General features: G+C 71.4%; 53 protein-coding genes, 1 pseudogene and 2 riboswitches (2 of these 56 running past the window's edge). Of the genes and pseudogenes, 25 read left to right on the forward strand and 29 right to left on the reverse strand.

Annotated features, from left to right (window positions below; translation table 11 throughout):
* Both fdxA and AES38_RS10605 read right to left on the reverse strand, forming a co-directional pair.
* Positions 1 to 43, reverse strand: partial view of a ferredoxin gene (gene fdxA / locus AES38_RS10600; protein WP_043674720.1) — the start only. 278 nt of this gene lie to the left of the window's left edge; 43 of the gene's 321 nt are visible here — the first part of the coding sequence; its start codon is at positions 41 to 43; its stop codon lies beyond the left edge, outside the window.
* 40 nt (positions 44 to 83) lie between these two features.
* Complete coding sequence (locus AES38_RS10605) at positions 84 to 1442, reverse strand: PIG-L family deacetylase (protein ID WP_053774946.1); 1359 nt, start codon at positions 1440 to 1442, stop codon at positions 84 to 86.
* A 176-nt stretch (positions 1443 to 1618) separates the two neighbouring features.
* Between AES38_RS10605 and efeU the strand changes: the two genes are divergently transcribed.
* From efeU to efeB, 3 genes are all read left to right on the forward strand, one after another.
* Positions 1619 to 2506: an iron uptake transporter permease EfeU gene (gene efeU, locus AES38_RS10610; RefSeq protein WP_053774947.1), complete on the forward strand. Its 888-nt coding sequence runs from the start codon at positions 1619 to 1621 to the stop codon at positions 2504 to 2506.
* 72 nt (positions 2507 to 2578) lie between these two features.
* Positions 2579 to 3790, forward strand: a complete 1212-nt coding sequence (gene efeO, locus AES38_RS10615; protein ID WP_053774948.1) for an iron uptake system protein EfeO — start codon at positions 2579 to 2581, stop codon at positions 3788 to 3790.
* The gene (gene efeB / locus AES38_RS10620) at positions 3790 to 5133 is read left to right on the forward strand and encodes an iron uptake transporter deferrochelatase/peroxidase subunit (RefSeq protein ID WP_053774949.1); all 1344 of its coding nucleotides are present in this window, start codon (positions 3790 to 3792) and stop codon (positions 5131 to 5133) included. The genes efeO and efeB overlap by 1 nt, the downstream gene beginning before the upstream one ends.
* A 16-nt stretch (positions 5134 to 5149) precedes the next feature.
* Here efeB and AES38_RS10625 read toward each other — a convergent pair whose 3' ends face one another.
* The 4 genes from AES38_RS10625 to AES38_RS10640 all read right to left on the reverse strand — a co-directional run bounded on the left by AES38_RS10625 (position 5150) and on the right by AES38_RS10640 (position 11336).
* The gene (locus AES38_RS10625) at positions 5150 to 5662 is read right to left on the reverse strand and encodes a hypothetical protein (RefSeq protein ID WP_053774950.1); all 513 of its coding nucleotides are present in this window, start codon (positions 5660 to 5662) and stop codon (positions 5150 to 5152) included.
* A gap of 7 nt (positions 5663 to 5669) precedes the next feature.
* Positions 5670 to 7577 carry a translational GTPase TypA gene (gene typA / locus AES38_RS10630; protein WP_053774951.1) on the reverse strand — a complete coding sequence of 636 codons (1908 nt, stop codon included), beginning with the start codon at positions 7575 to 7577 and terminating at the stop codon, positions 5670 to 5672.
* 114 nt (positions 7578 to 7691) lie between these two features.
* Positions 7692 to 9545, reverse strand: a complete 1854-nt coding sequence (locus AES38_RS10635; protein WP_053774952.1) for an ABC transporter family substrate-binding protein — start codon at positions 9543 to 9545, stop codon at positions 7692 to 7694.
* 99 nt (positions 9546 to 9644) lie between these two features.
* On the reverse strand, positions 9645 to 11336 hold the full coding sequence (locus AES38_RS10640) for an ABC transporter ATP-binding protein (RefSeq protein ID WP_053774953.1): 1692 nt from the start codon (positions 11334 to 11336) through the stop codon (positions 9645 to 9647).
* 71 nt (positions 11337 to 11407) lie between these two features.
* On the opposite strand from AES38_RS10640, the gene AES38_RS10645 reads away from it, so the two are divergent.
* Entirely contained in the window at positions 11408 to 12013 is a 606-nt protein-coding gene (locus tag AES38_RS10645; RefSeq protein ID WP_053774954.1) for a PH domain-containing protein, read from the forward strand.
* Between the two features lie 53 nt (positions 12014 to 12066).
* On the opposite strand, the gene AES38_RS10650 is transcribed toward AES38_RS10645, so the two are convergent.
* The 3 genes from AES38_RS10650 to AES38_RS10660 form a co-directional block, all read right to left on the reverse strand.
* Positions 12067 to 13260, reverse strand: a complete 1194-nt coding sequence (locus AES38_RS10650) for an ABC transporter permease (RefSeq protein WP_053774955.1) — start codon at positions 13258 to 13260, stop codon at positions 12067 to 12069.
* Between the two features lie 3 nt (positions 13261 to 13263).
* Complete coding sequence (locus AES38_RS10655) at positions 13264 to 14790, reverse strand: ABC transporter permease (RefSeq protein WP_053774956.1); 1527 nt, start codon at positions 14788 to 14790, stop codon at positions 13264 to 13266.
* 178 nt (positions 14791 to 14968) lie between these two features.
* Positions 14969 to 16804: an ABC transporter family substrate-binding protein gene (locus tag AES38_RS10660; RefSeq protein WP_053774957.1), complete on the reverse strand. Its 1836-nt coding sequence runs from the start codon at positions 16802 to 16804 to the stop codon at positions 14969 to 14971.
* A gap of 325 nt (positions 16805 to 17129) precedes the next feature.
* Between AES38_RS10660 and AES38_RS10665 the strand changes: the two genes are divergently transcribed.
* The 3 genes from AES38_RS10665 (at position 17130) to AES38_RS10675 (ending at position 20043) form a co-directional block, all read left to right on the forward strand.
* Entirely contained in the window at positions 17130 to 17909 is a 780-nt protein-coding gene (locus AES38_RS10665) for a CPBP family intramembrane glutamic endopeptidase (protein ID WP_371259396.1), read from the forward strand.
* Between the two features lie 107 nt (positions 17910 to 18016).
* A complete protein-coding gene (locus AES38_RS10670; protein WP_053774959.1) occupies positions 18017 to 18424 on the forward strand; it encodes a DUF485 domain-containing protein in 408 nt (135 codons plus the stop codon).
* Positions 18425 to 18444: 20 nt separating this feature from the next.
* Positions 18445 to 20043: a monocarboxylic acid transporter gene (locus AES38_RS10675; RefSeq protein WP_053775774.1), complete on the forward strand. Its 1599-nt coding sequence runs from the start codon at positions 18445 to 18447 to the stop codon at positions 20041 to 20043.
* A 42-nt stretch (positions 20044 to 20085) separates the two neighbouring features.
* Here the strand turns inward: AES38_RS10675 and AES38_RS10680 are convergent, their stop codons facing one another.
* The 10 genes from AES38_RS10680 to AES38_RS10725 all read right to left on the reverse strand — a co-directional run bounded on the left by AES38_RS10680 (position 20086) and on the right by AES38_RS10725 (position 30694).
* A complete protein-coding gene (locus tag AES38_RS10680; RefSeq protein WP_053774960.1) occupies positions 20086 to 20958 on the reverse strand; it encodes a MurR/RpiR family transcriptional regulator in 873 nt (290 codons plus the stop codon).
* The gene (phnE, locus tag AES38_RS10685) at positions 20945 to 21751 is read right to left on the reverse strand and encodes a phosphonate ABC transporter, permease protein PhnE (RefSeq protein ID WP_053774961.1); all 807 of its coding nucleotides are present in this window, start codon (positions 21749 to 21751) and stop codon (positions 20945 to 20947) included. Before phnE (AES38_RS10685) ends, AES38_RS10680 begins: the two co-directional genes overlap by 14 nt.
* Positions 21748 to 22542, reverse strand: coding sequence for a phosphonate ABC transporter, permease protein PhnE (gene phnE, locus AES38_RS10690; protein ID WP_053774962.1), 795 nt, complete (start codon positions 22540 to 22542; stop codon positions 21748 to 21750). The genes phnE (AES38_RS10685) and phnE (AES38_RS10690) overlap by 4 nt, the downstream gene beginning before the upstream one ends.
* The gene (gene phnC, locus AES38_RS10695; protein WP_053774963.1) at positions 22539 to 23360 is read right to left on the reverse strand and encodes a phosphonate ABC transporter ATP-binding protein; all 822 of its coding nucleotides are present in this window, start codon (positions 23358 to 23360) and stop codon (positions 22539 to 22541) included. The genes phnE (AES38_RS10690) and phnC overlap by 4 nt, the downstream gene beginning before the upstream one ends.
* Positions 23361 to 23363: 3 nt before the next feature.
* A complete protein-coding gene (gene phnD, locus AES38_RS10700) occupies positions 23364 to 24341 on the reverse strand; it encodes a phosphate/phosphite/phosphonate ABC transporter substrate-binding protein (RefSeq protein ID WP_053774964.1) in 978 nt (325 codons plus the stop codon).
* Positions 24338 to 25093, reverse strand: coding sequence for an HAD family hydrolase (locus AES38_RS10705; protein WP_053774965.1), 756 nt, complete (start codon positions 25091 to 25093; stop codon positions 24338 to 24340). Before AES38_RS10705 ends, phnD begins: the two co-directional genes overlap by 4 nt.
* A gap of 229 nt (positions 25094 to 25322) precedes the next feature.
* A complete protein-coding gene (gcvP, locus tag AES38_RS10710; protein ID WP_053774966.1) occupies positions 25323 to 28298 on the reverse strand; it encodes an aminomethyl-transferring glycine dehydrogenase in 2976 nt (991 codons plus the stop codon).
* On the reverse strand, positions 28295 to 28666 hold the full coding sequence (gene gcvH, locus AES38_RS10715; protein ID WP_043674671.1) for a glycine cleavage system protein GcvH: 372 nt from the start codon (positions 28664 to 28666) through the stop codon (positions 28295 to 28297). Before gcvH ends, gcvP begins: the two co-directional genes overlap by 4 nt.
* Positions 28663 to 29868, reverse strand: a complete 1206-nt coding sequence (gene gcvT, locus AES38_RS10720) for a glycine cleavage system aminomethyltransferase GcvT (RefSeq protein ID WP_053774967.1) — start codon at positions 29866 to 29868, stop codon at positions 28663 to 28665. Before gcvT ends, gcvH begins: the two co-directional genes overlap by 4 nt.
* Positions 29869 to 29911: 43 nt before the next feature.
* A riboswitch (glycine riboswitch) is annotated at positions 29912 to 30005 on the reverse strand.
* A gap of 1 nt (position 30006) precedes the next feature.
* A riboswitch (glycine riboswitch) is annotated at positions 30007 to 30093 on the reverse strand.
* A 148-nt stretch (positions 30094 to 30241) separates the two neighbouring features.
* Complete coding sequence (locus AES38_RS10725) at positions 30242 to 30694, reverse strand: SseB family protein (RefSeq protein WP_053774968.1); 453 nt, start codon at positions 30692 to 30694, stop codon at positions 30242 to 30244.
* A gap of 115 nt (positions 30695 to 30809) precedes the next feature.
* On the opposite strand from AES38_RS10725, the gene AES38_RS10730 reads away from it, so the two are divergent.
* The gene (locus AES38_RS10730) at positions 30810 to 31172 is read left to right on the forward strand and encodes a BlaI/MecI/CopY family transcriptional regulator (protein ID WP_043674662.1); all 363 of its coding nucleotides are present in this window, start codon (positions 30810 to 30812) and stop codon (positions 31170 to 31172) included.
* Positions 31173 to 31200: 28 nt separating this feature from the next.
* Here the strand turns inward: AES38_RS10730 and AES38_RS10735 are convergent, their stop codons facing one another.
* On the reverse strand, positions 31201 to 31968 hold the full coding sequence (locus AES38_RS10735; RefSeq protein ID WP_053774969.1) for a copper resistance CopC family protein: 768 nt from the start codon (positions 31966 to 31968) through the stop codon (positions 31201 to 31203).
* Between the two features lie 134 nt (positions 31969 to 32102).
* Between AES38_RS10735 and AES38_RS10740 the strand changes: the two genes are divergently transcribed.
* Positions 32103 to 32498 (forward strand): ChaB family protein, encoded by a 396-nt coding sequence (locus AES38_RS10740; RefSeq protein ID WP_081001884.1) that lies wholly within the window; start codon positions 32103 to 32105, stop codon positions 32496 to 32498.
* Between the two features lie 10 nt (positions 32499 to 32508).
* Here the strand turns inward: AES38_RS10740 and AES38_RS10745 are convergent, their stop codons facing one another.
* The gene (locus tag AES38_RS10745) at positions 32509 to 33063 is read right to left on the reverse strand and encodes a GNAT family N-acetyltransferase (RefSeq protein ID WP_053774970.1); all 555 of its coding nucleotides are present in this window, start codon (positions 33061 to 33063) and stop codon (positions 32509 to 32511) included.
* Between the two features lie 48 nt (positions 33064 to 33111).
* On the opposite strand from AES38_RS10745, the gene AES38_RS10750 reads away from it, so the two are divergent.
* Positions 33112 to 34239, forward strand: a complete 1128-nt coding sequence (locus AES38_RS10750; RefSeq protein WP_053774971.1) for a zinc-ribbon domain-containing protein — start codon at positions 33112 to 33114, stop codon at positions 34237 to 34239.
* Between the two features lie 6 nt (positions 34240 to 34245).
* On the opposite strand, the gene AES38_RS10755 is transcribed toward AES38_RS10750, so the two are convergent.
* Both AES38_RS10755 and AES38_RS10760 read right to left on the reverse strand, forming a co-directional pair.
* The gene (locus AES38_RS10755) at positions 34246 to 34809 is read right to left on the reverse strand and encodes a GIY-YIG nuclease family protein (protein ID WP_053774972.1); all 564 of its coding nucleotides are present in this window, start codon (positions 34807 to 34809) and stop codon (positions 34246 to 34248) included.
* 58 nt (positions 34810 to 34867) lie between these two features.
* Entirely contained in the window at positions 34868 to 35272 is a 405-nt protein-coding gene (locus tag AES38_RS10760; protein ID WP_053774973.1) for a hypothetical protein, read from the reverse strand.
* 226 nt (positions 35273 to 35498) lie between these two features.
* Here AES38_RS10760 and AES38_RS10765 point away from each other — a divergent pair, with 226 nt between their 5' ends.
* The 8 genes from AES38_RS10765 (at position 35499) to AES38_RS15860 (ending at position 43682) form a co-directional block, all read left to right on the forward strand.
* Complete coding sequence (locus tag AES38_RS10765; RefSeq protein WP_053774974.1) at positions 35499 to 35921, forward strand: hypothetical protein; 423 nt, start codon at positions 35499 to 35501, stop codon at positions 35919 to 35921.
* A gap of 96 nt (positions 35922 to 36017) precedes the next feature.
* Entirely contained in the window at positions 36018 to 37484 is a 1467-nt protein-coding gene (locus AES38_RS10770; protein ID WP_053774975.1) for an APC family permease, read from the forward strand.
* A 2-nt stretch (positions 37485 to 37486) separates the two neighbouring features.
* Positions 37487 to 37939 (forward strand): universal stress protein, encoded by a 453-nt coding sequence (locus AES38_RS10775; protein ID WP_053774976.1) that lies wholly within the window; start codon positions 37487 to 37489, stop codon positions 37937 to 37939.
* Positions 37940 to 38183: 244 nt separating this feature from the next.
* Positions 38184 to 39602, forward strand: a complete 1419-nt coding sequence (locus AES38_RS10780; RefSeq protein ID WP_053774977.1) for an amino acid permease — start codon at positions 38184 to 38186, stop codon at positions 39600 to 39602.
* Positions 39603 to 39684: 82 nt separating this feature from the next.
* Entirely contained in the window at positions 39685 to 40377 is a 693-nt protein-coding gene (locus tag AES38_RS10785; protein WP_053774978.1) for a histidine phosphatase family protein, read from the forward strand.
* Positions 40378 to 40400: 23 nt separating this feature from the next.
* Complete coding sequence (locus AES38_RS10790; protein ID WP_053774979.1) at positions 40401 to 40958, forward strand: DUF3090 domain-containing protein; 558 nt, start codon at positions 40401 to 40403, stop codon at positions 40956 to 40958.
* Positions 40958 to 41725: an SCO1664 family protein gene (locus tag AES38_RS10795; protein WP_053774980.1), complete on the forward strand. Its 768-nt coding sequence runs from the start codon at positions 40958 to 40960 to the stop codon at positions 41723 to 41725. The genes AES38_RS10790 and AES38_RS10795 overlap by 1 nt, the downstream gene beginning before the upstream one ends.
* 469 nt (positions 41726 to 42194) lie before the next feature.
* Complete coding sequence (locus AES38_RS15860) at positions 42195 to 43682, forward strand: hypothetical protein (protein WP_157883527.1); 1488 nt, start codon at positions 42195 to 42197, stop codon at positions 43680 to 43682.
* A gap of 216 nt (positions 43683 to 43898) precedes the next feature.
* Here AES38_RS15860 and AES38_RS10800 read toward each other — a convergent pair.
* From AES38_RS10800 to ychF, 4 genes and pseudogenes are all read right to left on the reverse strand, one after another.
* Positions 43899 to 44126, reverse strand: a pseudogene (locus AES38_RS10800) (DUF933 domain-containing protein); the annotation flags it as partial.
* 70 nt (positions 44127 to 44196) lie between these two features.
* Complete coding sequence (locus AES38_RS10805) at positions 44197 to 45198, reverse strand: restriction endonuclease subunit S (protein WP_053774982.1); 1002 nt, start codon at positions 45196 to 45198, stop codon at positions 44197 to 44199.
* Positions 45195 to 47057 carry an HsdM family class I SAM-dependent methyltransferase gene (locus AES38_RS10810; RefSeq protein WP_053774983.1) on the reverse strand — a complete coding sequence of 621 codons (1863 nt, stop codon included), beginning with the start codon at positions 47055 to 47057 and terminating at the stop codon, positions 45195 to 45197. Before AES38_RS10810 ends, AES38_RS10805 begins: the two co-directional genes overlap by 4 nt.
* Before the next feature lie 50 nt (positions 47058 to 47107).
* On the reverse strand, positions 47108 to 48202 hold the full coding sequence (gene ychF / locus AES38_RS10815; protein ID WP_053774984.1) for a redox-regulated ATPase YchF: 1095 nt from the start codon (positions 48200 to 48202) through the stop codon (positions 47108 to 47110).
* 99 nt (positions 48203 to 48301) lie between these two features.
* On the opposite strand from ychF, the gene AES38_RS10820 reads away from it, so the two are divergent.
* From AES38_RS10820 to fbaA, 3 genes are all read left to right on the forward strand, one after another.
* Entirely contained in the window at positions 48302 to 48931 is a 630-nt protein-coding gene (locus AES38_RS10820) for a 3'-5' exonuclease (protein ID WP_053774985.1), read from the forward strand.
* An 88-nt stretch (positions 48932 to 49019) separates the two neighbouring features.
* Positions 49020 to 50399: a DNA recombination protein RmuC gene (locus AES38_RS10825; protein ID WP_053774986.1), complete on the forward strand. Its 1380-nt coding sequence runs from the start codon at positions 49020 to 49022 to the stop codon at positions 50397 to 50399.
* 108 nt (positions 50400 to 50507) lie between these two features.
* Positions 50508 to 51533 (forward strand): class II fructose-bisphosphate aldolase, encoded by a 1026-nt coding sequence (fbaA, locus tag AES38_RS10830; RefSeq protein ID WP_053774987.1) that lies wholly within the window; start codon positions 50508 to 50510, stop codon positions 51531 to 51533.
* A gap of 102 nt (positions 51534 to 51635) precedes the next feature.
* Here the strand turns inward: fbaA and AES38_RS10835 are convergent, their stop codons facing one another.
* The gene (locus AES38_RS10835) at positions 51636 to 52448 is read right to left on the reverse strand and encodes a DUF6264 family protein (RefSeq protein ID WP_053774988.1); all 813 of its coding nucleotides are present in this window, start codon (positions 52446 to 52448) and stop codon (positions 51636 to 51638) included.
* The gene (locus AES38_RS10840) at positions 52445 to 53479 is read right to left on the reverse strand and encodes a 4-hydroxy-3-methylbut-2-enyl diphosphate reductase (protein ID WP_043674752.1); all 1035 of its coding nucleotides are present in this window, start codon (positions 53477 to 53479) and stop codon (positions 52445 to 52447) included. Before AES38_RS10840 ends, AES38_RS10835 begins: the two co-directional genes overlap by 4 nt.
* Positions 53480 to 53583: 104 nt before the next feature.
* Here AES38_RS10840 and xseA point away from each other — a divergent pair, with 104 nt between their 5' ends.
* The 4 genes in view from xseA to AES38_RS10860 are tightly spaced (at most 10 nt apart) and all read left to right on the forward strand, a layout consistent with a single transcriptional unit that may run on beyond the window.
* On the forward strand, positions 53584 to 54900 hold the full coding sequence (xseA, locus tag AES38_RS10845; protein WP_053774989.1) for an exodeoxyribonuclease VII large subunit: 1317 nt from the start codon (positions 53584 to 53586) through the stop codon (positions 54898 to 54900).
* A gap of 10 nt (positions 54901 to 54910) precedes the next feature.
* Positions 54911 to 55156, forward strand: coding sequence for an exodeoxyribonuclease VII small subunit (locus AES38_RS10850; protein ID WP_053774990.1), 246 nt, complete (start codon positions 54911 to 54913; stop codon positions 55154 to 55156).
* Between the two features lie 2 nt (positions 55157 to 55158).
* Entirely contained in the window at positions 55159 to 55872 is a 714-nt protein-coding gene (locus AES38_RS10855; RefSeq protein WP_053774991.1) for a DUF4245 domain-containing protein, read from the forward strand.
* Positions 55869 to 56291, forward strand: the 5' portion of a protein-coding gene (locus AES38_RS10860; protein WP_053774992.1) for a carbonic anhydrase. It continues 255 nt past the right edge of the window; only the first 423 of its 678 coding nucleotides appear in the window; its start codon is at positions 55869 to 55871; its stop codon lies off the right edge, out of view. The genes AES38_RS10855 and AES38_RS10860 overlap by 4 nt, the downstream gene beginning before the upstream one ends.

Below are 56291 nucleotides of genomic sequence, written 5' to 3' on the forward strand. Positions count from 1 at the left end.
GGTCCTTCACGTCGACACAGGGCAGGGCGATGACGTAGGTCACTTCGGGCGGGTCCTTCCGGGAGCGGTGCGGCCCGACGAGTCTACGCGGCGCGGGACGGCGTCCCGGCCGCGGGCCGCTCGCCGGATGCCGCACCGGGGGCGGCGTCCGGGCCCGCTCCGGCGTCGGCGGGGCGCCGCGCGAACCGGGGCCAGACGACCACGGCGGCGACGAGGATCGCGGGCGCGATCGCCCACACCTGGCTCAGGCCGTCGTCCGGGAAGAGCACGGATCCGCTCGGGCCGCGCGTGCCGAGCACCGCCACCGCCGCGACGACCCCGAGGCCGAGGCACAGCGCGTGCAGCCGGTCGACGAGGAGCAGGCGGAACGCGACCAGGAGGCACGCGAGCGTGACGAGGGCGAGCGCGAGGCCGATCGGCAGCGCGATCGGGCCGACGGGGAGCGTCGCCCGGTGCGCGGCCGTGCCGACCGCGCCCACCAGGATCCCGAGCACGAGGGAGGCGAGCGCGGTGCCGACGCGCTGGGCGCCGCGCGGCGGCCGGGGTGCGTCGTCGTCGGGCGCGGCGCCCGCCGGCCGGTGCAGCCGGAACATCTCCACGGGCGAGATGGGCGCGCCGATGCCGTGCGACAGCGCGAACTGGTCGCCGTCGACCACGGTCTGCGTGCGGTGGGCGGCGATCGCGCGGATCTTGGCGTCGAGCACCTCGGACGCGTCCACGGTCAGGTCGACCTGGTCGTCCGGCAGCACGAGCGTGCCCGCCGGATCCGGGTCGGGGGCGGGGAACCGGCCGCGCGCGCGGACGAGCTCGTGCGCCTCGCGGGCCGACGACGCGGTCGTGGTGATGAGGTACGCGGGCACCCCCGCCTCCTCCGCCGCCCAGGTCGCGATGACGTGCGTGCGCACGTGGTCCGGGTGGCCGTACCCGCCGTGGTCGTCGTACGTGATGACGCTCGTGGCGTCGACGTCGGCGATGACGGCGAGCACGTCGCGCGCCTCGTCGGCCTCGTCGCCCGCGCACAGCGAGTCGGGATCCAGCGGGCGGAGGGCGACGGGGACGCCGTCGTCGCCCCACTCCATGCCGGAGTCGACGTAGCGGCGCGGCTCGAGGCCGCGCCAGCGCGCGTCGGGGTCACCGAGGAAGCGGTGGTCGGTGACGCCGAGGGCCGCCATGGCCTCGGCCAGCTCGGTCTCGCGGTGGTCGGCGAGCGCGCGGAGGTCGCCCTCGAGGTGCCGCATGTCCTCGGGGATCACGTCGCCGCGCTCCCCGCGCGTGCAGGTGAGGACGGTGACCGGGACGCCGTCCCGGACGAGGCGCGCGATGGTGCCGCCCGTGACGATGCTCTCGTCGTCGGGGTGCGCGTGCACGAGGAGCACGTGCTCGCGCTCGGGACGGCGGGTGCGGGCAGCCCGATCGGGGCGTCGGGACGTGCCGGGGATCATCCGGCGATCCTAGCCGCGGCCCGCGCGGCCGATGCTGGGCGCCCGTCGGGGGACGGCGACTGGACGCGTCCCGGCCCCCGCGCTACTGTGCACGAGGTAAGGCAAGCCTCACCTACATTTCCCCACCTCAGCAATAGGGCGCCCCCGCCGCGCCCGCCGCCCGGAGAGGCGCACCCGTGTTCGCGAACTACCTGATCGGCCTGCGCGAGGGCCTCGAGGCCGCGCTGGTCGTCACCATCCTCATCGCCTACGTCGTCAGGATCGGCCGCCGCGACGTGCTCGGCCGGCTCTGGCTCGGCGTCGGGCTCGCGGTCCTCCTCGCCCTGTCGGTCGGCGCGATCCTCACCTACGGCGCCTACGGCCTCACCTTCGAGGCGCAGGAGGCCATCGGCGGATCCCTCTCCATCGTCGCCACGGGCCTCGTCACCTGGATGGTGTTCTGGATGCTCCGCACCGCGAAGGACATGCGCTCCGAGCTGCAGGGCGCGGTCGACCGGGCCATCCAGGGCGCCGCGTGGGGCCTCGTCGCCGTCGCGTTCCTCGCGGTCGGCCGCGAGGGGATCGAGACGGCGCTGTTCCTCTGGTCGGCCGTGCAGGCCACGGGCGCCACGGCCCTCCCCCTCGTCGGCGCGGGCCTCGGCATCGTGACCGCCGTCGCGCTCGGCTGGCTCGTGTACCGCGGGGTGCTGCGCATCGACCTCGCGCGCTTCTTCACCTGGACGGGCGCGCTCCTCATCGTGGTCGCCGGCGGCGTGCTCGCGTACGGCGTGCACGACCTGCAGGAGGCGGGGATCCTGCCCGGCATCGGCGCGCTCGCGTTCGACGTCTCCGGGGCCGTGCCGCCCGGATCCTGGTACGGCACGCTCCTCAAGGGCACCGTCAACTTCTCCCCCGCCACCACCTGGCTCGAGGCGATCACGTGGGTGCTGTACGTCGTGTCGACGCTCGCGACCTACCTCGCGCTCGCGCGGCGCGGCCGGCGCGCGCGGCTCGCACCGTCCGCCGCGCCCGCGGATGCCGCTCCCCGCCTCGCCGACGCGCCGGCCGACGCCGCTGCGCGCTGACCGCCGCCCGCCCCTCCCGCTCCCCGCCCCGTCCACCGCCGGCACCGCCGGCCCGCTCCCCCACGAGGACCCATGAACCGCTCCGCCCTCCCCGCCGCCGCCCTGATCGCCGGCGCCGCCCTCGCCCTCTCGGGGTGCGTCGCGAACGCGCCCGCCGGATCCGCGGGCGACGACGGCGCCGCCGCGGCGTCGGGCGTCACGCAGCTCACCGTCGACAGCTCGGCCGACGCCTGCACCGTCTCCGCCGCGACGGCGCCGAGCGGCACCGTGTCGTTCCACGTCACGAACTCCACCGACCAGGTGACGGAGTTCTACCTGCTCGCCGACGACGGCCTCCGCATCGTCGGCGAGGTCGAGAACGTCAGCCCCGGCATCGAGCGCGACCTCGTGCTCACCGCGCAGCCCGGCAGCTACTACACCGTCTGCAAGCCCGGCATGGTGGGCGACGGCGTCGGCCGTGCGCCCTTCACCGTCACGGGCGACCAGGTCGCGCTCGCGGGCGACGCCGAGCAGCAGGGGGAGGACGCGGCCGCCGCCTACCTCGCCTACGTCAAGGACCAGGTCGGGCGGCTCCTCCCCGCCACGCAGGAGTTCGCCGACGCGTACCTCGCGGGCGACGACGACCGCGCGCGCTCCCTCTACCCCACGGCCCGCGCGTACTACGAGCGCGTCGAGCCCGTGGCCGAGTCGTTCGGCGACCTCGACCCGGAGATCGACTTCCGCGAGGCGGACGTCGAGCCCGGCACCGAGTGGACCGGCTGGCACCGCATCGAGAAGGACCTCTGGCAGCCCGCGCCCGACGCGAACGGCGGCGACGTCTACTCGCCCCTCGGCGCCGCGGATCGCGCGCACTTCGCCCAGGAGCTCACCGCCGACACGCAGCGCCTCTACGACGCCGTGCACGCGGATGACTTCTCCGTCGACATCTCCACGGTCTCCAACGGCGCCGTGGGCCTCATGGACGAGGTCGCGTCGGGCAAGATCACCGGCGAGGAGGAGATCTGGTCGCACACGGACCTCTGGGACTTCCAGGCGAACCTCGAGGGCGCGCGCGTCGCGTACGAGGGCGTCCGCGACATCGTCGCCCCGAAGGACCCGCAGCTCGTCGCCACGCTCGACGCGCGGTTCGCGTCCCTCGAGGAGGACCTCGCGGCGTACGGATCCCTCGAGGAGGGCTTCACCCCCTACGACCGGCTGACGAAGGAGCAGGTCAAGGGCCTCGCGGACGGCGTGAACGCGCTGGCCGAGCCGCTGTCGAAGCTCACCGGCACCCTCGTCGGCTGATGAGCGGGATCGAGAGCGCTCCGACCGCGGACGCCGCGGACGCCGTGACACCCGACGCCGACGCCACGGCGCCCCGCGGCGTCTCCCGCCGCGGGATCCTCGGCCTCCTCGGCGCGGGCGCGCTCGGCGGCGGCCTCGTGGGATCCGCCGCCGGCGTGATGGCCGACCGCGCCTTCGCGGGCGCGCGCCGGGCCGCGGGCGGATCCACGTACGCCTTCCACGGTCCGCACCAGGCGGGCATCACGACGCCCGCGCAGGACCGGCTGCACTTCGCCGCCTTCGACGTCGCCGACATCGACCGCGCGGGCCTCGTCTCGCTCCTGCGGGACTGGAGCGCGGCGGCGGCGCGCATGACGGCGGGCGGCCCCGCGGGCGCGCTCGGCGCGGTCGAGGGCGCGTACGACTCCCCGCCCGACGACACCGGCGAGGCGCTCGACCTCCCGCCCGCCGGCCTCACCATCACGTTCGGCCTCGGCCCGTCGCTGTTCACGACGGCCGAGGGCGTCGACCGCTTCGGCATCGCCGACCGCCGTCCGGCCGCGCTCGTCGACCTGCCGCGCTTCCCGGGCGACGCGCTCGTGCCCGAGGCCACGGGCGGCGACCTCTGCATCCAGGCGTGCAGCGACGACCCGCAGGTGGCCGTGCACGCGATCCGCAACCTCTCGCGCATCGCGTTCGGCCGCGCGTCCATCCGCTGGTCGCAGCTCGGCTTCGGCCGCACCTCGTCGACGAGCCGCGCGCAGGTCACGCCGCGGAACCTCTTCGGCTTCAAGGACGGAACCGCGAACGTGAAGTCCGAGGACACGCGCCAGGTCGAGGACCACGTCTGGGCGGACGCCGGGTCCTCGCCCGCGGAGGCCTGGATGCAGGGCGGCTCCTACCTCGTCGCCCGCCGCATCCGCATGACCATCGAGACGTGGGACCGCTCGTCGCTCCGCGAGCAGGAGCGCGTCGTCGGCCGCACGAAGGGCTCGGGCGCGCCCCTCAGCGGCGGCGAGGAGCACACCGCCCCGGACTTCGCCGCCACGGGCCGTGGCGGGGCCCCGCTCATCGACCGGGCGTCGCACGTGCGCCTCGCGCACCCGGACGCGAACGACGGGGCCGTGCTCCTGCGCCGCGGCTACAACTTCGTCGACGGCAACGACGAGCTGGGGCGGCTGAACGCGGGCCTGTTCTTCCTGGCGTTCCAGCGGGATCCGCGCACGCAGTTCATCCCCATCCAGCGGAGCCTCGCGCACGACGCCATGAACGAGTACCTGCGGCACGTGGGCAGCGGGATCTGGGCGGTCCCGCCGGGCGCGAGCCGCGACGGCTACGTGGGCGAGACGCTCCTCGGGCCGTGACCGGCCGCCGGGCGGATCAGGCCGCGGGCAGCACCACGTACGTGGCGACCGGCGACCCGAGGTCGGCCGACACCGTGACGATGACGCTGTACGCGTCCGTCGTGAAGCGGCCGTAGCCGCTCGTCGCGTCGCCCGCGACGTCGGAGTCCTCCGCGTAGCCCGCCGCATCGAGCTTGGCCCGCGCGTCGGCGAACCCGCCCTCGACGTCCGGCACCGCGACCTGCGCGACCCAGCCGGCGCCCTCGGTCGCGGCGCCCCCGCCGAGCAGCCGCCCCTCGGCGAAGGGCACGGCGTCGGACGGGAACGAGTCCGGCACGTGCCCGTCCGTGGAGACCTGCACCTTGCCCAGGGTGTCCCCCACCACGTCCTCGACGCTGTGGCGCACCTGCTTCGCGCCCTCCTGGGCCGCATCCCGGACGGCGTCGCCGACGGCGCTGCAGCCGCCCAGCACGAGGCCCGGGACGAGGACGAGCCCGGCCGCCAGCCCCCTCCTGCGGAGGGACCGTGCGGACGGGCTCGTCGTGGTCATGTTCGACCTAGGCGTTCTGCTTCTTCAGTCGCGACGTCTTGCGCTGTCGCGCGTTGGCGTCGAGCTCGACCTTGCGGATCCGCACGAACTCCGGCGTGACCTCCACGCACTCGTCCTCGCGGGCGAACTCGAGGCACTCCTCGAGCGTCAGGTTCCGCGAGGGCGTCATGCGCTCGAAGGAGTCGGAGGTGGACTGACGCATGTTGGTCAGCTGCTTCTCCTTGGTGATGTTGACGTCCATGTCGTCCGCGCGCGAGTTCTCGCCGACGACCATGCCCTCGTAGACCTCCTGGGTCGGCTCCACGAAGAACGACATGCGCTCCTGCAGGGCCACCATGGCGAACGGGGTGGCGACGCCCGCGCGGTCGGCGACGATCGAGCCGTTGACGCGGGTCGTGATCTCGCCCGCCCACTGCTCGTAGCCGTGCGACACGGCGTTGGCGATGCCCGCGCCGCGCGTGATCGTGAGGAACTCGGTGCGGAAGCCGATGAGGCCGCGCGACGGGACGACGAACTCCATGCGGACCCAGCCGGTGCCGTGGTTGCTCATGCCCTCCATGCGGCCCTTGCGGGCGGCGAGGAGCTGCGTGATCGCGCCGAGGTACTCCTCGGGCGAGTCGATGGTGAGGTGCTCGTAGGGCTCGTGCACCTTGCCGTCGACCTGCTTGACGACCACCTGCGGCTTGCCGACGGTGAGCTCGAAGCCCTCGCGACGCATCTGCTCGACGAGGATCGCCAGCGCGAGCTCGCCGCGGCCCTGGACCTCCCACGCGTCGGGCCGGCCGATGTCGACCAGCTTGATGGAGACGTTTCCGATGAGCTCGCGGTCGAGGCGGTCCTTGACCATGCGCGCGGTGAGCTTGTGGCCCTTGACCTTGCCGATGAGGGGGCTGGTGTTGGTGCCGATGGTCATCGAGATGGCCGGGTCGTCCACCGTGATGGTGGGCAGCGGGCGGACGTCCTCGGGGTCGGCGAGCGTCTCGCCGATGGTGATGTCCTCGATGCCGGCGACGGCGACGATGTCGCCGGGGCCCGCGGACTCGGTCGGGAAGCGGTCGAGCGCCTTCGTGATGAGGAGCTCGGTGATCTTCACGTTCTTGACGGTGCCGTCGTGCTTGACCCAGGCGACCTGCTGGCCCTTCTTGATCGTGCCGTTGAAGACGCGGAGGAGGGCGAGGCGGCCGAGGAAGGGCGACGCGTCGAGGTTGGTGACGTGCGCCTGGAGGGGGTGCTCGTCGTCGTAGGTGGGCGCGGGGACGTGGTCGAGGATCGCCTTGAAGAGGGGCTCGAGGTCCTCGTTGTCGGGCAGCTCGCCGTTCTCGGGCTTGTTGTCGCTCGCGGCGCCGTTGCGGCCGGACGCGTAGACGACGGGGACGTCGAGGATCGCGTCGAGGTCGAGGTCCGGGTGCTCGTCCGACATGTCGGACGCGAGGCCGAGGAGGAGGTCCTGGCTCTCGGCCACGACCTCGTCGATGCGCGCGTCGGGACGGTCGGTCTTGTTGACCAGGAGGATCACGGGCAGCTTCGCCTCGAGCGCCTTGCGGAGCACGAAGCGCGTCTGGGGCAGCGGGCCCTCGGACGCGTCCACCAGGAGCACGACGCCGTCGACCATGGAGAGGCCGCGCTCGACCTCGCCGCCGAAGTCCGCGTGGCCCGGGGTGTCGATCACGTTGATGACGATGGGCGAGCCGTCCGCGTGCTTCCCGTTGTAGAGCACCGCGGTGTTCTTCGCGAGGATCGTGATGCCCTTCTCGCGCTCGAGGTCGTTCGAGTCCATCATCCGGTCCTCGCCCTCGAAGTGGGCGTCGAACGAGTTCGTCTGCTTGAGCATGGCGTCGACGAGGGTGGTCTTGCCGTGGTCCACGTGGGCCACGATGGCCACATTGCGGAGGTCGTTGCGCGCGACTAGCGCCATAGTGCTGTCCTTCAGTGGAGAGGGTGCCGGCCTTGTCATCAAGGGAGGAGGGCGAAGAGCCGCCGTCTGCTATTCCCAGCGACCCATAGCCTACCGTGCCGACGCAACCCGGTCTCAGGGAGCGGCGGGAGCGAGCGTCCAGCGCCAGGCGTCGTCGAGGATGCCGGCCTGGTGGGGCGACACCTGGACGCCGCCGACCCTCCCCTGCATGGCCGCGACCGCGGGCCGCTGGTAGAGCGGGAGGCCGGCCCGGTCGCCGTACATGCGGCGGTCGAGGCGCAGCAGCAGCTCGCCGCGCGCGTCGTCGTCCTCGGTGCGGCTGAGCGACGCGAACAGCGACGCCACGTCGGGGTCGACCGTGGCGAGGCCGTCGCGCGCGTCGGCACGCTCCTCGTGCGCCCGGCGGATGCCGGCGACCGACGGGTAGGCGTCCTCGGTGTCGACGAGCGCGACGTCGTACGCGCCCGGCTGGTCGAGGACGCTCTCCCACTGCGGGGTCGAGCAGTCGGTCACGACGAAGCCGGCCCTCTGCGCGGAGTCGCGGATCGCCTCGAACGCGGCGACGCGGCGCGGGTCGGCGGGGTCGTAGAGCACGCACACCTCGGGTGCGGCCTGTCCGACGGAGGCGAGCAGCTGGCGCGCCTCGTCGAGGTCGACCTCGTCGAAGCGGCTGGATCCGTTGGCGCGCACCTGGTCGTCGTAGCCGTCGGCGCCGGGGGCGAGCACGAAGGAGTCGCGGGTCGTCGCGTCGGGATCCACGGGCGCGACGACCTCCCGGACGATCGCCTCCCGCGGGATGACGGAGAGGAACGCGGTGCGGACCGCGACGTCGGACATGGCCGCGTTCCGCGCCCCGAGCGTCTGGAGGTCGAGCCGCTCCCACGTCGGGGACGCGCCCGTGACGACCTTCGCGCCGTCGACCTCGGCCAGCGCGTCGACCACGTCCGCGTCGGCCTCGGGGGCGATCACGTCGACGTCCCCCGCCCGGAGCGCGGCGACCGCGGCGTCGGGATGCTCGATCGTGGACACGACGATGCGCTCGACCGAGGGCCGGTGCAGCCCGTTGTAGTACCGGTTGGCGCGCAGGGTGACGGAGGCGCCCGGGTCGATCGACTCGACGGCGTACGGTCCCGACCCGACCGCCCGGTCCGGGTGCGCGGCGATCTCGGCCACGCCGAAGCCGCGGTTCCACGCGTCGGAGATGGGTGACAGCAGCTCGGGCTCGCGGTCCTGGACCGCGTCGACGAGCGTCTGCTTCGCGCGGCCCGGGCTCGACATGTCGAGGGCGAGCTGCACCACGCTGTGCGCGGGGAGGCCGACCTCGAAGGCGAGCCGCCAGTCGGGCGTGTACTCGTCGAAGACCATGGTGATGGAGCGGCCGCCGTCGCCGATCTCGGGCGTGCGGGTCACGTGCGTGAGCACCTCGTCGGTCGCGGCGTCGAAGAAGACCGTCCCGCCGGGGAGGCCGCCCGTGTAGCCGCCCGTCGCCTCGTCCACGTAGCCGGACGCGTCGAAGCCCGGGGTGTCGAGCGCGCCGGACCCGGCGGCCCAGGCGAGCAGGAGGTCCGCGGCGTCGACGGGCTCGCCGTCGGACCAGCGCACGCCCTCCGCGACCGTGTACTGCACGGTGAGCGGGTCGCGGGAGACGACCTGCGCGGATCCGTACCCGGGATCGGTCGCGACGGACCCGTCGGCGGACACCTCCGAGAAGCGCGAGTTGGTGGCGTGCACGATCTCCCGGTTGCCGTCGGTGGAACCCGTGCGGGACGCCGCGTTGTAGGAGGTGAACGAGGTGGGCAGCGCCGCGCGGATCTCCGTGTCGGCGACCATGCCGGTGGTCGGCGAGCAGGCGGCGAGGCCCGCGACGAGGGCCAGCGCGACGGCGGCGGATGCGCCGCGGACGACCCGGCGGATCCCTCGCGGGCGCCGGGCTCGTGCGGCCTCGGGGCCTCGCGTGTCGCTGTCCATCGCCGTCGATCCTACGCGAGGGGCACGACGAGGCCCGCCGCCCGCGCGCCCCCGCGAGGGGGTGCGACGGACGGCGGGCCGGGTCGTGCGGGGTGCGGATCAGGCCGCGGGCGGCTGCTGGTCGCGCAGGGCCTCGCGGAGCTGGCGGCGCTCCTGCTGCTGGTCGGGGTCCGGCAGCGGCACCGCGGCGATGAGCTTCTGCGTGTACGGGTGCTGCGGGTTCCGGAGGATCGACTCGGTCGGCCCCTGCTCCACGATCTTCCCGTGGTTCATCACGACGATGCGGTCGGCGAGGAGGTCGACCACCGCGAGGTCGTGGCTCACGAACAGGCACGCGAACTGGAGCTCCTTCTGGATCTCCTGCAGCAGCTGGAGCACGCGGGCCTGCACCGACACGTCGAGCGCCGAGGTCGGCTCGTCGGCCACGAGCACCTTGGGCCGCAGCGCGAGCGCCCGGGCGATGCCCACGCGCTGGCGCTGACCGCCGGAGAGCTCGTTCGGGTAGCGGTTGCGGAAGCTGCGCGGCAGCTCCACCTGGTCGAGCAGCTCCTCGACCCGGTCGCTCTGCTGCTTCTTCGAGAACTGCCCCGAGAGCTCGAGCGGCTCGCCGATGCTCTGGCCGATGGGCCAGCGCGGGTTCAGCGAGGAGCCCGGGTCCTGGAACACGATGCCGATCTCGCGGCGCACGGCGCGCAGGTCCTTGGCGGAGATGCCGGTCATGCGGCGTCCGGCGACCGTGAGCTCGCCGCCCGCGACGGGGAGGAGGCCCACCGCGGCGCGCGCGATGGTGGTCTTGCCGGATCCCGACTCGCCCACGACGCCGACGACCTCGCCGGGGTGGATGTCGAACGAGGCGCCCGTGACCGCCCGGAACGCCGGCACGCGGCCGAGCTTCGGGTAGTCGATGTCCACCTCCTTGAGGGAGATGGCGGGCTCGGTGGTGCGCTCGGCGATCTCGACCTGCGAGGCCTCCCCCGTGCCGAGGTGCGGCACCGAGGCGAGCAGCTGCTTCGTGTACGGGTCCTTCGGCGACTGGAAGATCTCGCGCACCGAGCCGCGCTCGACGATGCGGCCGCTCTTCATCACGATGACGTTGGTCGCGAGGTCGGCCACCACGCCCATGTCGTGCGTGATGATGACGATCGCGCTGTTGAGGCGCTGGTGGAGCTTCCGCAGCAGGTCGAGGATCTCGGCCTGGATCGTCACGTCGAGCGCCGTGGTGGGCTCGTCGGCGATGAGCATGTCGGGGTCGCAGGAGAGCGACTGCGCGATCATCGCGCGCTGGCGCTGGCCGCCGGAGAGCTGGTGGGGGTAGGAGTCGAACGCCTTCTCGGGATCCGGCATCTCGACCAGCTTCAGCAGCTCGAGCGCGCGCACCTTGGCGACGGACGGGATGATCGACTGGTGGACCCGCAGGGCCTCCACGATCTGGAAGCCCACCGTGTAGACGGGGTTGAGCGCGGTCATCGGCTCCTGGAAGATCACGGCGATGTCGTTGCCGCGCGCCTTCCGGAGCGTGGCCTGGTCGGCGCCGACCATCTCGACGCCCTTGAGCTTCGCGCTCCCCCGGACCCGGCCGTTCTTCGGCAGGAGGCCGAGGAGCGACATGGAGCTGACGGACTTTCCGGAGCCGGACTCGCCGACGATCGCGAGCACCTCGCCCGGGTTGACCCGGTAGTCGATGTCGACGGCCGCGGGCATCCACTCGTCGCCGACCCAGAAGTCGACGCCGAGGCCGGAGACCTCGAGGATGGGGACGATCGGGTCCGCCCCGTTCGCGTGAGCGCTCATGCTGCGGCCTCCTGGCTGCTGGAAGTGGGGGTGTCGAGGGGCGCCCATGCGGGCCGTGGGACGATGTGGCCATGGACCAGCCCGTCGTCATCCGCCCGTCGTTCGGACGCCTGCTGACCGTGATCGTCTCGGCGATCGCGGTCCTGGTGCTCGTGAGCACCGTGGTCGGGGGTCGGGCCGACCTCCTGCCGACGGCCGCGTGGGGCCCGGTGATGCTGGCCTACGCGGCGTGGCTCGTCTTCTGGCACCCGCGGGTGCGCATCGCGACCGAGGGTGTGGAGATCCGCAACGTCCTCCGGACGCACGAGATCTCGTGGCCCGCGATCCGCGACGTCGACACCAAGTGGGCCCTGAACATCACGACCGCGCACGAGCGCGTCACGGCGTGGGCCGCTCCGGCGCCCGGTCGGCACTCGAACGCCTACATCACCACGAAGGAGGAGCGGAACCAGCCGTACCTCAGCGCCATGATGCAGGACGCGCGCCGCGGCGACCTGCCGCGCACCGACTCCGGCGACGCGGCCACGGTGATCCGCCTGCGCCTGGCCGCCCTCCGCGAGGCGGGCCACCTGGGCGGCCCGGTCGAGGAGGAGGGCCGGCGCGTCCGCACTCACTGGGCGGAGATCGCCGTGCTCGCGGTGCTCGTCGTCGCGACCGTGGTGAGCGGCCTGGTCTGAGAGCGGACCGGCGGCCGTGCCGCGGGTGAGCGGCCGGGCCGTCACGGCGACCGTCACCGGCCGTCCGCGCCGTCGGGTGCCCGGCCGTCGGCGGGGCCGTCGGCCTGGGCGCCCGGACGCGCGGATCCGACGGGCGGCGGGACGCGGACGCCCTCGGCGCCGGATCCGGTCGTCGGACCCGCGTCGCGGCGGTTGCGACCCGTGAGCATCGCGAACATCTGCTTGTAGGGGCCCTGTCCGCCCGGCATGCGCCGCTGGCGCGGGTCGAAGGCGTCGCGGAGGCCGTCGCCGATGAAGTTGATCGACAGCGCGATGATGATGATGAACAGGCCCGGGAACCAGAACAGCCACGGCCGGGTCGCGAAGGCGCCCTGGTACTCGTTGATGATCTGGCCCAGCGACACGTCGGGCTTCACGATGCCGAACCCGAGGAACGACAGGGCCGCCTCGAGCAGGATCGCCGCGCTCATGAGCAGCGTGGTCGACACGATGACCACGCCGATCGCGTTGGGCAGGATGTGCCGGAACACGATGCGGCTGTTCGACGCTCCCGCGACCCGGGCGGCGTCGACGAACTCGCGCTCGCGCAGGCTGAGGAACTCGCCGCGCACCAGGCGGGCGAGCGACGGCCAGCCGATCAGGCCGAGGACGATGCCGAGGACCACCGCGCCGAGCCCGCCGAAGGTGCGACCGAGGACGGCGGCGATGACGATGACGGGGATGACGATGATGAGGTCCGTGAAGCGCATGAGCAGGGAGTCGATGCGTCCGCGGAAGAAGCCCGAGACGGCGCCGACGACGATGCCGATGAACGCGGCGATGATGCCGTAGAGCACCATCACGACGATGGACTGCTGCGTGCCGCGCATGACGCGGGCGAAGATGTCGCGGCCGATCTCGTCCTGGCCGAAGGGGTGCTCGCCGAACTGGAAGGGCAGCACCCACGTCGGGTTGCCGCCGTTCACGATGGGCGACGCGTCCTCGTAGCCCCACAGCCACCAGCCGGGGATGCGGAGGCCGAAGAACTGGATGCCCACGGACGAGTACACGAGGATCGCCATCAGCAGGAGGATCACGAGCGCGGTCATCGCGCCCTTGTGGCGGAGGAACCGACGGCGGACGACGGTGCCCTGGCTGAGGCCCTCGACCTCGCGCTGCTCGATCGTGAGCTCGGAGTTCGCGCCGCCCTCGGGGAGGTTCGGGTCGTTGTGGGGGTCGTTGGGGTTCCCCATCAGTGCGTTGGACATGTGTCAGCTCACCCGGATTCGAGGATCGAGGACCGAGTACAGGATGTCGGCCAGCATGTTGAAGATGACGGTCAGGATGCTCGTGATCAGGATGAACCCCATCAGCGGATTGAGGTCGGTCTTGGTCAGGGCGTCCTGGAAGACGGAGCCCATGCCCTTCCAGGCGAAGATCGTCTCCGTGATCACGGCGCCGCCGATGAGGCCGCCCACGTCGAAGGCGATGACGGTGGCCACGGGGATCATGGCGTTGCGGAACGCGTGGCGCATGATCACGGTGCGCTCGGTGAGGCCCTTGGCCCGCGCGGTGCGCACGTAGTCCTGGTTCATCACCTCGAGCAGGCTCGCCCGCGAGTAGCGGGAGTAGCTCGCGACGGAGATGAGGAGGATCGCGATGGTCGGCAGCAGGAGGTGCGTGTAGCTGTCGAGCATGCCCTGCCAGATCGAGCCCTGGAGGCCCGGGGTGACGGCGCCGACGGTGGCGATGGGACGGCCGCGCGTGTTGGTCACGTAGTCGGGCCAGACCTGCATGACGCGGTCGACGATGATCAGCAGCGCGACGAGGCCGCCCGTGATGCCCGCGCCGCGGGCGACGATGGGCTTGTCGTTCTGGCCGACCACGTAGCCGACGACCACGCCGACCACGGCGAACGCGACGATGAGCACGATCGTGATCCACCAGGGCGCGGAGACCGTCAGCACGTACTGCAGCGGGTACCAGAGCGCGGCGCCGAGGACGGCCATCCCCAGCGCCGAGTAGAACGCACGGCGGTTGCGCAGCCCCGTCGACAGCGACGTGATGAGCACCGCGATGAGCGCGCCGAGCGCGCCGATGAGGAGGATGCCGAGACCGGGCCGCGAGAACCAGTCGGTCGCGAGCAGGTACACGAGCACCGCCGCGGTGATGACCGTCGCGGACCCGAACACGATGAGGCGCGGCTTCGGGTCGCCGCCGATGATGCTCATCCACACGAAGCCCGAGACGAGCGACAGGACGACGATGAGGACCGGCGGAATAGTCGGGTTCACGAGGAAGTCGTTGAAGCCGATGGCGACGTACTGCTTGAGCAGCACGGCGACGAAGAAGATCGGCAGGGAGAAGAAGAGGAACGACGCGAACGTGACCGTGTAGTCGTAGCCGCTGTACTGGCGGAGGGCGGTCGTCATGCCGATGGAGACGCCGATGAGCACGGCGATGATCGTCGCGATCGTCACGAGCTGGATGGTCTGGCCGGCGGCGTTGGCGATGAGGTCGTTGACCTCGCGGCCGTCGATGGCCTTGCCGAGGTCGATCTGGCCGATGAACACCTTGAACACTCCCCCGAGCCAGAGGAAGTAGCGCAGCGGGGACGGGACGTCGAGGTCGAGGAGGTCGGTCCGGGCGGCGATGAGGGCGTCGCGGTTGGGCGACGGGCTCTCGCGCAGGTCCCCGAGGGGATCACCCGAGTTGGCCGCCAGGTTGTAGATGATGAAGCTGGCGCCCAGGAGGACGAAGAACGACGCGACGAGGCGTCTCAAGACGAAGGTAAGCACAGGGCGACGACGTCCCTTTCTGTGATCGGCCAGGGCTCGTGACCCGACCCGACGAGAGCATACGCGGCCGGATCCGTGGATCACGAATCGGCAACGGACATGGAGAGGGTGCCGAGGCCAGGAGGCCTCGGCACCCTCGCACCCTCCCGTTCAGGGGACGGCGCTCACTGCTTCCGTGCTACTCGGCTGCGGCCTGCGCCGGGGCCCACTCCCAGTAGTTCCAGAAGTAGGTCGGCGACAGGAACGCCGGCTTGACGCCCGTGACCGTGTCGCTCCAGGCCGTGAGGCCCGGGAACTGGAAGATCGGGGTCGTCCAGCCCTGCTGCTGGATGAGGGTCTCGGCCTGGATGAGCAGATCGCGCTGCTTGTCCGTGTCGGTCTCCGTGTCCAGCTGCTTGAACAGCGAGTCGACCTCGGGGTCGGACCAGCCGTAGTAGTTGTTGATGCCGCCGGTCTGGTAGTTCGGGCCGGACTCGCCGACCGCGAGGCTCGTGGACTGCCATCCGAAGAGGGCGATGTCGTAGGAGTCGGTCTTGCTGGACAGGTCGGCACCCCACGTCGCGCTGTTCACGTCGATGAGGTTGAAGCCCGCCTGCTGGGCGGACTGGCGCATGAGCTCGAACTCCTGCTGGCGGCGCGTGTTGCCCTGCCCGTAGATGACGCGGGCGTCGATCGTGCCGGTGACGCCGGCCTTGGCGAGGTCCGCCTTGGCGCCCTCGATGTCGACCGTCTGCTGCGCGTAGCCGTTCTTCTCGACCGAGGCCTCGTAGTTCGGCGTCCCGGGAACGAAGACGTTCGAGTTGCGGAGCTCGGCGTCGGTCTGCAGCGGCTTGATCAGCTTGTCGAGGATCTCCTCGCGCGGCAGCGTCTTGAAGAACGCCTGGCGGACGAGCTTGGCCTTCTCGGCGTCGCCGCCGTACTTCGCGGGGTCGAACGGGCCGCCGTTGGTGACCTGGAGGTCGACGTGCTCGTACGTGCCCTCGGCCTGGCCCTTGTACTCGATGCCGCTGAGTCCCTGGACCTGCTGGAGGAGGTCGGCCGTGGGCTGGCCGGACGCGATCTGGACCTCGCCGTTGGAGAGGGCCTGGATCTGCGCCTGCGGGTCCGAGATGAAGCGGACCGTGATCTTCTCGTACTTCGGCTTCTTGTCGCCGGTGTACTCCTTGTTGGCCGTCAGGGTGATGTACTGGTCGGCCTTGAGGTCGGTGATCGTGTACGCGCCGTCGCCCAGGGTCTTCTGGGGCTCCGTCGGCATGTCCGAGAAGCGGTAGCCGTCGTTCCAGACCTTGGAGACCGGGGCGAGGACGCTGGCGTCCTTGTCCTGGATCGCCGTGATGAGCTTCTTCTTCGCGTCCTCGGGCGAGAGGTTCTCGTCGGGGAACGCGAGCTGCGTGGTGCCGTGGGCGGAGACGCCGACGCCGTTGCCGGTCGCGACCTCCCAGTCGACGTAGGGCTGGTCGTACGTGTAGGTGAGGCTGCGGCCGTCGTCGCCGATCTCGGGGGTCTTGGTGACCAGGCCGAGGCGGGTGTCCTTGACGGCGCCCGAGTTGAAGAAGACCTGGTCGTCCCCGGTGGAGACCGTGCCGTCCTCGTTCGTCGTGACGTCCTCGGTCGTGTTCACGTTCGTCGTGTTCGCGGCCCAGTTGAGGAGCATGTCCGCGGCGTCGACGGGGGTGCCGTCGCTCCACTTGACGCCCTCGTTGATCGTGAACTTCACCACGAGCGGGTCGTCGGAGACCTTCTCGTACGTGCCGAAGTCGGTGTCCTTCACCAGCGAGGGGCCGTCGTCGTAGTAGTTGAAGGCCCGGTTCGTCAGGTACACGATGTTCGTGTTGGCGGTGGCGTTGCCGGTCGCCGACAGGTTGTTGTACTCGAGGAACGGGTCGTTCCAGGCCACGGTGATCTCAGTGCCGGCGATGACCTCGGACTCCTGGGCGGGCGCAGAGCAGCCGCTGAGGACGAGGGCACCGGACACGATGACGGCACCAGCCGCTGCGAGGCGTCTGATTTTCAAGGTTCCTCCTGTGCATGGGAATGGCGCGGACCCACCGTGCGTGCGGTCGACCGCGCAGATAAGAATGACCCTAGGTACGGCTGGGAGTCTTTGCAAAAACTGGGCACAAACGTTACATACCGGTAACGCGGACGCGCGGATCCGCGCGTGGGGGTCGGGATCCGTGCGCCAGGACGGGCGGGATCGCGCGTTCCCGGCGCCCTCCACGACGGATCGCGTCGTCAGGAGCCTCACCGGCCACGTCCGGACGCCGGGCGGCTCGGCAGGACCGCGCGCCTAGGATCGGCCCGTGCCCGACGCTCCCGCCATCCACCACGTTCCCCGGATGCCGCTCCGGCGAGCCGTCCGGAGACGACTGCGGATCGAGATCGCGATCGTGCTCGGACTCTCCCTGGGCGCGAGCGCCGTGTACTCGGTGCTGCGCATCGTGGACCTCTCGACGCGGTCGGAGTCGCTCGGCTCGCAGAGCGCCACCATCAACCGGAGCCTGAACGACCGGCAGGTCTTCGACCTCCTGTACCAGCTGCTCGACGTCGCGACCGCGCTCGTGCCCGTCGCCCTCGTGCTCTTCCTGCTGTGGCAGCCGGGGCGGAGCGCCTTCCGCCGGATCGGGCTCGACCTCCGGCGCCCGGGACGGGACGTCGCCGCCGGCCTCGGGCTGGCCGCGCTGATCGGGGTGCCGGGCCTCTGCCTGTACCTCGCGGGCCGTGCCCTCGGGATCACGGTCGACGTGGTGCCCACCGCCCTCGACTCGTACTGGTGGACCGTGCCGGTGCTCGTGCTCGTCGCCCTCCGCGCAGCGCTGCAGGAGGAGGTGATCGTCGTCGGGTACCTGTTCACCCGGCTGCGCGAGCTGGGCTGGGGGCGCGGTCGACTCGGTGCCTGGACCGTGATCCTCGCGGCCGCGGTCCTGCGCGGGAGCTACCACCTGTACCAGGGCTACGGGCCCTTCCTCGGGAACGTCGCGATGGGGGTCGTGTTCGGCTGGTGCTACGTGCGGTACGGCCGCACGGCGCCGCTCGTGGTGGCCCACCTGATCCTCGACGTCGTCAGCTTCGTGGGCTACCCGGTCGCGCTCGCCCTGATGCCGGGGCTGTTCGGCTGACCGGCATCCGGGCAGGAGCGGGGGCGCGACCCTGGCGCATCCGGCGCACCTGTGCCTAACCTGGGAACGCCGCACGACGAGGTGCGGCCTCATCCCGAGGAGATCCCATGGGCGACGCCGCTCATCCGACCGGGGACCCCCGGCCGGCCGTCGACTACCTGGAGGTCGAGGACTCCGCCCGGTTCCGGGAGCTGAAGCGCGCGCACCGCGGCTTCGTCTTCCCGCTCGCCGTCGCGTTCCTCGTCTGGTACTTCGCGTTCGTGCTGCTGTCGGACTACGCGCACGAGTTCATGTCCACGCCCGTCATCGGGAACGTGAACCTCGGGATCCTGCTCGGGCTCGGGCAGTTCGTGACGACGTTCGCCATCACCACCTGGTACGTGAGCCGGGCGAACTCGCGCTTCGATCCGGTCGCCGCGGAGATCCGGGCCGACCTGGAGGAGCGGGAGCGGGTCGCGCTCGAGGGGCCGCGCGGATCCAACCCGCCCGGGCGCCGGAAGGGCGGCCGGCGGTGAGCGCCGCGACCGCCGCCGTGATGGCGACGACGCCGACGACCGACACGGGCGACCCCGTCCTCAACATCTCGATCTTCGGGGCGTTCGTGGTCATCACCCTCGTGATCGTGTTCCGCGCCAGCCGGAACAACTCGACGGCCGCGGACTACTACGCGGCCGGACGCTCCTTCACCGGGCCGCAGAACGGCACCGCCATCGCGGGCGACTACCTCTCGGCGGCGTCGTTCCTCGGCATCGTGGGCGCCATCGCCATCAACGGGTACGACGGGTTCCTCTACTCGATCGGCTTCCTCGTCGCGTGGCTCGTGGCCCTGCTGCTGGTGGCCGAGCTCATGCGCAACACGGGCAAGTTCACGATGGCCGACGTGCTGAGCTTCCGGCTGAGGCAGCGGCCGGTGCGGCTGGCAGCGGCGACCACGACGCTCGCGGTCTGCTTCTTCTACCTGCTCGCGCAGATGGCCGGCGCGGGCGGGCTCGTCTCGCTGCTGCTCGGGATCGACGACCGGCTCGGGCAGTCGCTCGTGATCGCCGTGGTCGGCGCGCTCATGATCGTCTACGTGCTCGTCGGCGGCATGAAGGGCACGACCTGGGTGCAGATCATCAAGGCGTGCCTGCTCATCGCCGGCGCCGCCGTGATGACCGTCTGGGTGCTCGCGATCCACGGGTTCGACGTCTCCGAGCTGCTGGGCGCGGCCGCGGCGGCATCCGACAAGCCCGTGCTCGAGCCGGGCAACCAGTACGGGGCCACGGGGATCACGAAGCTCGACTTCCTGTCGCTCGCGCTCGCGCTGGTGCTCGGCACGGCGGGCCTCCCCCACGTGCTCATGCGCTTCTACACGGTGCCGACCGCGAAGGAGGCCCGGCGCAGCGTCGTCTGGGCGATCTGGCTCATCGGCGTCTTCTACCTCTTCACCCTGGTGCTCGGGTACGGCGCGGGCGCGCTGCTCGGGAGCGAGCGGATCCTCGCGGCCCCCGGCGGCGTCAACTCGGCCGCTCCCCTGCTGGCGCTCGAGCTCGGCGGGCCGATCCTGCTCGGGATCATCGCGGCGGTCGCGTTCGCGACGATCCTGGCGGTGGTCGCCGGGCTCACCATCACGGCGGCGGCGTCCTTCGCGCACGACGTGTACGGCAGCGTCATCAAGAAGGGGCAGGTGTCGGCGAACGGCGAGGTGCGGGTCGCGCGGATCACGGTGGTCGTGATCGGGATCGTCTCGATCATCGCGGGCATCGGCGCGAACGGGCAGAACGTGGCGTTCCTCGTGGCGCTCGCGTTCGCGGTGGCCGCGAGCGCGAACCTGCCGACGATCCTGTACTCCCTCTACTGGCGGCGGTTCTCCACGCGCGGCGCGGTGCTCAGCATGTACGGCGGCCTCGGGACGGCGCTCGTGCTGATCGCGTTCTCGCCCGTGGTGTCGGGCGCGGAGACGTCGATGATCCCGGGGGCCGACTTCTCGTGGTTCCCGCTGAGCAACCCCGGCATCGTGTCGATCCCCGTCGGCTTCCTGCTGGGCTGGATCGGGACGGTCACGTCCACGCGCAGGGAGGACCCGCTGGTCGCGGCCGAGATGGACGTCAGGTCGCTCACCGGGCACGGCGCGGAGAAGGCGACCGAGCACTGATCCCCGCCCCGGGCGCCGCGGCGGCGGCGCCCGGGTGGGCGGTCAGTCGCTGAGGGCGTCGCTGAGGATCGCGAGGACGCCCGCGCGGGTGTCCGACGCCGTCGCGCCGAGGCGGTCGGCGACGATCTCGACGAGGGACTCCAGCACGATGACGTGCGGGATGCGCGAGGTGTGCTCGACCTCGTGGCGGAAGCCCGCCTTCGCCGGCGCCACGACGAGGGCGACGTCGGCGAGCGCCCCGATGGGCGAGGTCGCGAAGGAGGTGACCACGACGATCCCCGCGCCCGCCGACCGGGCGGAGCGCGCCGCCCGGAGGCTCAGCTCGTTGGCGCCGCTGCCGCTGATGACGAGCACCAGGTCGTCCGCGCCCAGGCGGCTGACGGCGATCTGCTGGCCGATGGGATCGGCCACGTGCTCCGCCGGCCGGCCGACGGCGGTGAGGCGCAGCGAGAGGTCGAGGGCGAGCGGCGACGACAGGCCGCTCGCGACGATCACGAGCCGGCGGGCGGCGACCACGCGCGCCACGACGGCCTCCACCTCCTCCTCCGAGAGCACGCTCGCGATCCGCGGGAGGGCGGCGGCGAGCGCGTCGAGGTCGGAGCGGATCCGGCCCAGGGCGCTCGGGCCGTGGCCGTCGTCCCCCGCGGCGCTCGACGCGCGGGCCGAGCTCCGCGCGAGCTCGCGGGTGAGGGCGACGCGCAGCTGCGGGTACCCGCGGTAGCCGAGGCTCTGGCAGGAGCGCACCACGGTGGACCGGGCGACGCCCGCGCGGTCGGCGAGCTCCTGGGCGGTGATCTCCACCACGCCCTCGGTGTCGTCGAGGATCAGCTCGACCACGCGGCGCTCGCTCGGCTGCAGGGCGTTGACCACGGTGGCGATGCGCGTGGTGGGCCCGACGTCGTCACTCCACTGCACGGACCCTCGCCCCCTCGGTGATCCGGCGGCGGATGGCTCCGGAGATCGCGTCGATCGACATGGTGACGGCGACCACCACGATGAGGAGCACGCCGACCGTGGGCCACTCCCGGTACTGAGTGTAGGAGGTGAGCATGTCGCCGATCCCGCCGACGCCGATGAGGCCGAGGACCGCCGAGGCGCGCACGTTGATCTCGAACCGGTACAGCCAGAAGGAGAGGAACTCGCCGCTCGCCTGCGGCCACACGCCCCAGCGGATGAGCGACCAGGCGCCGCCGCCGGCCGCGCGCACCGCCTCGAGCGGGCCGCGGTCCACGCCCTCGACGGACTCGTAGCCCCACTTGCCGAGCGTGCCGATGCTCGAGACGGCGAGGGCGAGCGCGCCGGTGAGCGGCGTGAGGCCGGTGACCGACAGGATCACGATCGCCGTGATGATCTCCGGCACCGCGCGGATGGCGGAGAACAGGATCCGCAGCGGCCAGCGCACCGCGGCCGGCGCGAACCCGCGGGCCGCGACGAACGCCAGCGGGACCGAGACGACGATGCCGAGGACGGTGCCGACCCAGGCCATGAGCACCGAGGTCCACGTCTGGGCCAGGGCCTCGGGCAGCTTCGACCAGTCGGGGCTCGAGAACATGAGCCACAGGTAGCGGACGACCTCCGCGGGGAGGTCGCCGAGGCGGTCCCAGGCGATGTCGGCCGACCAGCAGGCCACGACCACGACGGCGGTGACGCCCGCGACGGCGATCGCGCGACCGGGGCGGCGGGGGCGGACGGGCACGGCGAGGGTCATGCGATCCTCTTCCTGATCTCGTTCGAGACGAGGTCGATCACGATGACGATCACGAGGATCTCGAGCACGATCAGCGCGAGCTGGTCGTAGCGGTAGAAGGTGCGCACGGCGTCGATGAGGAGGCCGATGCCGCCGGCGCCCACGAGGCCGAGGACGGTGGACGCGCGGACGTTGAGCTCCAGCACGTAGAGCGCCTGGCCGACGAAGCCGGGGATCACGTCCGGGAGCGCGACGGCCCGGTCGACCTGCATGCGCGTGCCGCCCGCCGCGCGCCCGGCCTCCAGGGGCCCGGCGTCGTTCGACTCGATGGCCTCCGAGACGAGCTTCACGATGATCCCGACGTTGAAGAGGACGAGCGCGATGATGCCGGGCAGCGCGCCGACGCCCACCATCGCCACGAGCAGGGAGGCGTACAGGAGCTCGGGCACGGCGCGCACCACGTTGAGCGCCGCGCGGAGGATCCCCCGGCTCACGGGATGCGGGTTCGTCAGCCGGGCCGCCCAGAGGCTGAGCGGCAGCGCGATCGCCGAGCCCGCGACCGTGGCGATGACGGCCATGGCGAGCGTCTCGAGCATCGGCGCGACCGTGCGCGGGAAGAACGCCCAGTCGGGCTGGACCAGCCGCACCAGCTTGTCGGCGCCGTTGCGCCAGTTGCGCGCGATGGCGTCGAAGCCGAACGCGACGCCGAGCTGCGGGCTCAGCGCGACCGCCGTGATCGCGAGCACCACGGCGAGCGCGACCCACGGCTTCCAGCGTCCCGCCGGCCGCGGCGGCAGCTCCCGGACGCTCATCCGAGGGTGTCCTCGGACAGGATGGACCGGCCGTAGATCGCCTCGAAGACGTCGTCGCCCGCGGTCGCGGCGGGCCCGTCGTAGACGACCTCGCCGGCGCGGAGCCCGATCATGCGGTCGCCGTAGCCGCGCGCGAGGTCGAGCAGGTGCAGGTTCGTGAGCACGGTGATCCCGAGCTCGCGGTTGATGCGGCGGAGGTCGCCCATGACGCCGTGCGCGGTCGGCGGGTCGAGGCTCGCGACCGGCTCGTCGGCGAGGACGAGGCGGGGTCGCTGCGCCAGCGCCCGCGCGATCGCGACGCGCTGCTGTTGGCCGCCCGAGAGGGTGGACGCGCGGTCCCAGACCTTGGCGAGGATCCCGACGCTGTCGAGCGCCTGGAACGCGATCTCCCGGTCGGCCGCGGTGTGCAGCCCGAGGAAGGTCCGCCAGCCGGGCGTGTGCGCGAGCCGCCCCACGAGGACGTTGTCCAGCACGCTCGCGCGCTTCGCCAGGTTGAAGCCCTGGAAGATCATGCCGACGTCGCCGCGGAGGGCGCGCAGGCGCCGGCCCGCGAGGCCGTCGACGCGCGTGCCGCCGACCTCCACCTCGCCGGAGGAGACGGGGACGAGGCCGTTGATCGTGCGGATGAGGCTCGACTTGCCGGATCCGGACAGGCCGACGATGGAGACCATCTCGCCGCCGGCGATGTCGAGCGAGACGTCCTTGAGGGCGACGACGCCGTTGGGGTAGCGGACCGTGACGCCGGCCAGGCGCACGGCCCACGGCGCGGAGGCCGGCGCGAGCGCGGCGGCCTCCGCGAGGGGGCGGGTGGCGGGCACGCGCTACCGCAGACCGAGCGACTCGGCGGCGCGGGCGACGACGTCGAGCGACGACGGGTCCGCGGGCGCGAGCTTCGTGATCGAGTAGACGGCCGTGAGGGCGGCGGATCCCTCGGGCGTGGCGGAGTAGTCGGCGAGCGCCGTGGTGATCTTCGCGCGCAGCTCGGGCGAGAGCGAGCCGGAGACCGCGACGCCGTCGTTGGGGATCTCGTCCGTCATCGCGAAGACGACGACCTTCTGCCCCACGTCGGGCTTGTCCTTCTTCACGATGGTGCGGGCGTCCCAGAAGCTGAAGCCGACCTCGGCGTCGCCGTTGTAGACCGCGAGCACCGAGGCGTCGTTGGCCGTGACGGGGATCCGCTGGATGTCGGAGTCGATGTCGAGCCCGGCGTCCTTGAGCGCGAGCATCGGGTAGATGTAGCCGGCGGGCGAGCCCGGGCCGAGGACCGCGACCTTCGCGCCCTTCGCCTTGGTGATGGAGTCCAGGCCCTGGGGGCCCGTGAGCGCGTCGGCGCCGTTGCAGAACAGCATGCCGTCGCGCTCGACGGGGGTGTCGTCGCAGTACTTGTCGGGGTCGTTCGTCATGAACTGCGCGGGGTACGTGATGTTCCCGTTGCGCTCGGTCTGCAGCACGACGTCGGCGCCGTACATGTCGCTCGCCTGCCAGAGCTGGAGGGAGGGCAGGAAGCCGATCTGCGCCTGGTCGGCGCCCATCGCCTCCACCGCGGCCTGGTAGTCCTTCGCCACCACCCCGGTGACCGGGATGCCGAGGGCCTTCGTGAGCATGTCGGTGAGCGGCGCGGCGGTCTCGACCAGGCCGTCCTGGTCCTGCGACGGCACGAGTGCGAGCCTGAGGGAGGCGGGATCCGCGGACGCGGCGGGCGTGCCGGACGCGTCCGACCCCGATCCGGCGGAGCAGCCGGTGAGCGCGAGGGCGGTGACGGCCCCGAGGACGAGGAGCGGGAGGGCGGGCTTCTTCATGCGTGCATCTGCTTTCCGTGGGGAGCTGCGGTGGGAGCGGAGGGAGGAGAGGAGGGGTCGGTGGCGGCGCCGGCGAGCCAGGCGTCGATGTCGTCGTAGAGGTCGGCGACGGAGGGGGCGCGGAAGGTGGGCCGGGCGTCGTCCGCGGCGCCGGGGCCGACGAGCGCGGTGCTGAAGCCGAGGGCGTGCGCGGGCTCGAGGTCGTTGACCCAGAGGTCGCCGACGCTGAGGAGCCGGGCGGCCGCGGGGCCGGCGCCGGGGCCGGGGTCGACGCGGTCGAGGACCGCGGGCATCCCGGCCGGCTTGCCCGCGCCCGTGACGACCTCGTCGAACGCGCCGTCGAGGCCGAGCGCGGCGAGCGCCTCCGGGATCCGGACGTCGGGCGAGTTGGTGACGAGGACCCGGCGGACCCGCCCGGGGAGGCCCTGGAGGAACGCGGCGAGCCCGGCGGGCGCGAGCACGGGCGCGTGCGGGCCGCCGAGCTCGGCGCGGCTGGCGAGGAAGGCGGCGGACAGGAGCCGCGCGGGCACGCCGTGGTCGGCGGCGAGGCCCTGCACGAGCGCGTAGCCGTCGACCGCCCCGGACGCGCGGCCCACCTGCGGGAGGCCTGCGGCGAGGGCGGACGCGAACCGGATGCGCGCCTCGCCCGCCAGGGTCTCGGAGACGTGGTGGGCGTAGCGGAGCACCGGGCCGTCGCCGAGGGAGACGGTGCCGTCGAAGTCGAACACGATGGTCCGGCCGGGGGTGCTCACTCGGGAAGCTCGTCTCCGCGCCCGGTTCGGGGGATCCGCGTCGGGATCCTGTGGACGCAGCGTCCACCATAGGCAGCGCGCATCGACGCTATGACCGCGGACGGGTGAACGTCACGTGAACGCGGCCGGTGGCGGGATCCGGGCCTGCCGGACGCGCCGAGGGCGGCGGGACCGGTGGGTCCCGCCGCCCTCGGCGGTGGTGCGGTGCGGCGCCCGGCAGCGCCGCCGATCAGGCGAAGGCCTCCGGCGGCGGGCAGGCGCAGAACAGGTTGCGGTCGCCGTACGCCTGGTCGATGCGGCGCACCGGCGGCCAGTACTTGTCCCGCACCAGTGTCGACACCGGGTACACGGCGCGCTCGCGCGTGTACGCGTGCGTCCACTCCCCCGCGATGACGGACTCGGCGGTGTGCGGCGCGTTCCGCAGCGGGTTGTCGTCGGCCGGCCACTCGCCCGCGGCGACCGAGTCGGCCTCCTGCTTGATCCCGATCATCGCCGCGATGAAGCGCTCGACCTCGGCGAGGTCCTCGCTCTCCGTCGGCTCGACCATGAGCGTGCCCGGGACCGGGAAGCTCATCGTGGGCGCGTGGAACCCGTAGTCGACGAGGCGCTTGGCCACGTCGTCCACCGTCACGCCGGTCGCGGCCGTGAGCGGACGCAGGTCGAGGATGCACTCGTGCGCGACGAGGCCGTCCTCCCCCGCGTAGAGCACGGGGTAGTGGTCGCGGAGGCGCGCGGCGATGTAGTTCGCCGACAGCACCGCGGCGCCCGTGGCCTGCTTCAGGCCCTCGGCGCCCATCATGCGGACGTAGGCCCAGCTGATGGGGAGGATGCTCGGGGATCCGTAGGGCGCGGCCGACACCGGGGCGCCGCCGTGCTCGATCGTGGACACCTCGCCGCCCTGCACGAGCGCGTGGACGTTGCGCTGCGCCTGCGGGTGGCCGGGCAGGAAGGGCGCGAGGTGCGCCTTCGCCGCGACCGGGCCGACGCCGGGTCCGCCGCCGCCGTGCGGGATGCAGAACGTCTTGTGCAGGTTCAGGTGCGAGACGTCTCCGCCGAAGTCGCCGAAGCGGGCGAAGCCGAGCAGCGCGTTGAGGTTCGCGCCGTCGACGTAGACCTGGCCCCCGGCCTCGTGCACGGCCGCGCAGATCGCGCCGACCTCGTGCTCGTAGACGCCGTGGGTGGAGGGGTAGGTGATCATCAGCCCGGCGAGCTCGTCGCGGTGCGTCGCGATCTTCGCGCGCAGGTCGTCGAGGTCGACGTTGCCGAGCTCGTCGCACGCGACGACCACGACGCGCATGCCGGCGAGCACGGCGCTGGCCGCGTTCGTGCCGTGCGCGCTCTGCGGGATGAGGCACACGGTGCGCTGGGTGTCGCCGTTCGCGAGGTGGTAGCCGCGGATCGCGAGGAGGCCCGCGAGCTCGCCCTGGCTGCCCGCGTTCGGCTGGAGGCTCACGGTGTCGTAGCCCGTGACGTCGGCGAGCCAGGTCTCCAGCTGGAGGACCAGCTCGAGGTAGCCCGCGACGTCGTCGGCGGGCGCGAAGGGGTGGATGGCCTGGAACTCGGGCCAGGTCACCGCCTCCATCTCGGTGGCCGCGTTGAGCTTCATGGTGCAGGAGCCGAGCGGGATCATGCCGCGGTCGAGCGCGTAGTCCTTGTCGGAGAGGCGCTTGAGGTAGCGCATCATGCCGGTCTCGGAGCGGTGCGTGGAGAACACGGCGTGCGTGAGGTACTCGCTCGTGCGGATCGAGCCGGACGGGATCGACGAGAGGTCGCCTGCCGCGCCCTCGTCCTCCGCGAGCTCGGCGCCGAACGCGCGCGCGACGGCGGCGAGGTCCTCGGGGCGGGTGGCCTCGTCGACGCTGAAGCCGAGGGTGTCGGCGTCCACGCGGAGCAGGTTGACCCCGCCCGCCGCGGCAGCCGCGAGGATCTCGTCGGCGCGGCCCGGCACGGAGACGCGCACGGTGTCGAAGTACGCGGCGTGGATCGGCTCGGCGCCGACGGTCGCCAGCGAGCGGACGAGGCGGCGGGCACCCCGGTTCGCCTGGCGCGCGATCACGCGGAGGCCCTTCGGCCCGTGGTAGACCGCGTACATCGAGGCCATCACGGCGAGGAGCACCTGCGCCGTGCAGATGTTGCTCGTGGCCTTCTCGCGGCGGATGTGCTGCTCGCGCGTCTGCAGCGACAGGCGGTAGGCGGGGTGGCCGGCCGCGTCCTGGCTGACGCCGACGAGGCGGCCGGGCATCTGGCGCTCGAGCCCGGCGCGCACGGCGAGGTAGCCCGCGTGCGGACCGCCGAAGCCCATGGGCACGCCGAAGCGCTGCGAGGTGCCGACCGCGATGTCCGCGCCCAGCTCGCCGGGCGACGTGATGACCGTGAGGGCGAGCAGGTCGGCCGCGACGACCGCGAGGCCGCCCGCCTCGTGCACGCGGGCGATGACGCCGCTCGGGTCCCACACGCGGCCGGATGCGCCGGGGTACTGGATGAAGGCGCCGAACGCGTCGGGCAGCTCGGCCGGATCCACCGTGGCGAGGTCGTGCGCGACCAGCTCGATGCCGAGCGCGGCGGCGCGGCTGTCGAGGAGCGCGCGCGTCTGCGGCAGGGCGTCGGCGTCGATGAGGAAGACGGGCGTCTTGGCCTTGGAGGCGCGGCGCGCGAGCAGCATGCCCTCGACGACGGCCGTGGCCTCGTCGAGCATGGACGCGTTCGCGGTCGCGAGCCCTGCGAGCTCCGCGACCATCGTCTGGAAGTTGATGAGCGCCTCGAGGCGGCCCTGCGAGATCTCGGGCTGGTACGGCGTGTAGGCGGTGTACCAGCTCGGGTTCTCGAGCACGTTGCGGGTGATGACCGCGGGCGTGATCGTGTCGTGGTAGCCGAGGCCGATCATCGAGGTGCGCACGCGGTTGCGGCCCGCGATGCGGCGGAGCTCGGCGAGGGCGTCGCGCTCGGTGGCCGCCTCGGGCAGCACGGAGTCGCCCGCGGTGCGGAAGCGGTCGACCTGGATCGACTCGGGCACGGCCTTCGCGAGGAGGGACGGGATCGAGTCGTGGCCGAGGACGCCGAGCATGGTGGCGCGGGCCTCGGAGTCGATGCCGATGTGGCGGGCGCCGAACGCGCCGGGCGCGAACGCGGAGGACTCCTCCGCGATGTCGGGCGCGGCGGCGGGGGCCGGGGTGGCCGGGCGCGTGCCGGCGTCGACGGCGGTCACTCGCCCACCAGCGCGACGTACTCGTCGTGGCTGAGGAGCGCGGGGAGCGCCTCGAAGCGCACCTTCACGAGCCAGCCGGATCCGAACGGGTCGCTGTTCACGAGGTCGGGCGACGCGACGACCTCCTCGTTGACCTCGGTGACCGTGCCGTCGATGGGCGCGAAGAGCTCGCCGACGGACTTGGTCGACTCGATCTCGCCGACGACCTCGCCGCCCGAGAGCTCGTCGCCCACGGCGGGCAGCTCGACGAAGACGACGTCGCCGAGCTTGTCGGCGGCGTAGGCCGTGATGCCGACGGTCGCGACGTCGCCGTCGACCTGCACCCACTCGTGCTCGGCGGTGTACTGGAGGCTGGTCTGGTCGGTCATCGGATGGCCTTTCGCGAGTAGAAGGGGAGGGTCACGACGGTCGCGGGCACGCGCGTGCCGCGGACGTCGACGGCGAGGCGCGTGCCGGGGGCGGCGAGCGCGGGATCCACGTACGCCATGGCGACGGGGTGGCCGAGTGTGGGCGACAGGGCCCCGCTCGTGACGATGCCGACGGGCGCGACGGCGCCCTCGGTCGCCTCCATCACGGCCTCGAGGGCGGCGGCGGGGTCGCCCGCGGACTGCTCCTCGTAGACGGCGTAGTCGGCGCGGGGCGCGCGGCGGCCCTCGGTGACGAGGCCGACGAGCACGCGGGCGACGGGATCCGGCCCCTTCTCGACGGCCGCGCGACCGCGGAAGTCGCCCTCCTCGGCGAGCGCGACGACCTTGCCGAGGCCGGCCTGCACGGGCAGCGTGTGGAGGCCGAGCTCGTGGCCGTAGAGCGGCATGCCCGCCTCGAGGCGGAGCGTGTCGCGACTGGCGAGGCCCGCGGGCACGAGGCCGAGCGGGGTGCCGGCGGCGACGAGCGCCTCCCACAGCGCGAGCGCGCGGTCGGCGGCGATGTAGAGCTCGTAGCCGTCCTCGCCCGTGTACCCGGTGCGGGCGATCAGCAGCTCGGCGCCGTCGAAGGTCGCCGCGGTCGCCCGGTAGTAGCGGAGGTCGGCGAGGGGCGCCGCGGGCGCGAGGCCGGCGGTGGCCTCGAGGACCGCGCGGGAGACGGGGCCCTGCACGGCGATGAGGGAGACCTCGTCGCTCGCGTCGCGCACCGCGAGGTCGGCGACGCCCGCGGCCTCGGCCGTGAGCACCTCGACGACGGGGTGCCGGTTGCCCGCGTTCGCGACCACGAGGAAGGCCTCGGGGCCCGTGCGGTAGACGATGAGGTCGTCGACGATGCCGCCCGAGACGTCCAGCAGGAGCGTGTACTTCGCCTGGCCCTCCACGAGCGCGGAGAGGCGGCCGGCGAGCGTGGCGTCGAGGAACGCGGCGGCACCGGATCCGGTGACCTCGATCTCCGCCATGTGCGAGATGTCGAAGATGCCCGCGGCCTCGCGCACGGCGCGGTGCTCGGCGAGGTCGCTCGTGTAGCGGACGGGCATGAGCCAGCCGGCGAAGTCGGTGAAGGAGGCCCCGGCCGCCTCGTGCACGGCGTGCAGCGGGGAGCGGCGGGGCGGCGCCTGGGCGGCGTCGGCGGGTGCGTCGGGCATGGAGTCCTCCGGTCGTGGCCGGCGCGGACGCCGGATGCGGGACTCCCCCTCTGTCATGGGCCTGAGAGCTTCGCGCCGTCCGGGGACGGTGCTTTCACCGTGGGCGAGCCGCGCGAGGCGGCTGCTTTTCAGAGTGGCCAGTGCATCGCGGTACGTGGACCTGAGAGATTGGCGGGGAGGCTTGCTCCTTCGGTGCTCCCGGAGGAGCTCTCCCGCGATGCGTGCGCGGCCGTGCTACGTGGATCAGCATATCGAGCGGCACGTTTCGGGCGCATGACGATCCGGGATCGGGCGGACGCACGATCCGGCGGGACGCGACGACGCCGCCGCATCCTCCTCGGATGCGACGGCGTCGGGTGGTCGGTGCGTCGGGTCAGACGGCGTCGGGCGACGGCGCGGCCGGCGCCTGCGGGGCGTCGCCGTCCTGGTCGATGACGCGGCGCACGTCGTCGGCGAGCTGCGCGACGCCCTCGGGCATCATCTCGAAGCCGTCCGTGGTGCCGACGTTGATGACGAGGCCGGTGCCCTCGGGGATGGCCTGCACGAGCTCGGCGGCGGGGATCGTGGCGACGTGGTCGGCGACGCTCGTCACCTTCTCGTCGATGCGATCCTCGTGCGTGAACGCGGCCAGCATGGGCACGCCCTCGCGGTCGAAGAGGACCGGCTGGAGCTGGTCGGTCTCGGGGGTCAGGGGCGTGGCGGTCGGCACGACGACCACGGTGTTGATGAACTCGGTGAGGACGGCGGTCATGTCGGACTCGCCGGCCTGGCCGCGCGCGATGGCCTGCTCGAGGGGGGTGGGCTCTCGGTCCTGTGAATCGGTCATGCACCCCATCGTGCCCGATCCGACGGGACGGCGCCTGACCGCGGCGGCCGGCCGGGGCCCGGGCGGCGGTAGGATCGTCCTCTCATTCCCACCGCCCGACCCGAGGGGAGCCGCCGTGCCGATCGGACGCCAGCGACCCCGCGGCGAGCTCGAGGCCGCCATCATGGACGTCCTCTGGGACGCCGACGAGCCCGTGACGGGCAAGGACGTCGTCGCCCGCATCCCGGATCCGCGGCCCGCGCTCACGACCGTGCTCACGGTGCTCGACCGGCTCGGCCAGAAGGGCCTCGTGGTGCGCTCCGACGAGGCGCGCGCGCTCACGTTCGCGCCCGCGCGCTCCCGCACCGACCACGCCGCCTCGCTCATGTCGGGCGCGCTCGCGGCCACGAAGGACCGCGAGGCCGCGCTGCTGCGCTTCGCCGGCACGCTCGACGGGGACGACCTCACGGCCCTCCGCCGCGCGCTCGGTGACGGCTGACGCGAGGCCGCCCGGGCGCCGGTCCGACCTAGCGCGGGTCGTCGGCCCCGTCGGTCGGCCCGCCGACGCTGCGGCCGTCCTCGCCGGGGAACCGGCGCGACGATCGGCGCACGACGCCGAGCACCACGACGACGGCCGCCGCGAGGATCGCGAAGCCGATGAGCACGAACACCCACACGGGAGTCGTCTCGGCCGCGTCGGCCAGCGGGACGGACTCGCCGGACTGCGCGTCCGCGGTCGGCGCAGGCGCCGCGGACTCGGCGCCCTGCGTGGTCATGGTGCCCTCCGGCTCGGGCGTCGCGGTGGGCGCGCTGCCCGCCCAGGCGTCGCCGCAGGCCGGGGCCTCGAGGATCGCGGGCGTGCCGACCGTGTCGCCCGCGGGCGCGTAGGTGAAGGAGTAGGTGCCGTCGATGGGGTGGCTGTCGCTCGAGACCGCGCGCCAGGTGACCTGGTAGGTGCCCGCGGTGCCGAGCGCGACGCGGCTCGTGGCGGTGGATCCGTCGACCGTGACGCAGCCGTCCTGGTGGAAGGAGCCGTCGGTGGAGTTGACCACCTGGATCGCGAAGCCGGAGGCCTGGTCGTCGAGCGCGAGGAGGTCCTCGCTGAAGTCGAGCGCGACCGTGCCGGGCTCGGCCGTGACGGTGGCGTCGGCCGCGGGGGTGGATCCCACGAGCCGGTCGTGCGCGGACGCCGGACCCGCCGGGATGAGCGCGCCCCCGACCGCGAGCGCGGCGGCGCCCGCGGCGAGCGCGGCGCGACGGAGGGCGGACGGGGTGCGGGGGTGGTGCGAGGCCATGGGTCCATCATCCCCCGCGCGGATGGGGCGGGCGATGGCGGACGGCGGCGCGCCCGCCGTGTCCACGAGACCGCGGCGGAGGGGCAGGGTGGAGGGAGGGCGGACAGCGCCCGCACCGAGCACGAGGAGGATCCGTGGCCCCCGAGGACGACATGCCGAGCACCATCCGCCGCTCCCCCGAGCACGCGCAGGCCACCTGGTCGGCCGCGCACGCCGCGGCCGAGGAGCAGTACGGATCCGGCGAGCGCGCCGAGCGCACCGCCTACGCCGCGCTCAAGCACGGCTTCGAGAAGGTCGGCGACCACTGGGAGCCGAAGGACGAGAAGGGACCGTCCGACGCGGGCGCCGAGGAGCGCGGAGCGGGCACGGCCGGCGGCGTGGACGCGAACGCCTCGAAGGCGCACCTCATGGAGGTCGCGCGGCGCCTCGACGTGCGCGGTCGCAGCCGCATGACGAAGGACGAGCTGGTCGAGGGGATCCGGAAGGCGAACGACCGGGAGACCCGGAGGGCCCGCGAGCGCGAGGACTGAGCCCCGCGCGCTAGGGCAGGTCGACCCGGAAGAGCGCGCACTCCTCGTCGTAGTAGGCGCGGGTCCGGCCGAGCGGGCGCATGCCGATCCTCCGGCACACCGCCTGCGACGGCGCGTTCGCCGGGTCCGTCACCGCGAGCACGCGGCGCAGCCCGCCCTCTGCCGCGTGCGCGAGCACCCGCGTGGCGGCCTCGGTCGCGACACCGCGGCCCCACGCGTCGGGGTGCAGGTGCCAGGCGATCTCCGTCTCGCCCTCCTCCGGCGCGTCGCGCGGGGCGGGGTCGTCGGCGGACAGGGGCGCGGCCGACGCGGGCAGGTCCTTCAGGAGGAGCGTGCCGAGGAGCGCGCCGCCGTCGCGGTCCTCGATCGCCCAGATCCCGCGCACCGGGTGGTCGAGGGCGGCGTAGCGGGCGGCACGGGAGGCGGCGTGCGCGGGGTCCGTCTGCACCTCCCCCGAGCCGATCCAGCGCATCACCTCGGGCCGGGAGTGCAGGTCGAGCAGGAAGGGCGCGTCGGCGCCCGTGAAGCGGCGGAGCAGGAGGCGGTCGGTCGCGAGGTCGGGCATCGCCCCAGGCTAGGCGCCGACGTCGGTGGTCGCCCCTAGCGTGACGGCATGCCCGAGCCGGTCGATGCGTGGTGGGCGCGACGCCGCTGGTCGCGCGGCCTCGACGTGCCGTACCCGAAGGGCACCTACCGGGAGGCGTGGGCGTCGTTCCCCGTGCTCATCCGGCAGTACCACCCCGAGCTCAACCGCGGCATCACGCTCACGCAGGTGCCGCCCGCGGCCGACGTCCTCCTCACCTGGCAGTGCGACGTCGGGCACGTCTTCGTCGCCACGCCCGAGGAGCAGCGGCGCCGGCCGGGCCGCGAGCGCCGCCGCTCGTCGTGGTGCCCGGACTGCGCGGAGGCCGCATCCCCGCGCACGCCGGTGCTGCCGATGGCGGAGCAGGTGCGCTGGCCGGGGGTGTCGCCGCTCGTGGCGGGGCCGGTGGCGGGCGGATCCGCGTCCGATCCGGCGGGCGCATCGCCGTCCTCGGCCGCTGCGTCCCCACGTCCGCGGCGGGGCGCACGCGACGGCCGGCCCGCGGTGGGCGGCCCGGCGCGCGATCGGCGCGGCAAGGACGGCACCCCGAGCACGGGCGGCCAGAGCACGGGCGGCCAGAGCACGGGCACCGCGGGCACGGGCCCGGCGGAGCGCCGCGGATCCCCCGCCTCGGCCACGACGCCCGCCCGCGCCCGCCGCTCCCCCGCCGTCTGCGCGAAGACGCCCGACCTCCCCGTCGGCGAGCCGTTCGTCAGCGCGTGCGCGCCGCCGCCCGCGTCCGCCGTCGAGGAGCGCCTGCGCCAGGACCTCGCCGCGCGCCTCGAGCACACGCCCGGCCTCACCGCGGTCCGCCTCGCCCGCCCGTTCTTCGAGCACCTCGAGGCGTGGCCCGACATCCTCCTGCCCGAGCTGCGCGTCGCCATCGAGTACGACTCCACGGGCCGCCACGGCCTCGAGCACGTCGGCCGCCGCGAGGAGGCCGACCGGCGCAAGGACCGCGCGCTGCGGTCCGCCGGCTGGGAGGTGATCCGCATCCGCACGGGCAAGCTGCCGCCCCTCGGGCCCTACGACCTGTGCGTCGCGGGCCTCACCCGCGGAACGGTCGACCAGCTCCTCGACCGGCTGCGCGAGATCCGCGGCCCGTTCATCGTGGACGCCTACCTGCGCGAGGCGCCGCCCGCGTCCGCCGCGGGATGACGCCCGTCAGCTGACCCGCAGCGCCAGCGCCTCGCTGCGCCAGCGCGCGAGCAGCTCCCACGGATCCGGCTGCCCCGCCGCGAGGGCGGCCACGTGCGCGCGCAGCTCGGCGTCGAGGGCGAACCACTCGGTGCGGTCGTACCGCTGCCGCGCGAACCGCGCATGCCGCGCCCGCTCCACCGCCCGGCCGCCGCGCTCGAACGCGAGCAGCTCGTCGTGCCGGAGCGTGCCGAGGCGCTGGCGGGGGTTCGCGCTGGTGCCGATCTTCATCCGGTCGCCGAAGCGGATGTAGTAGACGACGTCGACCCGCGGCGGCGCGAGCTCCCCGTCCGGGTGATCCCCGTGGCGCCACTCGCACACCGCGCAGAGCCAGCCGGACGGGTAGCGCACGCCGAGGCGGGATCCGCAGGCCGGGCACGGCGACGGCAGCACGTCCTCCACGCCGTGCGCCCGCTCCGCCCACGCGGCCGCGGCCACGAGGTGCGCCGCGCACAGCGGCACGGGGGCGCCGCGCTCGACGCGAGCCGCGCAGCCCTCGGCGCGGCAGGGGGCGGATCCGGTCGGGGTCATGCTCCGACGCTAGGCGCGGGGGCCGACACCGGCCGGGCGGGCTGGGCGGATCGCCCGGTCAGCGCCCCGCCCGCACCACCACGGGCGCCTGGTCCTCCAGCCCGCGGCGGAGCTCCACCGACGTCCACGGCACGGGCGCATCGGCGAAGATCGGCTCGAGGACCTCCCACATGATCCGGCGGTCCGGCCCCACGAAGTACACGTCGTAGGAGCCGTCGCCGAACTCGTTGCCGTCGATCCAGCCGGCCTCCAGCAGCTGCAGCGCGTCGTCGCCGGCCGTCTCGGTCGCGGCGAGGGACTCGAACGCCTCGTACGCGGATCCGGACGCGCCCGCCTCGAAGCGGAGCACGACCCAGTCGTCGGGATCGTCCTCGCGCGTCCACGGGCGCGCGACCGCGACGATGGCGAGGGTCAGCCCGGTGATGATCCCGCTGAGGAGGAGCGCCCGGATGCGGGGCGTCATGCCCGCGTCCGTCCGGCGTCGGCTGCTGCTGCTGCGCTCATGCGACCTCCTCGTCCGGCGTCGGCCGCGGGGCGATCGACACACCCCGTCCAGCATGGCAGGGAACGCGCCGACACGGCGGTCGTCCCGCTGCCATGGACGGGGAACGATCCTGCTCGGTAGCGTCCCCCGTACGAAGCAGGCGACCCGCCCGGGTCTCTCCCCACCGCTCCGTCTGAGGAGCACCGTGGACGATCGCAGCACGCACCAGGACATGATCACCGCGTTGACGGCGGTGTCCGACCGGATGGACGCCGCGACGGTGGACGCCTGGGACGGCCTGACCGGGCTCCAGCTGCAGCTGCTGCGCGTCGTCGCGACGGACATGCGCGTCGACCGCCAGTCGCTCGCCGGCTGGGCACGGACCTCCCGCGCCGCCCTCGTGCCGAGCCTCGGCGGTCTGCTGCAGCGCGGGATCCTCGCGGAGGAGGCCGACCATGACGGCCCGTACCTGGTCGTCGCGCCCGCCGGCCGGCAGCTGCTGAGGGCGGGGCTCCGGGCGCGCACCCAGTGGATGCGGACGGCCGCCGCGAGCGCACGGCCAGCGGTCACCGACGCCGAGCTGCGCGGCGCGATCGAGGTGCTGCGGCGCATCGCCGACGACGACTGATCCGCGGATCCGGCGCCCGCCCGCCCCCGCCGGGCCGCCCCGCCGGAGCGCACCCCCGCCCTTCATCCCCCCGCGCGCCGCCCGTAGGGTGGGGAGATGGCGAACCCCATCGAGGCCGAGGCACCCCCGCGATCCGAGCTGAAGCGCTCCATCACGGTCAAGCAGCTGTACTTCTACGTGGTCGGCGACGTCCTCGGGTCCGGCATCTACGTGCTGGTGGGCCTCGTCGCCGCGGCCGTGGGCGGGGCGTTCTGGATGGCGTTCCTCGTCGGCGTCTCCATCGCGACCATCACCGGCCTCGCCTACGCGGAGCTCGTGACGAAGTACCCGCAGGCGGCCGGCGCCTCGCTCTACGTCAACAAGGCGTTCCGGAGCCCGGTGCTCACGTTCTTCATCACCATCTGCATGCTGAGCGCCAACATGGCCGCGGTCGGATCCCTCGCCGCCGGCTTCGTGCGCTACCTCAGCGACCTCATCGGGCTCCCCGAGTCGGCGATCTGGGCGACCACCGGCATCGCGGTCGCGTTCGTGGCCGTCATCACGCTCATCAACCTCATCGGCATCAGCGAGTCGGTGATCGCGAACGTGGTCATGACGTTCGTCGAGATCAGCGGCCTGATCATCGTCGTCGCCATCGGCGTGATCGCGCTCGTCGAGGGCGTCGGCGACCCGTCCGTGCTGCTCCAGTTCCAGGTCGAGGGCGGCCCCGGATCCGCGGTGCTCGCCGTGCTCGCCGGCGTCTCGCTCGCGTTCTTCGCCATGACCGGGTTCGAGAACGCGGCCAACGTGGCCGAGGAGACCGTCGACCCGTCGCGCGCGTTCCCCCGCGCGCTCATCGGCGGCATGATGACCGCCGGCATCGTCTACGTGCTCGTCTCCATGGCCGCGGCCCTCGCCGTGCCCATCGGCGACCTGGCGGGCAACACGCTCCTCGAGGTGATCCGGGCCGACCTCTTCTTCATCCCCGCCGCGGTCATGCTCGTCGTCTTCGCCGTGATCGCGATGGTCGCCATCAGCAACACCGCGCTCGTGACCGTGGTGGCCCAGTCGCGGATCCTCTTCGGCATGGCCCGCGAGAACGTCGTGCCCGCGGTCTTCGCCAAGGTGCACCCCGCGCGCCGCAGCCCCTACGTGGCGCTGATCTTCGGCGGCGCCGTGGTGGCCGCGCTCCTCATCATCGGCGCGGCGATCCGCTCCAGCCAGGCGGGGATCCCCGAGGCCGACCGGCTCGACATCGTCGACCGCCTCGCCACCATCACCGTGGTCTTCCTCCTCTTCATCTACGCGCTCGTGATCGTCGCCTGCCTGAAGCTCCGCGGCCACGACGAGACGGCGGACACCTACCGCGCGAACACGCCGCTCCTGATCGTCGGGATCATCGGCAACGTCGCCGTGCTGATCTACACGCTCGTCGACGACCCGGACGCGCTCTGGTGGGTCGGCGGGCTGCTCGCGCTGGGGCTCGTGCTCTACCTCGCGCAGCGGACGTTCGGTGCGAAGAAGCCGGATCTCGCGGACGCCGCCGGAGTCGCCGCGTCAGGTCCCACGGACAGGGAGGTCTGACCATGCACGTGATCGTCGCCACCGACGGATCCCGGGCGTCGCTCGAGGGAGCCCGCCAGTTCCAGCTCATCGCCGACAGCCGCGAGATCCGCGACGTCACCGTGCTCGCGGTCGTCAGCCCCTACGCCGCCGCGCCCTTCGCGAACGAGCTCGGCCCGCAGCATCCGCACGCGCAGACGGAGCTGAGCTACCGCAAGGACGCGGCGGTCGCGGTCGACGTGGTCGCGGCCGTGTTCGACGGCTGGGGCCCGAGGATCCACCGCGACGTCCGCAGCGGCTCCCCCGCGACCGAGATCGTCCGCGCCGCGGAGGACCTCCACGCCGACCTGATCGCCATGGCCGCCGGCAGCCGCGGCCTCACCACGACGATCCTGCTGGGCAGCACGGCCAGCCGCGTGCAGCACTCGGCGCCGTGCCCGGTGCTGATCTGCCGGCCGGTGCGGGGGCGGGCGTAGCGGCCTAGGCGGGCGGCGCGAGCGCTGCCGGTCAGTCGATCGCCTCGAACACGATCGTCGCCTGGATGCGGTCGCCGCCACCGACGCCCGTGCTCCGCCCCCCCCCCGGATGTAAAGCCCATGTGAACACTTCGCGGGCGGATCCGTCCCCTGCGTATCGTGCTCAGGACCTCCCGGCCCGACCCGCCGTGGCGCGACCGGGAGGATCCCCCACCCGCGAACGCCGACCCGCCCGGAGGCTTCCATGGCATCCGCACCGCAGCTGCACAAGGGACTGACGCAGCGACAGCTCAGCATGATCGCGATCGGCGGGGTGATCGGCGCGGGCCTCTTCGTCGGCTCCGGCGTCGTGATCAACGGCGCCGGCCCCGGCGCGTTCCTCACCTACGCGATCTCCGGCGTCCTCATCATCCTGGTCATGCGGATGCTCGGCGAGATGGCGACCGCGAACCCCAGCACCGGCTCGTTCGCCGACTACGCCCGGCACGCCCTCGGCGGCTGGGCCGGCTTCTCGATGGGCTGGCTCTACTGGTACTTCTGGGTCATCGTCGTCGGGTTCGAGGCGGTCGCCGGCGCGAAGGCGCTCACCTACTGGTTCGACGCCCCGCTCTGGCTGCTCTCCCTCGGCCTCATGGCGCTCATGACCGCCACCAACCTCGTCTCCGTCGGCGCCTTCGGGGCGTTCGAGTACTGGTTCGCGGGGATCAAGGTGGCCGCCATCATCCTGTTCCTCGGCCTCGGCGGGCTCTACGTGCTGGGCATCTGGCCGGGCCGCACGATGGACTTCTCGAACCTCACGGCGCACGGCGGCTTCTTCCCGAACGGCGTCGGCGCCATCTTCTCCTCGGTCGTCGTCGTGATCTTCTCGATGGTCGGCGCGGAGATCGCGACGATCGCCGCGGCCGAGTCGAAGGACCCAGCCACCGCCATCCGCAAGTCCACCAACTCGGTGATCCTCCGCATCTCCCTGTTCTTCGTCGGCTCCCTGTTCCTGCTCGCCGTGATCCTCCCCTGGGATTCCACGGAGCTCGGCGCCTCGCCGTTCGTGAGCGCATTCGACCGCATGGGCATCCCGTTCGCGGGCGACGTGATGAACGCGGTCGTCCTCACGGCGGTGCTCTCGTGCCTCAACTCGGGCCTCTACACGGCGTCGCGCATGCTCTTCGTCCTCGCCGGTCGCCGCGAGGCGCCCGTGCGGCTGGTGCAGGTGACGTCCCGGGGCGTGCCGCGCGCCGCGATCCTCCTGTCGTCGGTGGTCGGCTTCCTCTGCGTGATCGCCGCGGCCGTCTCCCCCGACACCGTCTTCCTGTTCCTGCTCAACTCCTCGGGCGCGATCATCCTGATCGTCTACCTGCTCATCGCGATCTCGCAGATCGTCCTGCGTCGCCGCAACGGATCCTCGGGGCTCGTCGTGCGGATGTGGCTGTTCCCGGGCCTCTCGATCCTCACGGTCGCCGGCATCGTCGCCGTGCTCGTGCAGATGGCGCTGGATCCGGAGATCCGCCCGCAGCTCGTGCTGAGCTTCGGCGCGTGGGCGGTGGTGCTGGTGCTGTACGTCGTGACGCGGGCACGCGGCGGGTCGGTGGATTCGGCGGCGGCGGACGACGAGGCGGAGGTCGCGGTCCCGGCGGGCGCGTCCGCCCGTCCGGAGGACCGCGTCTGAGCGACGGTCTCCCGCTGCCCGACCGGCCGTCGGCGCGGGCCCGTCCCGGGGAGCGCGCCAGCCGCCCGCATAGGCTGGCCGCATGGCGACAGTGATCCTCGTGCGGCACGGACGCACCACAGCGAACGCGACCGGGATCCTGGCGGGGCGCACCCCCGGCGTCGACCTCGACGACACCGGACGCGACCAGGCCGACCGCGCTGGCGACCGGCTCGCCGCGGTGCCGCTGGCGGCCGTCGTCTCCAGCCCGCTCCAGCGCTGCTGGGAGACCGCGCAGCGGATCCTCGAGCGGCAGCACGCCAAGCCCGCCCAGCCCGTCGACCCCGACCTCACCGAGTGCGACTACGGCGACTGGCAGGGCCGCCCCCTCAGCGAGCTCGCCACCGAGGACCTCTGGAAGACCGTGCAGGCGCACCCGTCGGCGGTCGTGTTCCCCGGCGGGGAGTCCATGGCCGGCATGCAGGCGCGCGCGGTCGCGGCGATCCGCCGACACGACGCCGCCATCGAGGCCGAGCACGGCCCAGGCGCGGTGTGGGTCGCCGTGAGCCACGGCGACGTCATCAAGTCGATCCTCGCCGACGCCTACGGCATGCACCTCGACCTCTTCCAGCGCATCGACGTGGGCCCCGCGTCCCTCTCGATCGTCCGCTACGGCGCGGGCCGCCCCACCGTGCACGCGACCAACACCGACGCGGGCGACCTCTCGTGGCTGGCGACGAGCGTCGCGGCGGGCGATGCGCCGGTCGGCGGCGGCGCCGGGCACAGCACGTCGTGATCCCCCGCGCATAGAGTGGACGCATGCCCACACGAGCCCTCGAATTCGACTGGCCCGACCGGGCCGTGGTCGGCACCATCGGCCTCCCGGGCGCGCGCACGTTCTACTTCCAGGTGCGGTCCGGATCGCAGCTGGTGACGATCGCCCTGGAGAAGCAGCAGTCCTCGCTGCTCGCCGAGAAGATTGACGAGATCCTCGACCAGCTCGTCACCGTCGAGGGCAACCCCTTCAGCGTCCCCACCAACACTCCCCCGGAGCTCGTCGACAACGACCCGCTCGAGGACGTCGACGAGCGCTGGCGCACCGGCGCGATGGGCCTCGGTTGGGATCCGTCGATGGCGCAGGTCGTCATCGAGGCCTACCCCCTCGCCGAGGACGACGAGAGCGACGACTTCGACCTCCCCGGCGCCGACGACGACGCGGACGACACCGAGATGCTCGTGGTGCGGATGCCCGTCGGCGCGGCCCGTGCGTTCGCGAAGCGCATCCATGAGGTCGTGGGCGCCGGCCGCCCCATCTGCGCGCTGTGCGGTTACCCCATCGACCCCGACGGGCACGTCCACACCTTCCCCGACGAATGATGTCGGAGACGGACCCGCTGGACGGCGAGCTGATCGTCACCGGCCGCATCCGCACCGCGTCGAACGCGACGTTCCTCGGGACGATCGGCGACGTGGCCGTGGTCTACAAGCCGATCCGTGGCGAGAACCCGCTGTGGGACTTCCCCGACGCGGTGCTCGCGCATCGCGAGGTCGCCGCGTACCTGGTCTCCGAGGCGCTCGGCTGGGGCATCGTCCCGCGCACGTGGCTCCGCGACGGCCCCGCGGGCGAGGGCATGGTGCAGCTCTGGCAGGAGGAGGATCCGGACCAGGACGCCGTCGACCTGATCCCCGCGGCCGAGATCCCGGAGACCGGGTACAAGACGGTCCTCGGCGGCGAGGACGAGGACGGCAACACGGTCGCCCTCATCCACGAGGACACCCCGGCGCTGCGCCGCATGGCCGTCTTCGATGTGATCGTCAACAACGCCGACCGCAAGGGCTTCCACGTGCTCGCCATGCCCGACGGCCACCGCTTCGGCGTCGACCACGGCCTCACCTTCCACGAGGACCACAAGCTGCGCACGGTGCTGTGGGGGTGGGTCGCGGATGCGCTGACCGCCGAAGAGCTCGAGGGCGTGGATCGGGTGCTCGCGGGGCTCGATGGAAAGCTGGGGCGGGAGTTAGCGGGGCTGCTGACGGCGGGGGAAGTCGACGCGCTACGCGCTCGGTGCGCTCGCCTGCGCTCGGAGTCGCGATTCCCGGCGCCCGCCGGTCAGTCGTCGGCGGTCCCCTGGCCGCTGTTCTAGCCGACCAGGGACATCACGCCGCGCCGACCGGCGACGCGTCCCACGGTCAGTTGTTGAACCGGAACTCAACAACAACAGGATCCCACACGACGGACTCGATGCTCTCGATGGGTGCCTTGCCCTTCGAGTGCTCCTCGGCAAGGCTGGCGGTCCAGACCAGAATCGCCTTTGACGCCGCTGACTAACTCGAATACGTCCGACCGCGGCCACGACGAGGCGGGCTGTATGTGAATGAGTAGAACAAAGCGACGAGCGCGTAGTTGATAGGCAAGTCAATCGTCGCGGCCAACTCGCAAAGTTTGGCCGTCGACCGACGTAACAAATCAACTCAGCTCGAAATCTGACATACAAGCACTGCCTTTCATATGAACCGTAGCCAAGGCGTCGGATTACCAGGGCACTTAGCACCATTACTGTTCAGCATCGGCACGCCTATGCAGCCGACTCCTGTCAAGAGTATCATAAATAGATGATCGCAACTCCGAGACAACGCGTGCTTACATCTATTCCCTATTCTAGATATAAGAGTGCGGTTCGCAAGTTTGATAGAACGTCAATACTCGAGCTGTGCGCGCAAAAGTCGGCGGAACTGGACTCTAACGGCGACCCCGCATCCGCAAGCTGGCCATTCACCGCATGGGCTCTCCTCGACATCGCAAGAGTGGCCGTCGTGTTTGGAAAGCCAGCTGGGCCTGCTGCAACTATGGACGACATTGCCCGCCTCTGCGAGTTGCATTTCGTGATCGAGGACCCTAGCACTTGCGGGGATAGCGCCGGAGCGACCGGCGCACTTCTCCGGTTAATGGCAGAACAGTTTTCCTGGCAGACTGACGTTCTCTCATCGTTCGCGCGCACACTACTGCTATTCTCCCCCGACGCCCCATGGCCAGATGGAAAACCCGCTCGAGTCATGACCGAGTCTTGGTTTGAGAAATGCTTCGGCGTGGACCTAGAGACTTACGCAGCGGCCGTATTTATAGCGTACGCAGCGGCCTCGGCGAATGAGGGCCGGATCGATCTCGGGTGGGTAGGCCGTGCGCCAATTAAGGACATTTTCTCTGACTTTCCGGTAGACGCGCTTACCTCGACAATCAGAAATCACTTATTTAGCGATACTGCTTCTGTTAAGCAAGAAAACAGAGAAGCCGAAAGTCGCGCGGGTGCCTCCATGCTTAAATATGCGTTTAACCCATTGATCAATAGGCCCTTTATTTCGAACGGACCATCACACGCCCTGACGCCAAGCCCAAGAGCTGTCGTTAACAAGGTGTCCCCTAACGCTATTTTTTACACCGCCATGAAAGCACTTGGTGATGACTTTGCAGCCGATCTTGGTCACGTCTTTGAGGCATACATTGGTCGTCAGCTCAAAAGCCTACCAGCATGCACAATTGAAGGAGAAGTCGCCTACACCGTCGGCAAGACGCGCTTCGATAGTATCGACTGGTTCATGCAACTTGACGACGTCATTGTGTTTGTGGAATGCAAGGCCGTCAGGCCTACGGAGCCCGTACGCCTCGGCCGCCCCCAATACGCGGAGCACCTTCAACGGCAAGTTGGTAAAGGTATAGAACAACTGAATAGAACGAATCACGACTTCGACATCATAACTGCGGTAAACAAGAAGCTCAATTCGGGCCTCCCTCGCATAGGTCTAGTGGTCACAGCCGAAGACCACTATGGCATCGGATTACCTCCGGTCCGCGCGTCTTTACCCTTAGCCCAAATACCAACCGTAATTATCAGCGCCAGAGAACTGGAACAATTGGTCGCCTTGACGCCACAGGCACTAAACAATAAACTGAACGCCGCCCGAATGGCATGCCAATCCGACCATATCTTAGAGATTAAAGCAAGCCTTCCCGATGGCGGAATGCCCGACAATGCCATTCTCATAAGTGCGTTTGAATCGTTCAAAGTCATGCGGGCGGTCGAGGCGGCATCGAGTCCCGATTGAGAAACGCGGAGCTTACACCATGAGCCGGCGGCATAACAAGCTATTCTCAACACTTCAATAAGTGCACGTTGATACATGGGCAATGCGCAATCGCCGAATGTTCTGAAACAGCGCCCGATCTAAATTACGACATGTGCTGGCCCGCTTCCTATGCGCCCGAAACTTCTGCGGGAGGTCCCTCGCGGGGCGTGTTGCACATGTTGGCACGCCAAATGCCTAGCTGTGGCAGAGCACCACCTCGTCGCCGTCTTGCGCGACGTACACCTTGCCCTCCATGCCAGCCTTGCTCTTAGAGCGCGCCTCGGCGATGGAGCCGGTCTCGACCAGGTCGTCGTAGGAGATGACGTCGGACTTGATGAAGCCCTTCTCGAAGTCGGCGTGGATTACGCCGGGCGCCTGCTGGGCCTTCGAGCCCTTCCCGATGGTGCAAGCCCGAGTCTCCTTTGCACAGTGACAAAAGGGCCAGGGCGGCGGAGAAGTGACCACGCCGAGCATCTCCTATCTGCGGCAGGCGTTAGGCGGTCAGCGCGGCCGAAAGCTCCTCGTCGTCGCTCCGAACATCGCCAATGCGCGAAGCAACCGCGGCCGAAAACGGTAGGCCGCGCATCGTGGCATCCATATAGTCCCAATCGGGCTCCCCCGAATCGAGGGCAGGTAGACGGATCCCGGTCTTCTTCATCCGAGCCATGTTCCACTTGTAGCCGTAGCTGAAACGAGTCCGCTCGAACCGGATCAACGCAGCCACGAACAAGAGCGCCCACCGAGTCGCATCCTGCCTCGGAATCAGAACCTGCACGTCGTCAGAAGCAAAGAACGGCTGATCTTGGTAGAAGGCGATCCCGACCGAGTTGCCGTTGTACGGCACCGTCAGGCAGTGGGGCGGGAAAGTCGGCGCCAGATCACACATGTCTGTGATGCCATTATTCTTCTCTGACGCTCCGATGAAGCGCGTAGAGCCGGGCGTGCGCTGAGCCTTAGTGACTCGGCTGCCCTTCCTGACCGTAAACAGGTTATCGAGCGCAAAGAGCGGCCATGTGTGGGGGTCTGTCAAGTGTACGGTTGGAGCGATTGCGCGCGAAAGGCCGTCGTGGGTCGGTATTTTCATCCGAGCGACCCAGCCTGGCACTGCGTCTGGTACGGGTAGAGAACCGAGCGTGCGATTCGCCTGCCGCCCGTAAGAGAACTTGTGCCGATTCTCCCAGATGCACCGGCACCACCAGAGTTTCTCGACCGTGGTCATGGTCGAATCCTTGGCGGTAAGGATCATGACGTCCCGGCCGCACACGAACGGCTCCGGCTGCACGAAGGATGACAACACCCCGTTGCCACCGAGCGCCACCGTGATTTCCCCCGGGACTCCAGGCGTTGCTGTGGTCAGCACCCGCGCCGTAATTCCATTGTTGCCCATAGCTCGAGAAGCGAAGTTGACGCCGTCAGGGGCCGAGACCCGCTGCAGCCCGTTGAGTTCGAGTGAATGCCCGTACCGTAAGTCGAAGACCTCGTCGAGACGCTTCACTCGTCGGCGCTTTCATCGGGACCGACTTCACCCCTCAGAACAAAGAGGGCGTGGTCGAGCAGCACCTTCTCGAGATCGGAGCGCGCGAGGCGCGAGTAGTCGGTCTCCATATAAGCCTCGGCAACCCACTCGGCGTCGGCACCGACCGTCTGCATCACAGCCTGGCCTGGGTGGACCTCGCGGTTGCGGAACATCTCGATCCAGCGATTTCGCACGTCCGGCCAGGTGTGGTCCTTGTCCACTCGGCCAAGGTTCTTGACCTTGCTGAAGTTGTCGTCACGCCAGTAACCGAACCAGGTCTTGCGGTCAGACTTTGCGTGCGGAACGCCAGAGGTGAACACCATGATGCAGGTGATGACACCCACCGGGTAGAACAGCTCGGGCGGCATCGACATGACAGCCTCAAGCGTGTGCTTCTTCAGCAGGTTTTTCTTAAGGACGCTCGAGCCCGTCGCGCACGAGACGGGCACAATTGCAATGCCGGTCCCGCCTTTCTCAAGGCTGTCGAGCATCTGTTCGACGAATCGTAGCTCGTGGAGGTCCTCTTTTGATTTCGCGTAGGGCGGATTGACCATGCCTATGTTGGCCTTGTGCTCCTTCACGCCCTTCGCGATTGCGGTGTCGAAGCATGACCCCTGGTAGAGGTTCGCCTTGCCATCACCGCGCAGGATCATATTAGATGCGCCAAGAGCGTACATGCTCGGATTCTGCTCGACGCCAATTAGACGGTTCTGCTTGATGTCAAGCACTTCGGCCTCGGTCGTAGCCGTCTTAACCATCTGAACCATTGACGATATTAGGAAACCGCCCGTGCCGGCGCAGATGTCGAGGACCTTGTCTTCCTTGCTGACGTTGGCGATCAGGCCGAATAACTCGGTCACGTGGCGTGGCGTGAGGACGATACCTAAGCCCTTACCGTCGCCACCGGTGTATTTTAAAAACTCGCCGTAGAACGCACCGACGACGTCGAAGTCGTGGTAGATAGTCAGGAATGGCATGACTTTTTCGGCAAGCATGGAGACAATTTCGTTGAGCACGCCTTTGGGGTAGCCCTTCGTGGGCTTGCGCAACTCCGGGTGAACCTGGATTCCAGTGAACGGCTGAGTCATGTTCTCGAGCTTTGCGACCGGCAGTTTTGCCTCGCGGATGACGCGCTTGATCGACTGAATCCAGAACTCCGGAAGCTCACTCGCGGGATACGAGTCGTACGTCTTCGCGAAGATCTGGTCCTTCAGCGCGATCAGCGTCCCGGCGACCGCTAGAGGCTTCTCCTTCTCTTCGAGCTCAGCCTCGTCGCGCATGAATTCGTGCATCTCCATGGAAAACGCAATGAGATCTCGCTCGCGCTGACGCTGGACTCGCGGGTCAAACGATGCGGCGGCGATTAAGTCGCTCAACCCGATTAAGGCAGCAACCGGCGCACCGGTGGCCGAAACAAGGTCATGTTCCTGAGACGATCCTTTCGGCGTGACAAAGAATGACCACTCGTTTGACTGAGATGTACCAGATACCGCGATTGAGATGACCGTGTAAGCTGGCGATAGATATCTGGCGTAGTGGAGCACGCCGTCGACGGCGTAGTCTCGCGCCAGATCGCGGTTGGCCGACTCGTGCTGCCTAACATCAGCCTTGCATTCGATCAGCACGACCATGTCTGGCGTGGCCGGCGCCGTGATGATGAACTCGGGATAACCGGCGGCCTTGCCCTTGCCAGTCTTCGATGCCCTGGAAAGACCTTTTCGTATTTCCTGCACAAGCGATTGTTGCTTCTCGACGACGATGTCGTCCGGATCGTCGTAGTAGCCCAGCTCGCGAAGGCTGGTCTCCACCAGGTCCTCAGTGACGCGCTCATTGACCATCGATTACACGTCCCTGCCCCGCGCGGACAGCACCAGACGGGAATGTTTCATCATTTGCTTCCGGCCCCCGAGGTTCCTCCGAACCGGAACTCCACAACGTCCCCGTCCTGCATGACGTACTCCTTGCCCTCGATGCGGGCCTTGCCCTTGGAGCGCGCCTCGGCGATGGAGCCGGTCTCGACCAGGTCGTCGTAGGAGATGACCTCGGCCTTGATGAAGCCCTTCTCGAAGTCGGTGTGGATCACGCCGGCCGCCTGCGGGGCCTTCCAGCCACGGCCGATGGTCCAGGCCCGCGTCTCCTTCGGGCCCGCCGTCAGGTAGGTCTGCAGGCCGAGGGTCTCGAAGCCGATGCGGGCGAGCTGGTCGAGGCCCGACTCCTCCTGGCCGGTGCTCGCGAGCATCTCGGCGGCGTCCTCGGGGTCGAGCTCGATGAGCTCCGACTCGATCTTCGCGTCGAGGAACACGGCCTGCGCGGGCGCCACGAGGGCGGCCAGCTCGGCGAGCTTGCCCTTGTCGCCGAGCACCTGCTCGTCGACGTTGAACACGTAGATGAAGGGCTTCGCGGTCAGCAGGCCGAGCTCGCGGACGGGCTCGAGGTCGATCTTCGACGCCGACAGCGGCTTGCCCGAGTCGAGCCACTCGCGCGCGGCCTTCGCGGTCTCGAGCACGATCGGCTCGATGCGCTTCGTCTTCAGCTCCTTCTCGTAGCGCGGCTCGGCGCGCTCGAGGGTCTGCAGGTCGGCGAGGATCAGCTCGGTGTTGATGGTCTCCATGTCGCTCGCGGCGTCCACGCGGCCGTCGACGTGCACGACGTCCTCGTCCTCGAAGCCGCGGACGACCTGCGCGATGGCGTCGGCCTCGCGGATGTTCGCGAGGAACTGGTTGCCGAGGCCCTCACCCTCGCTCGCGCCGCGGACGATGCCCGCGATGTCGACGAAGGAGACGGGGGCGGGCAGGATCCGCTCGGAGCCGAAGAGGCCGGCGAGCACCTCGAGGCGCGGGTCCGGCAGGTTCACCACGCCCACGTTCGGCTCGATCGTCGCGAACGGGTAGTTCGCGGCGAGCACCTGGTTCTTGGTCAGGGCGTTGAAGAGCGTCGACTTGCCGACGTTGGGGAGACCGACGATCGCGATAGTGAGAGCCACGGGAGTCCATCGTACGGGGCGGGCCGGCTCCTCCCCCGACCCGGGCGGGCGCGGGCTCTCCGGAATCCGGCGTCGGTCGTGCGTGGAACACTCGAACCCATGCCGTTGGACTTCACCGCGATCGACTTCGAGACCGCCAACAACTCGTCGGCGAGCGCGTGCTCGGTGGGTCTCGTGAAGGTCCGCGACGGCGTCGTGGTCGAGACCGCCTCGTGGCTCATCCGGCCGCCCGCGGGGCACGACGCCTTCTCGGTCTGGAACACGCGGATCCACGGCATCGTCGAGGACGACGTCGCCGGCGCCGACGGCTGGGCCGACCAGCTGCCGCGCCTCATGGCCTTCGCGGGCGACGACCACCTCGTGGCCCACAACGCGCGCTTCGACATGGGCGTGATCCAGGGCGCGTGCAAGGCGACCGCGCTCATCCCGCCGCCGTACTCCTACCTCTGCAGCCTCCAGGTCGCGCGCCGCACGTACACGCTCGACTCGTACCGGCTGCCGGTGGCCGCGCGGGCGGCCGGCTTCGAGGACTTCTCGCACCACGAGGCGCTGGCCGACGCGCGGGCCTGCGCCGCGATCGTCGTGCACGCCGCCGGTCGTCACGGCGCCGCGTCGATCGCGGGGCTGGCGGAGGCGGCGGGCGTCGGCCTCGGACGCATCGGCGCCCCGCGCACGCAGACCGTCACGCAGGCGTCTGCCGCGGCGACGCCGCCCATCGACTGGGCCTGATCCTCCCCAGGCGCGCCCCGCCGGATCCGTCCCTCGGGCGCCCGCCCGGCGTCCCGCCCGTGTCGGCGGCCGCTGGCACACTGCACGCATGGATCCCGTCATCGCCCTGCTCGTCGGCCTCGTCATCGGCCTGGCCGTGGGCGCGGTGGTCGGGCTCGCGGTGTCGCGCGCCCGCTCGGGGGTGGATGCGCCGGGCAGCGCGGGCGAGGCCGCGCGACTCGCCGCCGCGGAGGCCACGGTCACGGCGCTGCGCGAGCAGCTGGATCGCACGGAGCGGCTGGCCGAGGAGCAGGTCGCCCAGACCACGGCGCAGTTCGCCGAGCGCGCGCAGACGCAGGACGCGCTGCACCGCGAGCGGCTCGACGCGCAGGAGTCCCACCTCCGCGAGCAGATCGGCCAGCAGGAGGATCGCATCGCGGAGCTCCAGACCCGGCTGCGCGAGATCCAGCGCGCCGAGGTCGCCCGCACCGAGGAGGACGGCCGCGTGCTCACCGCCCTCAGCCCCGTCGCCGAGAGCCTCAAGCAGGTGCAGGCGAAGGTGCACGAGCTCGAGGAGCAGCGCCGCCAGCAGCACGGCGAGCTGAGCGAGCAGCTGCGGAGCGCCACCGAGGCGGAGGAGCGGCTGCGCGCCACCGCGGAGACGCTCGCGTCCGCGCTCCGCTCCAACAGCACGCGCGGCGTGTGGGGCGAGACGCAGCTGCGCAGCGTCGTCGAGGCGGCCGGCCTCATCCACCGGGTCGACTTCGACGTGCAGACCTCCGTCTCCACCGCGCAGGGCGTCGGCCGGCCCGACATGGTCGTGCACCTGCCGGGCGGCAAGCACATCGCGGTGGATGCGAAGGCGCCGTTCACCGCGTACCTCGAGGCGAGCGCCATCCCCGCCTCCGCCACCGGGCCCGAGGGCGCCCGACGTGACGCGCTGATGAAGCAGCACGTGCAGGCGGTGCGCGACCACATCACGGCGCTCGGCAGCCGCGCCTACTGGGAGGGGCTCGACGCGAGCCCCGAGATGGTCATCGCGTTCATCCCGAGCGAGTCGCTCGTCTCGTCGGCGCTGGAGGCGGATCCGAGCATCATGGAGTTCGCGTTCTCCCGCCGGGTGGCGCTCTCCTCGCCTGTGACGCTGTGGTCGGTGCTCAAGACCGTCGCGTTCAGCTGGCAGCAGGAGGTGCTCACCGAGGACGCGAAGCAGCTCTTCGACCTCAGCCGCGAGCTGCACGCGCGCCTCGCCACGAGCGGCGAGCACATCGCCAAGCTCGGGCGCTCGCTCACGGGCGCGGTGGGCGACTACAACCGCGTCGTCGGATCCCTGGAACGCCAGGTGCTCCCCACCGCGCGCCGCCTCACCCGGCTCGACGAGTCCAAGGTCATCGGGACGCTCGAGCCGCTCGAGGCCACCGCGCGCGAGCTCACGGCCGACGAGTTCACGCGTCCCGCGTCCCGGGCCGCGGACACGCCCGCTGGGTAGAGTGGCGAGCACGCGGGGCCCGGCCGCTGGGACTCACCTCCCACCGGCCGACGAGGATCCCGCGACAGCCGCACGGCGTCGCCGTGGATCCGCCGAAGGAGATGCACCATGCCCGTAGCAACCCCCGAGCAGTACGCCGAGATGCTGGATCGCGCCAAGTCCGGCGGCTTCGCCTACCCGGCCGTCAACGTCTCGTCGTCGCAGACCATCAACGCGGTCCTCCAGGGGCTCACCGAGGCCGGCTCCGACGGCATCATCCAGGTCACCACGGGCGGCGCCGACTACTTCTCCGGCCACACCGTGAAGAACCGCGCGGCCGGCGCTCTCGCGTTCGCGCGCTTCGCCACCGAGGTCGCCAAGAACTACCCCATCACCGTCGCGCTCCACACCGACCACTGCCCGAAGGACGCCCTCGACGGCTTCGTCATCCCGATGATCGAGGCCAGCGAGGAGGAGGTCCGCGCGGGCCGCAACCCCATCTTCCAGTCGCACATGTGGGACGGCTCGGCCATCCCGCTCAACGAGAACCTCGACATCGCGACGGACCTGCTCCCCCGCATGAAGGCGATCAACGCGATCCTCGAGGTCGAGATCGGCGTCGTCGGCGGCGAGGAGGACGGCGTCAGCCACGACACCGGCTCGCACCTCTACACGACCCTCGAGGACGCCATCTCCACGGTCGAGGCCCTCGGCCTCGGCGACAAGGGCCGCTACATGGCCGCGCTCACCTTCGGCAACGTGCACGGCGTGTACAAGCCGGGCGGCGTGCAGCTGCGCCCGTCGCTCCTGAAGGAGATCCAGGACGGCATCCAGTCGAAGTACGGCACGAGCGAGAAGCCGTTCGACCTCGTCTTCCACGGCGGATCCGGCTCCTCCGACGACGAGATCGCGGAGGCCGTGCGCAACGGCGTCGTGAAGATGAACATCGACACCGACACGCAGTACGCGTTCAGCCGCTCCATCGCCGACTCGGTGCTCCGCAAGTACGACGGCTTCCTCAAGGTCGACGGCGAGGTCGGCGACAAGAAGACGTACGACCCCCGCGCCTGGGGCAAGACGGCGGAGTCGGCCATGGCCGCCCGCGTCGTCGAGGCCACGCGCCAGCTCGGCTCGCACGGCAAGTCGCAGAGCTAGCGCTCGCGCTGGCGCTCGCGCGCAGGCGCAGCGCACACGACGGCGGGGCCGGTCCACCAGGACCGGCCCCGCCGTCGTGCGTGCAGGAGGAGGACGCGGGCCTCAGGGACCCCCGCGCGACATGATCTGCTGGAACGTCGGGTCGGCCACGATGAGGCTCAGCACCAGGGCGGTGGTGATCACGGTCGCGACCACGGCGCCGGCGATGGGGACCCAGAAGGCCACGCGCTTGCGCTTCACGAGCTCGAGCGCGATCCACGCCGCGAGCACGAAGACGACGACGTTCACGACGTTGACCGCGATGCCGATCACCGAGGTCTGCGGCGTCACGGTGTACGTGCCGCCGCCGAAGAGCGCGTAGGACTGGTTGATGGCGCGCGACGGATCCGCGTTCGAGCCGATGCTGCCGGCCACGTTCACGAGGCCGGCCGCGAGCAGGCCGATCGTGATGGCGGCGTCGAAGCGGCGCGGCGCGCGACGCGCGTCCTGGCCCGGGAGGTAGGCGGGCCGCTCCGGGCGGGGAGCCGCGCCCGGTGACGACGCTCCCGCAGGATCCGCGGGCGGCTTCACGGCCGGCGCGCGACGGGCCTCGCGGCGCGCGACCTCCGCGGCCTTCTCGGCCTCGCGGCGCTCGGCGAGCATGCGCTCGCGCGCGGCCTTCCGCTCATCCGCCATCTGCTCGGCGAGCGTCTGCGGGGCGGCGGGCTTCCCGCCCTTCTTGGCGCCACGGCCGGTGGACGCCGGGGCGTCGCGCTCGGCCTGGGCACGGCGGTACTCGGCCGCCTCGGCGACGATCCGCGCATCCGCCTCGGAGAGCTCCGACGACCCGCTCGCGTCCGACGAGGACGACGCCGCGTACTCGCCGTAGCGGGGCGCGGGTCGCCCGGGACGGCGCGTGCCGTCGTCGTCGCTCACGCGCGGGTGCGCCCGCCGATGGCGCGGGAGTCCGTGTTGCCGGACTGGTCCTTGCGCAGCTCCTTGGGGAGCGAGAAGACGAGGTCCTCCTCGGCCGTGACGACCGCGGTGACGTCGCCGTAGCCGGCGTCGGCCAGGTCGTCGAGCAGCTCCTGCACGAGGACCTCGGGCACGGACGCGCCGCTCGTGACGCCGACCGTCTGCACGCCGTCGAGCCACTCCTGCTTGACCTCGGACGCGTAGTCGACCCGGTAGGACGCCTTGGCGCCGTACTCGAGGGCGACCTCGACGAGGCGCACGGAGTTGGAGCTGTTCGCGGATCCGATGACGATGACGAGGTCGGCGTCGACCGCGACCTTCTTGATCGCGACCTGGCGGTTCTGCGTGGCGTAGCAGATGTCGTCGCTCGGCGGGTCCTGCAGGTTGGGGAAGCGGGCGCGGAGGCGGCGGACCGTCTCCATCGTCTCGTCGACCGAGAGCGTGGTCTGCGAGAGCCAGACGAGGTTGTCGGGGTCCTTGACCTCGATGACGTCGGCGTGCTCCGGGGAGTTGACGACGATGGTCTGCTCGGGCGCCTCGCCCGCGGTGCCCTCGACCTCCTCGTGGCCCTCGTGGCCGATGAGGAGGATCTGCATGTCGGCCTTGGCGAAGCGCACGGCCTCGCGGTGGACCTTGGTGACGAGGGGGCAGGTCGCGTCGATGGCCTGGAGCCCGCGGTCAGCGGCGCCCTGCACCACGGCCGGCGAGACGCCGTGCGCGCTGAAGACGACGTGGGCGCCCTCGGGGACCTCGTCGACCTCCTCCACGAAGATCGCGCCCATGCGCTCGAGCGTCGAGACGACGTGCACGTTGTGGACGATCTGCTTCCGCACGTAGACGGGTGCGCCGTAGCGCTCGAGCGCCTTCTCGACGGCCACGACCGCGCGGTCGACGCCGGCGCAGTAGCCCCGGGGAGCGGCGAGCAGGACCTTCTTGGGTCCTGCCACCGGGTTATCCTTGAGCCTGTTGCGGACGCCGGGCATCCGCGGCATCGACAGGCTGACGACGGGTGCTCCCACGAGTCGCTGGTCAGTGGTCGCTGTAGTCACGTGGTCAATTGTATGCGCCGGATCTGGGCGTCGAGCGGGGTGGACGGATGAGCGAGACGCGCACGGTGTCGATGCCCGCTGCCGGCGCCCCCACGGTCGACGCGCCGTGGCCCGTCTCGGTGCTCTCCGGCAAGGTCAAGGGCTGGATCGACCGGCTCGGCACCGCCTGGGTCGAGGGCGAGATCACCCAGTGGGGCGGATCCGGCGGCAACGTCTACGGGAAGCTCAAGGACCTCGACGTCGACGCCACCATCAGCTTCACCGTCTGGTCGTCGGTGCGCGCGAAGATCCCGGCCGACCTCGGCCAGGGCGCCCGCGTCGTCGCGCTCGTGAAGCCGAACTACTGGGTCAAGGGCGGCACGCTCACGATGCAGGTGCTGGAGATGCGCCACGTCGGCCTCGGCGACCTGCTCGAGCGGCTGGAGCGCCTGCGTCAGACGCTGCGCGCCGAGGGCCTGTTCGACGCCGACCGCAAGCGCCGCCTGCCGTTCCTCCCCGGCTGCATCGGCCTCATCACGGGCAAGGACTCCGACGCCGAGAAGGACGTGCTCCGCAACGCCCAGCTGCGCTGGCCGAGCGTCCGCTTCCGCGTCGTGCACACCGCGGTGCAGGGCGACCGGGCCGCGGGCGAGGTGACGCGCGCCATCGGGGTGCTCGACGAGGATCCCGAGGTCGACGTCATCGTCGTCGCGCGCGGCGGCGGCGACTTCCAGAACCTCCTCGTCTTCAGCGACGAGCAGCTCGTGCGCACGGCGGCCGCGTGCCGCACCCCGCTCGTCAGCGCCATCGGCCACGAGGCCGACCGGCCGCTGCTCGACGACGTGGCGGACCTCCGCGCCTCCACCCCCACCGACGCCGCGAAGCGCGTGGTGCCCGACGTCTCCGAGGAGCTCTCCCGCGTGCAGCAGGCGCGCGCCCGCATCGGCATGCGGCTCACCAGCCAGGTGCGCGGCGAGATCGACCGCATCGAGCAGCTCCGCTCGCGGCCCGTGCTCACGAGCACGGCGTGGATCGTCGACTCGCGCGCCGAGGAGCTCGGCCGCTACATCGCGCGCTCGGCGGAGCTCGCCGGCCGCGTCGTCGAGCGCGGGATGCAGCAGACGAGCGAGCTCTCCCGGCAGCTGCGCACGCTCTCGCCGCAGCACGTGCTCGACCGCGGCTACGCCATCGTGCAGACGGCCGACGGATCCGCGCTCCGCACCCCCGCGGACGCCCCCGACGGCACCGGCCTCGTGCTCCGCCTCGCAGCAGGCGCGCTCGGCGCCACCTCCACCGGCCCCACAGACGACATCCCGTCGTCGGCCGCGCGGCTGCCCGCCTCCCCCGCACCCGACGCCCGGCCCGCGTCCGGCACGGAAAGCTAGGATCTCCCCCATGCCCACCAGCCCCGCCGACACCGGCTCGCGCCTGCCCGACGTCTCCGAGCTCAGCTACGAGGAGGCGCGCGACGCCCTGGTGCGCGTCGTCAACGACCTCGAGCAGGGCACGTCCACGCTCGAGGAGTCGATCGCCCTGTGGGAGCGCGGCGAGGCCCTCGCGGCCCGCTGCGAGGAGTGGCTGCTCGGGGCCAAGGCGCGCCTCGACGCCGCGCGCACGACCGCCGCGTCCGACGCCGGCTGACCGTGGCGAAGCCCCGCACCCCGAACGTCGTCGCCGAGCTCGGCCGGCCCGAGACGCCCGAGGAGACCGCCGCCCGCAAGGCCGCCGACTCCCGCCGCCACCGCGCCAAGCAGACCTTCCGCAACCTGCTCTACTCGCTGCTCGTCACGGTCGCGACCGTCGCGGTCATCGTCGCGCTGGTCCCCCGCTCGAACACCACGATCCTGCCCGACGTCGACTACGGCGCCGCGGCGGCCGAGGCCCAGGGCGGCTTCCCGCAGACGCTCGTGGTGCCCGACCTGCCGAACGCGTGGAAGAGCAACGACGCGGAGATCCGCCCGGCCGGACGCGACGGCGTGGCCGTCTGGTACATCGGGCTCATCACGCCGAGCAACCGCTACGTCGGGATCTCGCAGGGCATCGACGCGAACCCCACGTGGCTCGACGAGACGCTGCAGTCGGCGCCCGAGGTGAGCTCCGAGGAGATCGGCGGCCTCGAGTGGACCCTGTACGACAACTCGCGGGCGGAGGAGCCCGGCAACGTCGTGCTCGCCGCGAGCGCCGTCGACGGCGACAGCACGTACGCGATCTACGGCACGGCCGACGCCAACGAGCTGCGCACCGCGATCGAGGCGGTCGCCGCCGCGCGCGCCACCCCGGCGGACGCGACGCCGACGCCGTCGCCCGCCGACGGCACCACCAGCACCATCGCACCGGAAGAGGGGAACGAGGGATGACGGACCAGGTCGAGACCGCGCAGGAGGACACCGTGCAGGACGACGCCGTGCAGGCGCCCGCCGCGGTGTGGGCGGAGATGGTCGAGGGCAACGCGCGCTTCGTCGCCGGCACGCCCCAGCACCCGCGCCAGGACGTCGAGCGCCGCGCCGCGCTCGCGCACGTGCAGCGCCCGGTGGCCGCGCTCTTCGGCTGCAGCGACTCGCGCCTCGCGGCCGAGATCATCTTCGACAAGGGCCTCGGCGACCTCTTCGTGATCCGCAACGCCGGCCAGATCATCTCCGACTCCGTGCTCGGCAGCCTCGAGTACGCCGTCGGCGTGCTGGGCGTGCCGCTGATCGTGGTGCTCGGGCACGACGAGTGCGGCGCCGTGCGCGCCGCCATCGAGAGCGCCGCGCCCGGCGCCGAGGCGCTGCCGCCG

The sequence above is a fragment of the Clavibacter capsici genome, from assembly GCF_001280205.1.
In the GTDB taxonomy this organism is placed as follows: domain Bacteria; phylum Actinomycetota; class Actinomycetes; order Actinomycetales; family Microbacteriaceae; genus Clavibacter; species Clavibacter capsici.

What these genes read in the sequence shown, in the direction of transcription:
- AES38_RS10605 (WP_053774946.1), bottom strand. Translation starts at nt 1,442, where the DNA reads ATGATCCCCGGCACGTCCCGACGCCCCGATCGGGCTGCCCGCACCCGC.
- efeO (WP_053774948.1), top strand. Translation starts at nt 2,579, where the DNA reads ATGAACCGCTCCGCCCTCCCCGCCGCCGCCCTGATCGCCGGCGCCGCC.
- efeB (WP_053774949.1), top strand. Translation starts at nt 3,790, where the DNA reads ATGAGCGGGATCGAGAGCGCTCCGACCGCGGACGCCGCGGACGCCGTG.
- AES38_RS10625 (WP_053774950.1), bottom strand. Translation starts at nt 5,662, where the DNA reads ATGACCACGACGAGCCCGTCCGCACGGTCCCTCCGCAGGAGGGGGCTG.
- typA (WP_053774951.1), bottom strand. Translation starts at nt 7,577, where the DNA reads ATGGCGCTAGTCGCGCGCAACGACCTCCGCAATGTGGCCATCGTGGCC.
- AES38_RS10635 (WP_053774952.1), bottom strand. Translation starts at nt 9,545, where the DNA reads ATGGACAGCGACACGCGAGGCCCCGAGGCCGCACGAGCCCGGCGCCCG.
- AES38_RS10640 (WP_053774953.1), bottom strand. Translation starts at nt 11,336, where the DNA reads ATGAGCGCTCACGCGAACGGGGCGGACCCGATCGTCCCCATCCTCGAG.
- AES38_RS10645 (WP_053774954.1), top strand. Translation starts at nt 11,408, where the DNA reads ATGGACCAGCCCGTCGTCATCCGCCCGTCGTTCGGACGCCTGCTGACC.
- AES38_RS10650 (WP_053774955.1), bottom strand. Translation starts at nt 13,260, where the DNA reads ATGTCCAACGCACTGATGGGGAACCCCAACGACCCCCACAACGACCCG.
- AES38_RS10665 (WP_371259396.1), top strand. Translation starts at nt 17,130, where the DNA reads ATGCCGCTCCGGCGAGCCGTCCGGAGACGACTGCGGATCGAGATCGCG.
- AES38_RS10670 (WP_053774959.1), top strand. Translation starts at nt 18,017, where the DNA reads ATGGGCGACGCCGCTCATCCGACCGGGGACCCCCGGCCGGCCGTCGAC.
- AES38_RS10675 (WP_053775774.1), top strand. Translation starts at nt 18,445, where the DNA reads ATGGCGACGACGCCGACGACCGACACGGGCGACCCCGTCCTCAACATC.
- phnE (WP_053774961.1), bottom strand. Translation starts at nt 21,751, where the DNA reads ATGACCCTCGCCGTGCCCGTCCGCCCCCGCCGCCCCGGTCGCGCGATC.
- phnE (WP_053774962.1), bottom strand. Translation starts at nt 22,542, where the DNA reads ATGAGCGTCCGGGAGCTGCCGCCGCGGCCGGCGGGACGCTGGAAGCCG.
- phnD (WP_053774964.1), bottom strand. Translation starts at nt 24,341, where the DNA reads ATGAAGAAGCCCGCCCTCCCGCTCCTCGTCCTCGGGGCCGTCACCGCC.
- gcvH (WP_043674671.1), bottom strand. Translation starts at nt 28,666, where the DNA reads ATGACCGACCAGACCAGCCTCCAGTACACCGCCGAGCACGAGTGGGTG.
- gcvT (WP_053774967.1), bottom strand. Translation starts at nt 29,868, where the DNA reads ATGCCCGACGCACCCGCCGACGCCGCCCAGGCGCCGCCCCGCCGCTCC.
- AES38_RS10725 (WP_053774968.1), bottom strand. Translation starts at nt 30,694, where the DNA reads ATGACCGATTCACAGGACCGAGAGCCCACCCCCCTCGAGCAGGCCATC.
- AES38_RS10735 (WP_053774969.1), bottom strand. Translation starts at nt 31,968, where the DNA reads ATGGCCTCGCACCACCCCCGCACCCCGTCCGCCCTCCGTCGCGCCGCG.
- AES38_RS10745 (WP_053774970.1), bottom strand. Translation starts at nt 33,063, where the DNA reads ATGCCCGACCTCGCGACCGACCGCCTCCTGCTCCGCCGCTTCACGGGC.
- AES38_RS10750 (WP_053774971.1), top strand. Translation starts at nt 33,112, where the DNA reads ATGCCCGAGCCGGTCGATGCGTGGTGGGCGCGACGCCGCTGGTCGCGC.
- AES38_RS10755 (WP_053774972.1), bottom strand. Translation starts at nt 34,809, where the DNA reads ATGACCCCGACCGGATCCGCCCCCTGCCGCGCCGAGGGCTGCGCGGCT.
- AES38_RS10760 (WP_053774973.1), bottom strand. Translation starts at nt 35,272, where the DNA reads ATGACGCCCCGCATCCGGGCGCTCCTCCTCAGCGGGATCATCACCGGG.
- AES38_RS10770 (WP_053774975.1), top strand. Translation starts at nt 36,018, where the DNA reads ATGGCGAACCCCATCGAGGCCGAGGCACCCCCGCGATCCGAGCTGAAG.
- AES38_RS10775 (WP_053774976.1), top strand. Translation starts at nt 37,487, where the DNA reads ATGCACGTGATCGTCGCCACCGACGGATCCCGGGCGTCGCTCGAGGGA.
- AES38_RS10780 (WP_053774977.1), top strand. Translation starts at nt 38,184, where the DNA reads ATGGCATCCGCACCGCAGCTGCACAAGGGACTGACGCAGCGACAGCTC.
- AES38_RS10785 (WP_053774978.1), top strand. Translation starts at nt 39,685, where the DNA reads ATGGCGACAGTGATCCTCGTGCGGCACGGACGCACCACAGCGAACGCG.
- AES38_RS10790 (WP_053774979.1), top strand. Translation starts at nt 40,401, where the DNA reads ATGCCCACACGAGCCCTCGAATTCGACTGGCCCGACCGGGCCGTGGTC.
- AES38_RS10795 (WP_053774980.1), top strand. Translation starts at nt 40,958, where the DNA reads ATGTCGGAGACGGACCCGCTGGACGGCGAGCTGATCGTCACCGGCCGC.
- AES38_RS15860 (WP_157883527.1), top strand. Translation starts at nt 42,195, where the DNA reads ATGATCGCAACTCCGAGACAACGCGTGCTTACATCTATTCCCTATTCT.
- AES38_RS10810 (WP_053774983.1), bottom strand. Translation starts at nt 47,057, where the DNA reads ATGGTCAATGAGCGCGTCACTGAGGACCTGGTGGAGACCAGCCTTCGC.
- AES38_RS10820 (WP_053774985.1), top strand. Translation starts at nt 48,302, where the DNA reads ATGCCGTTGGACTTCACCGCGATCGACTTCGAGACCGCCAACAACTCG.
- AES38_RS10825 (WP_053774986.1), top strand. Translation starts at nt 49,020, where the DNA reads ATGGATCCCGTCATCGCCCTGCTCGTCGGCCTCGTCATCGGCCTGGCC.
- fbaA (WP_053774987.1), top strand. Translation starts at nt 50,508, where the DNA reads ATGCCCGTAGCAACCCCCGAGCAGTACGCCGAGATGCTGGATCGCGCC.
- AES38_RS10840 (WP_043674752.1), bottom strand. Translation starts at nt 53,479, where the DNA reads ATGCCGCGGATGCCCGGCGTCCGCAACAGGCTCAAGGATAACCCGGTG.
- xseA (WP_053774989.1), top strand. Translation starts at nt 53,584, where the DNA reads ATGAGCGAGACGCGCACGGTGTCGATGCCCGCTGCCGGCGCCCCCACG.
- AES38_RS10850 (WP_053774990.1), top strand. Translation starts at nt 54,911, where the DNA reads ATGCCCACCAGCCCCGCCGACACCGGCTCGCGCCTGCCCGACGTCTCC.